We start from the raw sequence: 57671 nt of genomic DNA on the forward strand, positions 1-57671 counted from the left end.
GCGCGAGCACCGCGCCCTGTTGGAGCAATACGCTTTGATCGCCAGCATGAGTGCCAGAGGCAACTGCTACGACAACGCAGCAATGGAGAGTTGGAACCACAGTCTGAAGGTCGAGGCCATCCATGGTGAACACCTCGCCACACGGGAGCAGGCCAAGGCTCATGTGTTTGACTACATTGAGGTTGACTACAATCGGATCCGGCTGCACTCGACCCTGGGCTACCTCAGCCCAGAGCAGTACGAGCTGGCCAATGTCGCTTAGATAGGTGTCCGTAAATCAGGGGCAAGATCATACGTCCCTGTCGTGCTGATCCTTGCGCTCCACTGCGTTGAAGATCGCAACCTCCGTTTCGCGGTCAAGGACGCAACCAACCCGAGCTGGTACCGCCAGTCGGTCGGAAACGAGCAGTCGTGTACGTGCTGGAGACTCCTGATGAGTTCGAGACGGTCGCCCGGCACCGCGCCAGTGCTGTGTAGCGCTGCCCGCGGCAAGGTGTTCTGTCTCTCCGTGAGTTGCGCTACGTCCGTATCGAACATGAGCGCTCCAGCGGCATACGCGAGACCGTCGCGGCTGCGGTAGGCGCATACGCTCGATTCCCTCGGCTTCGCTTGTTCTGCTTCAGCAGGTGCTTGGCGACCTGCTCGAAGGCCTGCTGGGCCTTGGCGGTGCTGAGGGTTGCGAGGGTAATACTCATCGTTACGCCTCCGAATTGATGGGGAGGGTGTGGATGACGCAGATGCTGCGCGTGTAGGCCTGGAGGTCCGCGCAGAGTTCTGCGTAATGGAGGTCCTCGGCTTCGTGGGACTAACCTCCACTTGGTCCGCTCGGACTCGAAGACGGTGATGCAGGGGCGGGTGGAGGTTCTCGGGGAGGACTTGCGGGCCATACGGATTGCTTTTGATGGCGTGCGGGCATGAAAAGCCGCCTCGTAGGCACCCGATGGTGAGGGGGTGCAGCCTCAGGATCAGGAAGCAGACCATGGATTCAGTTAGTTCTCACAGCAATAAATGCGGTGGCGACCGACAGCATGAGGTGTTGGCACACGAATGCGTCACGGATATGGTGAACGTCACCGAATATAATGAGGTTTACGTAGAGCACCCGTATTGATTTCTGAAGTGTCGGCGTTGCGAGTCGGGTGTCTTAAAGCATCGCTGATTCTTTTCCGAAGACGAAGGCGGCATAGTGCTCTATTACCCGGCACGGTTGAAACGAAAGCGTCCCGAGTGGCTTTGGATGCTTTGGGGTGCCGAGGTGGGCTACCTTGGTGATCTATTACGTGAGGTTTACGATGCGCTAGCCGCGGATGCGACGATGCTCGCAGCTATGGGTGTCCGCGCAATGCTTGAGCGCTTGATGGTCACGAAGGTAGGAGATCAGGCGGCGTTCGCGAATACGATCGCAGCCTTTTTAAAGAACGGGAGCGTATCCAAGCGGGAGTACGCGTGCTTAAAAAAAATTTTGGAGGTGTGGCAAGCTGCCACCGATCGCGCCTTTAGGCCTACGAAGGGGGATACGTTTACGCCTCTGGATATTACGGAGCATCTGATTGCTGATCTCTATGTTCACGATGGCGCCGTTGATTGCGTATCAAACCGTGTCCTGCCGAGGGTGAGGGTGCAAAAGATTCCAGAGGAAAACGATAAACCATAGTGTCCTCATTAGTTCCAGTGCGGGTGTCAAAAAGCTATCATGAGTGTGGCATTGTGATAATGTGATAAAACGAATTAAATAAGGATGATCAAGATGCTTCAGGTACTACCGGAGTTCGAACAAAAGGCGGTCAGCAATGAACGTGGAACGCCTTTTATTATTAAGGCATATAAAGACAGTGATGGCGCTCTAGTCGTGCGTGTGCACGATGTTCCTACGCAGGCAGTTCGCGAAACTTACTCTGCCACTGAAGACGTGGTGACTGAGTTTGAGAAGAGTGCGAATGGAGTGTCAATGTACGATCACCTTTGCGAACAAGTCCTGGCGGACATGAAGCAGCCGGGTAATAAGTTATACGAAGCCTGAGTGCTATGGTGCTGAAGCTATCAGCACCAGAAGGCGTAAACGGTCCCGTCGAACTCTACGAGGGCGATATCACCGTTTAGCTCCATGTCCCGGACGTACTGTTCTTCGTCGAAGTACGGGCGAAGGTTCTCCGGGACATCTTTCAGGATGCCGAGGTCGTCAATAAAGTTGCCGCCCCATTCGCGCTTGCTGTCGGCTTTCCCGGCATACTTGTCCTGGAAGTCCTCGTGGATGAAGTTGGTCACGCCCTGGTGTTCGACCCAGGCACGGAAGGCGTCGCCATGTTCCTCGACACCCTTTACGAACTCTAGGATGTCGTCCAGATCCGGGTATTCCCCGAAGGTCGCGGGGATGCCGTCGTAGTCGTGTACGGCCCATTCCTCGGTGCTGGGGACTTCGCAGGAGTCGACGCCCCCCCCGCTTTGAGTAGCGGGTCTCCCGCTGGATTCGTTGAGGCCACACGCGATCTCAGTGGCCCTCTCGGCGCACTGCGCGACAAGGCCACTCAGCCGCTCAATTCAGGCGTTCAATATCGAGAGCAAAGTTCACCTTCTGCCCGCGTTTGTCTCGGTCAATTTCCAAATGCCCCAACTTCTCTGATTTGAACGTGATCACCACCGAAGGCTTCTGTGCAGACGATGACCGGAACACTCCGTCACCTGTTTTTTCCAAGAGGACAGGGCCTCCAGTCGCATCGGCTAGATCGCGAGGGGGAGTCACCTTAAGGTGGTCGTTGTCGACGCTCTGAATAACCGTGATGGTGGACTCGCCGGCCTCGGCGGGAACGCCATGCATTGCCCAACGACCATTGAGCGCGGTCGGTGACACATCGGCGCTCAACGCCGTCGTTGTTGCTCCCAACATAACCAGGCACGATAGAGCTGCGGCCAAGCGCCGACTCGCCAATGTACGCCTGCCCATATTCGGCAGCGACTCGTTAGAGGGATGAGACCATTGCATGGTTGAGCCTCCAAGTATGTTCTATTCGAGCCTATCCGTGCCCCGGATGCCGTGCTATGGCCATAAGTCACTAAGCGAAGTCTTCGAGACCCACAATACCGTTTAGGCTTTATTCGCAGGTGGCAAGGTCAGCAGCACGGTCGGCTTCGACCCGTGCCCATTCCTCACGGACTTCATGCTGTGGGTCATGCACCACGTCGACAACCTGCTCAAGGAAATGGGCGTTCCGGCGAAGTAAGGCGAAAATCGGTCGTATAGGAATCGCCCCTGCGAGTGATCGCAGGGGCGATTTTTTTGACGGAGCCTTTAAGCGGGCAGGCTCATGTGAATCAAGGGAAACGGACGCCCCTCGCCATCCAGGGGAGAGCGCCCCGTCTGGACAAACCCGTAGTGGAGATAGAAGCCTACGGCCTGGGGGTTTTGTTCGTTTACATCGACACCCAGGGTGTCGTGGGAGCTGCGGACGTGATCCAGCAGCATGCGGCCGATGCCTTTCCCGCGAAGATCCGGTTCGATGAAAAGCATCTCGACGTGGTTTTCATTGAGCCCGATAAACCCCTGCGGACGGTCGTCGGTATCTACCGCCACCCATAGCTCGACGGCGGGCAGGTAGATATCGCGGAGCTGTGGAAGCAGCGCGACGATGTCGGATTCCTGTAGGAAATGGTGAGTGGCACGCACGGAGCGCTGCCAAATGTCGAGCAGCACCGTATGGTCGGCAGCCGTCGCCTGACGAATGATCATGGAATCATCCTTACACTTGATATCGGAATAGGAAGGAGCGCCAATCAATGGCGACCGTATAAGTGTCGGCACCGTGTATGACCGCTTCGCGAGTTAACGCCTGGGCGGTGCACAGCAGAGGTGTGCCGAAAAGGAAGGAGGCAGAACAATAATTAGTGGCTTTTTCGGTGTCAAGCGACATTGGTAGTGGCGATGTGCTGCTTTTACCCATAAAAAAACCGCCGATATGCCGGCGGTTTTTTGTGGGTGGATGCTCGGCTGGCTCGTTAGAACATGAGGCCCATCAGTTTCACGAAGCCGACGGCGGCGGCGAACAGTCCTGCCGTGGCGACGAAGGGATACCAACGGGCTTCCGCGTTGATCTTCGCGGTCTCGGCCATCAGCTTTCCGATCTCGGCTCGGATTTTCTCTCGCTCGTCGCGGGTCATGGTCTGGGCGTCGGTCATCGGTTTTTCCAAGCCTATCACTGTCAGAGTAGCGAATTGCCGGCGAGGATCGGCCTGTGAAGGCAATTCGTTTGCGATGCTACGCGTCACTCTCGACGCAGGCATTCGGCGATACGTACGACGTCTCGTAAGCCTCGGCCGCAGGCTTGCGTGAGGCGTGGACAGGGAATGTTCCCCGGATGCTCAGATTCTGTAATCGAAGCTGCCGATGTAGATCAGTTCGAAGCCGTCGCCCTTGACCGAGCGTGGCGCTGCGATCTGGTCGCTACTGATGAATAGCAGCAGGGTAGCGTCGTCCAGTTCGTGCTCCCGGGCGGCGGCACATACCGCACCTGACCACTCCGAGGCATAGGAATGCGGCGCGAAGAACGCCTTCAGTGACAAGTCGGGCGCCCGTTCGCCGGTCTCCATGAAGTCGTGGTCGCAGAATGTCTCGCCCTGCGACGCGTAGAACGCCGACAGGGCTTCCTCGTCGTCTTCCCGGTCGTAGTGTTCGGCAAGGAATGCGGCGTAGTTTGCCGGATCCGTCACCCTGCCGAGGTAGAAGTGGGAGGTTTCCGTGGTGCGCATCTGACCTCCCGGTGTGACGGCATTCCGCGACCATCATTCATTTCATCCACAGCCTGTGTGGATAGTCGTTGCATAACGTTGTGGATAACCCTCTCCAGGCCTTGTGGGGCGCGGGTTAGGGTTGGAGTGGTCAATGCGTTGCCAGCAGGGCGGCGATGACCGACCATCAGAGCAGCTTTACGACGACCGCTGCCGCCACCCCTAGGGCACTGACGATGATTGCCCCGAGGGCTACGGCGGGGTAGTACCGCAATTCGGCCTGAATCTTCGACGTCTCAGCGCTGAGCTTCATGGTTTCGGCCATGAGCTTGCTGATGTTGGCGTTGATTTGCTGGCGGTCGATGTCGCTCATGGTTCTGGCCTGGGCCATGGGTGCGCTCCTAGCGTATCACTGACAGTACGACCCGGTGCCGGGTGGTGACCGGCTATCGGGAGGCACCGTTCCAAGAATACGCACCCGTTAGGATCAAGGCTTTAGGACGGCAGCTTCAATGCCCGTAGGAATTCGGACGGACGCGCTCAACGCGTCGCCAGCAACTCACGCAGGGCGTCCCTGCGCTCATCAAGGATGCGGTCCGAATAGGGTTCTGCATTGCCAGAGCCCCAGACGGGGCCAGGCCATGCGGCGTCGCCCTCGACGCGCGCCACAACATGCACGTGCAGTTGCCGGACGATATTGCCCAGTGCACCGATGTTGAGCTTGTCGCATCGCGCCACGGCGCGCAGTGCGGCGCCGGCAGCATCCACTTCGCGCCAGAGCATCGCGCGATCGGACTCGGAGAGGTCGGCAACCTCCACGAGTCCGGCTTGCCTCGGCACCAGCACCAGCCAGGCGAAGCGTGCGTCGCGCATCAGTAGCACGCGACACAGAGGCAAGTCACCGACGACGACGGTGTCGCCGGCGAGTCGTGGATCGAGGTCGAAGGTTGCGGTCACGCGAGTTCGGTCTCGAAGAAGGTGCGCGTGCGTTCCCAGGCGATCTTCGCGCTGGCTTCGTCGTAGCTGGCGCGCACGTCGCAGTTGAAGCCGTGGTCGGCCGGGTAGACCCAGGTATCCATCTCCGGCTTCAGCTCGCGATGCTTCTCGACCATCTCGGGCGGGATCGAATGGTCGCGCTCGCCGAAGTGGAAGATCACGTTGGCCTTGGCCTTCTCGGACAGGAAGGGCACGTTGCGCGAACCGTAGTAGCTGGACGAAGGCAGGCCGAGGCGCAGGGCGGCGAGCAGGGCGACGGTGCCGCCCCAGCAATAGCCAACCGTGCCGACCTTCACCTTGTAATGGTGGGCCAGGTACTTCGCCGCGGCCTCCACGTCCTGGGTGGGGCGCAGCAGGCCCAGTTCGGAGATGTATTTCACGCCCTTGGACATGCCCTCCTGGTCGTAGCCCAGCTCCACGCCCTTCTGGACGGGGTCGAACAGGGCCGGGGCGATGGCGACGAAGCCCTCGGCAGCGAAACGGTCGGTCACGCTGCGGATGTGGGCGTTGACGCCGAAGATTTCCTGGATGACGACGATGCCGCCGCGCGGTTCCACGCCTTTGGGTGGCTCGGCGAGGTAGGCGTCCATGTGCTCGTGGTGGGGTCGGGAGGTATCGAGGGACAGGGTGCGGCCCATGGGGGAGTCTCCGTCGGGGGTGAGAAAGCCTGAAGGGTAACCGGCTTCACGGTCGATCGTCCTGACTCGGCCGGCTGCCGTCATACCCGCTATAATGCGCGGTTTCCCCGCTCCGGTACCCACGGCAATGTCCCAGGCCGCCCAGACCCAGAAGATTGGCTTCGTTTCACTTGGTTGCCCCAAGGCGCTAGTGGACTCCGAGCGCATCCTGACCCAGCTCAAGGTCGAGGGTTACGAAATCGTACCCAGCTACGACGCGGCCGATGCCGTGGTCGTGAACACCTGCGGCTTCATCGATTCCGCCGTGCAGGAGTCGCTCGACGCCATCGGCGAGGCGCTGCACGAGAACGGCAAGGTGATCGTCACCGGTTGCCTGGGCAAGCGCTAGGAGCTGATTCGCGAGAGCTATCCCGACGTGCTGGCGATCACCGGTCCGCAGGACTATGCCTCGGTGATGAGCGCGGTGCACAAGGCGCTGCCGCCGGCGCGCAACAAGTTCCTCGACCTAGTGCCGGACACGGGCGTCAAGCTCACGCCGAAGCACTACGCGTACCTGAAGATCTCCGAGGGCTGCAACCACCGTTGCAGCTTCTGCATCATCCCGTCCATGCGCGGCGACCTCGTCAGCCGTCCGGTCGACCAGGTGTTGATCGAGGCCGAGAAGCTGGTCAAGGGTGGTGTGAAAGAGCTGCTGGTGATCTCGCAGGACACCAGCGCCTACGGCGTGGATGTCCGTTACGCGGAGCGCGAATGGCGCGGCAAGCAGTACCGCACGCGCATGACTGAGCTTTGCGAAGGCCTGTCCGAGCTGGGCGTGTGGACGCGTTTGCACTACGTCTACCCGTATCCGCATGTGGACGAGGTCATGCCGTTGATGGCGGAGGGCAAGATCCTCCCGTACCTCGATATCCCGTTCCAGCATGCCAGCCCGCGCATCCTCAAGCTGATGAAGCGCCCGGGCAACGTCGACAAGACGCTGGAGCGTATCCAGAACTGGCGTCGTCACGTGCCGGACCTCACCATCCGCAGCACCTTCATCGTCGGCTTCCCCGGCGAAACCGACGCCGAGTTCAACGAGTTGCTCGACTTCCTGCGTGAGGCCGAGCTGGATCGCGTGGGTGCGTTTGCCTATTCGCCGGTGGACGGCGCCAAGGCCAACGAGCTGCCGGGTCAGGTCGACGAAGAGCTGAAGGAGGATCGCCTGGAGCAGTTCATGGCGGTGCAGGCCGAGATCTCGGCCGCCAAGCTCCAGCGTAAGGTCGGCAAGACCATCCGCGTGCTCGTGGACGAGATCGACGCCGACGGTGCCTGGGGTCGTTCCAGCGCCGATGCGCCGGAAATCGACGGTGCCGTGCGCATCGACGATGGCCAGCTGCTCAAGGCGGGCCAGTTCGTCGATGTGGTGGTTGAGGAAGCCGACGCCCACGACCTTTACGGTCGCCTGGCCTGATCCATGCGTTACGTGGCGCCGACGCGGGAGGCGCTGGATCGCAGCGTGCTGGCGTCGCCGCTGCTGGCGCACTGGGATGAGTTCGCCACCTTCGTCGAAGGTGGCGAATGGCCCGATATCGAGACGCTGAATGCTCTATGGCCGCCTGGTGGCGGCATGCGCTTTATTGCTCAGGACGCCGATCTGCTGGCTGATGGCCAGCATTACGAAGAGCGCATCGCTCGCCAGGGCGCCATCGCGACGCGACCCGCTAACTGGCACGATCTGTTCAATGCCTTCGTCTGGCTTCGCTACGGCGCGATCAAGCGCGCCCTGAATGCACGGCAGGTGGCAGAGATCGCCCTTATGGGGCCGCGCGAGCGCTCGCGTCCGCAGTGTGCGCTGACCCATTTCGACGAGGCGGGCATGATCGTCAGCCTGCGCGATCCGGCGATGCTCCAGGCGTGGGATCGCCACGATTGGCACGGTCTGTTTCGCACGCATCGCGATGCCTGGTTGTCGGGTGAGGCGAGCGTCGAGGTGTTCGGGCATGCGTTGCTTGAACACGCGCTTACGCCTGACAAGCTGCTGGTGGGCAAGGCCCTGGTGGTGATGGGTGGCGACGCCGTGCGGGTTTGCGCGGACGCTATCGCCTCCGGCGCGGTACTCAACGATCCGCAGGAGTTACGACCGTTGCCGGTGTCCGGTGTGCCGGGGTGGCATCCGGATACGGATGAGGATGCGTTCTATGCGACGGCGCCGTGTTTTCAGCCGGTGAGGGAAGGGCGGGTGTATCCGTTGCCTTTGGTTTCCGTGGCGTCGCAGTGAAGCTCGTCGCACCGGCGCAGGTCGGTGCCCACGGCGAGGTGTTGAAGGATAGGGTGGCGATAACCGATTGCCGCGCTGTAGGCACCGGCCTGCGCCGGTGCGACGGGGTGGTGATAGCGACCATGTCCTGTCCATAAAAAACGCCGCTCTTTCGAGCGGCGTTTTTCATTGCATCGACAGCAGGGATTAACCCTGGCCGCGCGAGGCCTTCTTGCGGTCGGCTTCCGTCAGGTGCTTCTTGCGCATGCGGATTTCCTTCGGCGTGACTTCGACCAGCTCGTCGTCGTCGATGAAGTCCAGTGCCTGCTCCAGCGTGAACTTGGTGGCCGGGGTCAGCTGGATCGCGTCGTCCTTGCCCGAGGCGCGCATGTTGGTCAGCGGCTTCGGCTTGATGGCGTTGACCGTGAGGTCGTTGTCCTTCGCGTGGATGCCGATGAGCTGGCCTTCGTACACGGAGTCACCTTCGGCGGCGAACAGCTTGCCGCGTTCCTGGAGGGGTCCGAGCGAGTAGGCCGGGGTGTTGCCCGGGGCGTTGGCGATCATGACGCCGTTCTGGCGCTTGGCGATCGGGGCAGGGGTGTACGGACCGTAGTGCTTGAACACGTGGAACAGCAGGCCCGAGCCCTGGGTGAGGGTCTTGAACTGGTTCTGGAAGCCGATCAGGCCGCGAGCCGGGATTTCGTACTCGAGACGCACGCGACCCTGGCCGTCGGAGACCATGTTCTTCAGGTCGCCCTTACGGATACCGAGGCGCTCCATCACGCCGCCCTGGTGGACTTCTTCGATGTCGATCACGAGTTCTTCGATCGGCTCCATCTTCTGGCCGTCGATTTCCTTGAGGATGACTTCCGGACGCGACACGGCCAGCTCGTAGCCTTCGCGGCGCATGTTTTCGATCAGCACCGAAAGGTGCAGTTCGCCGCGGCCCGAGACCAGGAACTTGTCAGCGTCGGAGCCGTCTTCGACGCGAAGGGCGACGTTGTGCACCTTTTCGCGGTCGAGGCGCTCACGCAGCTGGCGGCTGGTCAGGAACTTGCCGCCCGAGAGGTCCTTGTTGCCGACGAACGGCGAGTTGTTGACCTGGAAGGTCATGCTGATCATCGGCTCGTCGACGCTCAGCGCCGGCAGCGCTTCCGGCGTGTCGAGCGCGGTGACCGTGTCGGAAATGGTCAGGTCGGGGATGCCCGAGATGGCGACGATGTCGCCGGCTTCCGCCGTGTCCTGCTCGATGCGCTCGAGGCCGAGGAAGCCCAGCACCTGGACGATCTTGCCCTGGCGCTTCTTGCCTTCGCGATCGATCACGGCGACCGGCATGCCCTTCTTCAGGGTGCCGCGCTGGATGCGGCCGATGCCGATGACGCCGACGAAGTTGTTGTAGTCGAGCTGGCTGATGCGCATCTGGAAGGCGCCTTCCGGATCGACGTCCGGCTTGGGCGCGTGCTGCATGATGGCTTCGTACAGCGGGGTCATGTCGCCTTCGCGGACGTTCTCGTCGAGCGAAGCGTAACCATTCAGCGCCGAGGCGTAGACGATCGGGAAATCCATCTGCTCATCGGTGGCGCCGAGCTTGGCGAAGAGGTCCCACACCTGCTCGACGACCCACTCCGGACGCGCGCCCGGGCGATCGACCTTGTTGACGACCACGACCGGCTTGAAGCCCATCGCGAAGGCCTTCTGGGTGACGAAGCGCGTCTGCGGCATCGGGCCGTCCATCGCGTCGACCAGGATCAGCACGGTGTCGACCATCGACAGCACGCGCTCGACTTCGCCACCGAAGTCGGCGTGTCCCGGGGTGTCGACGATGTTGATGCGGTTCTTGACGCCCTTCTTCTTGTCTTCCCAGGTGATCGCCGTGTTCTTGGCGAGGATCGTGATGCCACGCTCCTTTTCCTGGTCGTTCGAATCCATGACGCGCTCGGCGAGCACGGTACGCTCGTTCAGCGTGCCCGACTGCTTCAGAAGCTGGTCGACGAGGGTGGTCTTGCCATGGTCGACGTGAGCGACGATGGCGATGTTTCGCAGGAATTCGATCGACATGCGGTATGCGCCGGCTTGATGCCGGATCGCCTCTTTGGTTTGGGAAGCCGCCGATTATAAAGGATTTTGACGACTTTCGCATGACGCCGGGCGGGCCTGTTCATCCGGCCCGCCCGGCGCGCCGTTCAGGGTTCGATCGCCGGGCCGCGGCAAAGGGCCGGCAGATACTGCTTTTCGATACCTTCGGCCTCGCAATCCCAGTCCACGCGGTCCTTTTCCACGCGGGGCGTGAGGATGAGCTGGCCGGAGTCGAGCTTGGCATTGGTCTTGTGCGGCGGCGTGGCGTCGAGGGTGATCTCGATCGCGCCGCCCTGGCCAATGGCGACCGATCCGGCGTAGTCGTTGCCTAGGGTGTCGGGCTTGCCCAGGCCGGCGGCGGCGTTGTTTGCTGGGAAGCGGCCCGTTGCCAGGCGCTTGCTCGCCACGGCGGCCTTCACGGGAGCGGCGGCCTCCAGTGCGGACGCCACCTGGGCGCGGATGATGTAGTTCTGGTACTGGGGTATCGCGATGGCGGCGAGGATGGCGGCGGTGCCCACCATGCTGCCGCTGCCGCTCTGGCCCAGCAGTTCGAACGGGGTTTCCTGGTAAGTGAACGACAGGGCCAGGGTGTCCTGGTCGGTCTCGATCGCGGCGCCGAGGACGCCCTTGTCGGGCAGGCCCAGCGTGTGGGCCGACGGCAGCGTGGCGATGTCGGCATCCGAGCCGGAGGCGGCCGCCAGGACCTGCAAGATCTGGATATACGTGTAGTAGGCGTCGCGCTGGGCGCCATGGGACGTGGCGGTGAAGCCGATCAGCGTGCGGTCGCCCGGGTAGTGGCGATGGCTCAGCCAGTCCGCCAACGAGGTGTCCGGCTTGGCGGCGACGCGATCGGAAAGCGCCTGCGGCACCTTGGCCATGACGATCCAGTCGCCGTCCTCGATCCACCAGGACTTGCCGCCCATGCGACCGATCAGGTCGGCGAGGGGCTTCATCGACGGCTCGTCCTTGGGCAGGAACTCCGTGCCTTGCGGCGGGCTGGAGACCCAATGCACCTCAGCGCCATCGACCTGCGTCGTACCGGTCTTCCAGCCGCGCGAGGCTAGGGAGGTCAGGTGGTCGCGCCAGACCTTCATGTCGCGCGTCCGCAGGGCGTAGTAGGTACCGGCGTCGTCGGCGAACACCACCAGCTCGGGGCCGAACCAGCGCGGGTAGTCCGCAAAGGAGGCATCGAAGCGCTGCTTCAGCTTGTTGTCGAGTTCACGGTACTTGGCGGCGGCGTCCGGTCCGAAGTCGAGGTTGAGGTTGTCTTCGAAGTGCTTGAACGCATCCGGGCCGGGCAGGGCGAAGGTAAGGGCCCAGCGCGGTTCGCCGGCCGTCTTGATCGTGGGCGCGAACGAGGTGGGAGCGAGGTATTGCAGGATGCGCGCCTGGGGTGCATGGGTGATGAAGCGGAATTGGCCCTGGCCGTCCACCGTGCCGGCGCCGAAGGCAATGGCGTCTGCCTTGGTCGCGAAGTCGGCAGGCAGGCGGCCGAGCGGATTGTCGCCGGCCTGGGCGGCGGCGACACCGCCGATGCCGCGCACCGTCAGCCAGCCGAACAGGCCCTGGCCCGAGGTGTGGATACGTGATTCCAGGGTCTTCAGCGAGGCAGGCGCCGAGTCGGCGGTGGCCTTGTCGATGTCGGCGATCAGGGCGTCCAGCTTCGCGGCGTCGCTGGGGTCCTTCACGGCCTGCGTGGCCCACAGGCGATGGATCGCCACGTCGTAGCGCACCACGCCGCCGCTAGTGAGCGTGCCATTGCCCTTGGCGTCCAGCGGGCCGGTGAGGATCGGCGACGTGGTCGAGAGCGAGGCCAGTCGGGCGTTGAAGGCATCGACCGACGGGTATCCGAGCACAGCGGTCACGACGATGCGCGACGTTGGTGACGGTATGCCGAGCGGGTCGATCAGGGCCACTTCGACCGGCGAGCGCAGGTCATCAAGTAGCAGCGACAGCACCGAGGCGATTTTCAGGTCGGCAAGGGCCTTGTCCTTCGCGATGCTCTCGCGAAGCGTCGCGACGACATCGAGATGGGCCTTGGCCGACAGGGCAGCATCGAGCGGGCGCCCGTTCGGCGTGCCGCCGATCATGGTCCAGGGCGAAGGAATGCGGACGTAGGAGACCGTTTGTGCGGGCAGGTGCTGGCGCAGCCAGGCGGGAGAAGAGATCGCGGCCTGGGCGGCGGCGATGGCCTTCGGGTCCGCGGTGGGTGTCTCGTCGCCACCCTTGTGACAGGCGGCCAGGCCGAGAGCCGCGACGATCGCGGCGGACAGCAGGACGGTACGGCGTGCAGTCATTGCTCTGTATCCCCTTGAAGTCATCCGGCTCCTGCCGGGAGCGGGAGGATAGCAGCGCGTGGCGGGGGCGTAAGTTACCCTTGTCTCATCGACGGCTACAGGGAACCTGCCGAATGATCGAGAGGGTGAAGCGTTCCGTGGGCTGGCCGCTGGCGATCGCCGTGGTCGTCCTGGCCTTGGCCAGCGTCGTGTCTGCATGGGCCGTCCGTCAGCCGATGCTCGTGCCGTCGCGCCACGCCATGGAAGGTGCCTATCTCCGTCCCCGGGATCATTTCACGACGGTGTTCTGGCGATTGGGTGGCCGTGTCGACCGCGATCCGGCGGCCTTGCATGCGCTGCGGCACGCCGCCTTGGCCTGTAGTGGGCGAGTGTCCTCGAACTGGTCAAGATACCGGAACCTGTCCACCAGTGAAAAGGTGTTCCATCGATGGCAGCTGCAATATTGCCGAGGCCGCTCGCAGGCCGGCTGGGCGACGGCCTACGCCACCGGGGAATGGATAGACCTGAAGCAGCGTCATCCCAACTGGAACATCCAGAAGGGCGAGAAGACGTTTCCGCCCGATTTTTTCGGAAGCGTCGTCCGCGATGCACCGCCTCCCGATATCCGCCTGGTGCAAATAGTGCTGGCCGAGCACGAAGGGCATGACGTGCCATGGCCTTTCGGCATCGATGTGGTCGCGCATTCGCTGCGCGCCGCCGGGCTGCCGCATTACCAGCGCATGGCGCTGCGCCTTCTGGAATGCGACATCGTGGGTGGTTGTGGGCCGCGTGGCGTGATGACGTTCGAGCTGTGTCGTGAAGCGAACGACTGCGCGGCCGACCTGTCGACGGCCGATCTGGTGAGGAAGCGTCATTCGCCGGAGGAGGTCGCGATCATCGAGACGCTTCATCGTCGCCTGCTCGAGCAGCGTCGAGCCTATGCGTCGTCGCACTACGCGCGCCCCGATCCGTATTGACCTAGGATGGCCGCCATCTTCAAGGGACGGCCACCAATGCCCGATATCGACACCTACGGCGACGTGCGCGCTACCACGCACCGCAATGGCGACGATCTGCTCAGCGCCGGCCTGGGCTTGCGTGGACTGGCAGGGGTGCTCGCATCGTTCGCGGACGCCGTGTCGCCGACGCCGGCGGAATTGCGTCGACGCGCGATCCAGTCGAGTTGGAAAGGCATCGCCGATCTCGGGCGCAAAGGCGGCTTCGGCAGCGTGTATGGCGCGGTGCCGGACGTGCCCGGCCGCGAGTACACGACATTCGCCCAACTGACGGGTGCCATGGCGCCGCACCGGGTGCTGGTCCAGGTACCCGACGGATTCGATCGCAAGCGTCGCTGCCTCGTGGTCACCGCGTCGTCCGGCTCGCGGGGCATCTATGGCGCCATCGCGCTGGCCGGTGGCTGGGGCCTGCCTCGCGGTTGCGCGGTGGCCTATACCGACAAGGGTGGTGGCGCCGGCTACTTCGATACGACGGACGACACGGGTGTGGCGTTGGATGGCACGCGTCGACGCATCGGCGAGACACGTCTGGAATTCGAGCCGGCGAGCCCCGCCCGGGACGCCGGCATCGCGGTGAAGCATGCCCATTCGGGAGACCACCCCGAAGCCGACTGGGGGCGGCATGTGCTCCAGGCTGCCCACTTCGGGCTGGCGATGTTGGACCGGGCCTTCCCGGACGAGGCGCCGTTCACGCCCGGCAACACCACGATCATCGCGACGGGCATCTCCAATGGCGGTGGCGCCGTGCTGCGGGCCGCGGGGGAGGACGTCGACGGCCTGCTCGACGCGGTGGTCGCCCTGGAGCCGAATATCCATGTCGAGGGGCAGGGCAGGCCGTTCTTCGACTACGGCACGGAGGCGGGGCTGTGGTTGCCCGCCGCCATGGCGTCCTCGCGCTTCGATGCTCTTCCCTTCGCCAGGGTGGGGATCACCCAGCCTCCGGCCTGGGGGCTCCGGGCCACGTCGCTGCGCGCGCACGGCCGCCTCGCTGCCATGTTGCCCGCGCGATGGGCGGACGAGGCGTTGGAACGTCTGGTCGAGCGAGGCTGGCGGGAGGAGGCCTTCGCGGCCGCCGCCTGTTCTACCGCGCTTGACCTCTGGCGCGTCATCGCCGCGCCTTATGCCTCGGCCTATCTCCGGCGGCCGGTGGGCGAGATGCCCCTAGGCTTTTTATACAAGGCGCCTCGGGGGCTGCCGGGTGAGTCCGCGATCCGCGCTGCCTGGTGGTCCGATGGCGCGGGCTTGCCGCCGGGTCCGGGCATTGTGCTGGAGGGCGGCACGGATCTCTCGATGGACCCGCTCCTGCCCGGGCAGATGGCGCTCGAAGGCCTGTGGGCCGGGCAGGGCGACGATGCCGCCATGCTGCGCCAGGCGGTGGAGATGACGGCGGCGGCCCTGCCGCGTGGAGGCTTGCCCGTGATCGTCGTGCATGGCGCGGCCGATGGCCTGATTCCCGCCACCTTCGCCTCCGATCCTTATGTGCGCTGGCTGCGGGCCGAGGGCCGGGCGCCGGTGTACTGGCGGGTGCCGCACGCCCAGCATTTCGACGCCTTCCTTTCGTTCCCTGAATTCGGCGATCTCTTCGTGCCCTTGCTGCCCTATGGTTACGCGGCGCTCGACCGGGCCTTGGCGCATGTCGCCCAGGGCAGGGCGCTGCCGGAGGACGCGGCGGTGCGCGATGCCCGGCCTCGCGGCCGCGGGATGCTGACCGCCGATGCCCTGGGCTTATCGCTTTCCTGACCCCTTCCTCACACTCGGTCGCTTGAAGTCTTGGGTTCGGGGCGCCATCTTCGGTAGCCTTTACGGCCCCTCCGGTCCGTTCGCGAGAGCGATCGGGTCGATTTTCAACGAGTTACAGGAATCGAGATGACCATCAACGTCACCATGAAGACCAACAAGGGCGATATCCACCTGCGCCTGCACGACGAGAAGACCCCGGTGACGGTGGCCAGCTTCGTCAACCTGGCCAAGCGTGGCTATTACGACGGCCTCTCGTTCCACCGCGTCATCGCCGACTTCATGGTTCAGGGCGGCTGCCCCGAGGGTTCGGGTCGTGGCGGCCCGGGCTACCGTTTCGGCGACGAGTTCGACGCCAGCCTCAAGCACGACAAGCCGGGCGTCCTGTCCATGGCCAACGCCGGCCCGGGCACCAACGGCTCGCAGTTCTTCATCACCCACGGTCCGACCCCGTGGCTGGACGGCAAGCACAGCGTCTTCGGCGAGATCGTGGGCGCGGAAGACCAGAAGGTGGTCGACGCCATCCGCCAGGACGACAAGATCGAAGAGCTCATCGTCGAGGGTGATGTGGACGCGCTGCTGGCGAAGCAGGCGGACAACGTGGCCAAGTGGAACGAAGTGCTCGACGCCCGCTGAGCAAGACGTACCCTGCTTCAGAAACGCCGCCTCAGGGCGGCGTTTCTGTTTCTGTAGGAGCGCGCTTGCGCGCGATCGCGCGCAAGCGCGCTCCTACAGAGACGTCATGCTAAAATGGGCGCCTTTGCTCCGTCCCCACAAAGCCGAGGAACCGATGCCGAAGCTCGCCACGCGTATGGGCCGCGCCAAGCCCAGTGCGATCATGGTCATTGCCGAAAAGGCCAAGCGCCTGAAAGCGGAGGGCCGCGATATCGTCAGCTTCTCCATCGGCGTCCCCAACTTCCTTCCCGGCGAGCACGTCTACGCCGCCGCCCGCGAGGCGCTGTCGAAGGACTCTGGCCAGTACGGCAGCAACCGCGGCGCTGACGCGCTGCTGGATGCATTCTTGAAGCACATCGAGGCGCTGGGCCTCACCGGTTACGGTCGCGAGAACATCAGCACCGGCGTGGGCGCCAAGCAGATCCTCTACAACCTGGCCGAGGCCATGCTCGACGAAGGCGACGAAATCGTCTTCCCGGCGCCGTATTGGACTAGCTACCTCGACATCGCCGAAATCGTCGGCGCGAAGATCAACATCCTGCCTTGCCCGCCCGAGCAGCATTACAAGCTCACCCCGGCGCAGCTCGAAGAGGCCCTCAAGCGCAAGCCGCGCGTCTTCCTCTTCAACAATCCGTCCAATCCCACTGGCATGGTTTATACGCGCGAAGAAATCGCCGCGCTGGCCGATGTGCTGGTGAAGTATCCGGACACCTGGATCATCACCGACGACATCTACAACACCATGGTGTTCGACGGGGTGGGTTACCACAATTTCGTGCAGCTTCGTCCCGAGCTGCGCGACCGCACGGTGTTCACCGACTCGCTGTCGAAGACCTACGGCATGCCGAGCTGGCGCGTGGGCTTCATCGCGGCGCCGGCCGAAGTGGCCAAGGCGGTGACCACGCTCAACTCCAACCACATCACCAGCCTGCCTGAGGTGGCCACGGCCGCGGCCATTGCCGCGCTGTCGGGTCCGCAGGATATTCCGGCGAAGATGTGCAAGGAGTTCGCGGCCAAGCGCGATCGCGTCTACGACGCGCTGGTGTCGATCCCCGGCGTGGTCTGCCCGCGTCCGCAGGGTGCGTTCTACGCTTTCCCTGATATCTCGGTGGCCTTCGGCAAGAAGCACAACGGCGTGGAAATCACGGACGACGTCACCTTCTGCGCGGCGCTGCTCGAGGCCAAGGGCGTAGCCTGCGTGCCGGGTTCTGCCTTCGGCGAGCCGCGTTCGCTGCGCATTTCCTATTCCTGCCCGGACGAGGCGCTCGACAAGGGCATGGCCCGCATCGTCGAGTTCTTCGCCGAGCTTTCCTGATCGTCAGTCCAAAAGCGATATTCCTTAAGGAGTCGAAAGATGAAAGCACCCGTTCGCGTTGCCGTGACCGGCGCAGCCGGCCAGATCGGTTATGCCCTCCTGTTCCGTATCGCCGCCGGCGACATGCTGGGTCCCGACCAGCCGGTCATCCTGCACCTGCTCGAAATCACCCCGGCGTTGCCGGCCCTCCAGGGCGTGGTGATGGAGCTCAACGATTGCGCGTTCCCGACGCTCGCGGGCGTGGTCGCCACCGATGACGTCAACGTCGCCTTCAAGGACGTCGACTACGCCCTGCTCGTCGGCGCGCGTCCGCGCGGCCCGGGCATGGAGCGCAAGGATCTGCTCGAAGCCAACGGCGCCATCTTCGGTCCGCAGGGCAAGGCCCTCAACGACCACGCCAAGCGCGACGTGCGCGTGCTGGTCGTCGGCAACCCGGCCAACACCAACGCCCTCATCGCCCAGCAGAACGCTCCGGACCTCGATCCGAAGTGCTTCACCGCGATGGTCCGCCTCGACCACAACCGCGCGCTGTCGCAGCTGGCCGAGAAGACCGGTACGCATTCGACCGACATCAAGAAGCTCACCATCTGGGGCAACCACAGCTCCACCCAGTACCCGGACCTGCACACCACCACGGTGAAGGGCAAGGCGGCGCTGGAGCAGGTCGACCAGGCTTGGTACGAGAGCGACTTCATCCCGACCGTGCAGCAGCGCGGCGCCGCCATCATCAAGGCTCGTGGTGCTTCGTCGGCCGCATCGGCTGCCTCGGCCGCCATCGACCACATGCGTGACTGGACCCTCGGCACCGCCGAAGGCGATTGGGTTTCCATGGCGATCCCGTCCGACGGTTCGTACGGCGTCGAGCCGGGTGTGATCTTCGGCTACCCGGTCACCGTGAAGGATGGCAAGTACGCCATTGTCCAGGGTCTGGCGATCAACGCGTTCTCGCAGGCGCGCATCGACGCGACCGAAAAGGAACTGCGCGAAGAGCGCGCTGGCGTCGAGCACCTGTTCGCCAAGAAGTAATCCTTCTTCGGTGCAATGAAAAAGGCCGCGTCTCACGACGCGGCCTTTTTTTGTTTCTGTAGGAGCGCGCTTGCGCGCGACCGGGGGTGACCATGCATCCGGTCGCGCGCAAGGCGCGCTCCTACAGTTACATCAGGAGTGCTCGCCTTCCTTCGGCGGCGTGCCACGACCTTCGATGTGTCCACCGAAGCCCATGCGCATCGCGGAGAGCAGGCGCTCGGCGTAGGTGTGGTCCTGGCGCGAGCGGAAACGGGCGAAGAGGGCGGAGGTGAGCACCTCGGCCGGCACGGCTTCCTCGATGGCGGCGTTGACGGTCCAGCGGCCTTCGCCGGAGTCGTTGACGTAGCCGGAGTAGTTGTCCAGCTCCGGGCCCTTGGCCAGGGCGCTGGCCGTGAGGTCGAGCAGCCAGGACGACACGACGCTGCCGCGACGCCAGACTTCGGCGATGTCGGCCATGTCGAGGTCGTAGCGCTCGCGCTCCGGCAGCTGGGTGCCGTTGCGGTTCTTCAGGATGTCGAAGCCTTCCGCAAACGACTGCATCATGCCGTACTCGATGCCGTTGTGGATCATCTTGACGAAGTGACCCGCACCGGCCGGGCCGGCGTGCATGTAGCCGTTCTCGACACGCGCGTCGCGGCCTTCGCGGCCTTCGGTGCGCGGAATGTCACCGGCGCCCGGGGCGAGGGTTTTGAAGATGGGGTCGAGGTAGTCGACCGTGGGCTTGTCGCCCCCGATCATCATGCAGTAGCCGCGATCCAGGCCCCACACGCCGCCGGAGGTGCCGACGTCGACGTAATGCTGGCCCTTGGTGGCCAGTTCCTCGGCGCGACGGGCGTCGTCCTTGTAGAAGGTGTTGCCGCCGTCGATGACGATGTCGTCCTTGCCCAGCAAGCCGGACAGGGTCTGGATCGTGTTCTCGGTGATCTCGCCGGCTGGCAGCATCACCCAGACGACCTTGGGCGAGGGCAGGGCCTTGACCAGGGCCTCGAGCGATTCGACCGCTTCGCCGCCGTCTTTCGCCAGAGCGGCACGGGCGTCCGCGTTGTTGTCGTAGACGACGGTCTGGTGACCGTCCCTCATGAGGCGGCGGGCGATGTTGCCGCCCATGCGGCCCAGACCGATCAAACCGATTTTCATGCGTGGGGTCCTCGATGGATTCAACGGGAGGGGATATGCGGTCCGCGGAGCGGTATGCAAGCCATAAAGGAGATTATCGCTCCAATCGTGGCAAATCGGGAAAAATCGCGACTTTGTAACCGATGGCGAGCGAAAATTTCGTCATGCTCCCTGACTTTCGGCACGGTGGGCTGTTTCATCGCGAGGGGTACGCTGGGGTGTCGTCTACAGGGTGTTACCAATGAACTACGCTGCCCGCCTCTCCCTCGCCGCCATGGCTATCGCGGGGGCGCTCGGCGCCTCGGCCGCGACCTACGATCCACGCGAGACCTTCGCTCCCTTCGCCTGGCCGCAGCCGGTCACGGCCTATCGCTCGGGTAGCGGCATGCCCGGTCCGTTGTATTGGCAGAACCATGCCGACTACGACCTGGCCGCCACGCTCGATCCGGCCAAGGGCACGCTGGTGGGTAACGCCACCATTCATTACACGAACAACAGCCCCGACGCGCTCGACGTGCTCTGGCTGCAACTGGACGAGAACCGCTTCACCGCCGACGCGCGCGGCAACTTCACCTCGGGCAAGATGCCGTCGCGCCATACCGATGGCTATCGCATCGCCACGGTGACAGTGGAGCAGGGCGGTAAGACGCAGAAGGCGAGCTATGTGGTGTCTGACACGCGCATGCAGGTGCGCCTGCCGCAGCCGCTGCCGGCGCGCGGCGGCACGCTGTCGCTGACCATCGCATATTCCTACGACCTTCCTGGCGACTTCGGTGGTCGCACGGGCTTCGCGCCGTCGAAGAACGGCAACATCTACGAGATGGCGCAGTGGTATCCGCGTATGTGCGTCTACGACGACCTGCGTGGCTGGGATACCGCGCCCTACCTCAACAGCGAGTTCTATCTCGAATACGGCGACTTCCATTACGCGATCACCGTGCCCTCCGACATGATCGTGGCCGGTTCGGGTGAGCTGGTGAATCCCGAGGACGTGCTCACGAATTCGCAGCGCGAGCGCCTGGCGAAGGCCCGCGAGAGCGACGCCACGGTGATGATCCGCACGCCGGCGGAGGTGACCGACCCCGCCAGCCGTCCGAAGCGGGGCGGTACGCTCACCTGGAAGTTCCGCATGCAGAACACGCGCGACGTGGCCTTCGGAGCATCCACCGCCTATGTGTGGGACGCGGCGCGGATCAACCTGCCCGAGGGGCGCAAGGCGCTGGCGATGTCGGTGTATCCGGTGGAAAGCTCCGGCAAAGAATCATGGAGCCGCTCCACGGAGTACATGAAGGCGGCGGTCGAGCACTTCTCGGAGAAGTGGTATCCCTACCCGTATCCGGTGGCGGTGAACGAGGGTGGCTCCGCCGCCAGTGGCATGGAGTATCCGGGCCTGGTCTTCGACCCCATGGAAGCCTCGCCGAAGGAACTGCACATGGTCACGGCCCACGAGATCGGCCATACCTGGTTCCCGATGATCGTCGGCACCGACGAGCGTCGCAACGCGTGGATGGACGAGGGTTTCAACACCTTCATCGATGTCTACGAGGCTGATGCCTTCCACAAGGGCGAGTTCGCTCCCAAGCGCGACGGTGAGTACGCGCCCAAGGGCGGGAACCCGGTGGACGAGATCCTGCCGCTGCTGGCCGACCGGAACGCGCCCCCGCTGTTGATCGGCGCCGACATGGTCAAGGAGAAGTACCGCCACCCCGCCACGTACTTCAAGTCGGCGCTGGGCCTGGTGCTGTTGCGCGAGCAGATCATCGGCCCGGAGCGTTTCGATCCGGCATTTCGCAAGTACATCGCCACCTGGGCCTACAAGCATCCCACGCCGTCGGATTTCTTCCGACTGATGGAGAGCGAGGCGGGCGAGGACCTGTCCTGGTTCTGGCGTGGCTGGTACGCCAACAACTGGGAATTGGATATGGCCGTGATGGGGGTGGACGGCAACACCGTCACCGTCGAGAATCGCGACCAGCTGGTGATGCCGGCGACGCTGCGGGTGACCTTCGACGACAAGTCCACCCGTGACATCCGCATCCCCGTGGAGACCTGGCAGCAGCACACCTCGTTCGGCGTGGTGGTGCCGGGCAAGGGGCGTATCGTGGCCGCCACGATCGACCCCGATCACCGCATTCCCGATCGCGACCGCTCCAACGACACCTGGCCCCGCTGACCCGACACATGTCTCCCCGTACCGCCGCCTCCCACCTGTTCGCCATGATCCTCGCCGCGGTGGCGTGGCCGACCCTGCTCTTGCAGTACTGGCTGACCATCTAGTCGGGCCCGTTGGGCGAGGTGACGGTACGGTACTTCAGCTTTTTCACCATCCTGTCGAACGTGCTCGTGGGGCTGGTGGCCGCCGCGGCGGCCATCGGTGGCAGCTGGGCCCCGTTGCGTGTGCTGCGCACGCCGGGCGCGCGCGGGCTGGCGGCCGTGTCGATCATGGTCACCTGCCTGGTCTACGCCACCATGCTTCAGGGTTTGTGGCATCCGCTCGGCGCACAGTTGTTGGCCGATCGCTCGCTGCATTACGTCGTGCCATTGCTCTACATGGCGTGGTGGATGGCGGTACTGCCGCACGGCACGCTGGCCTGGCCGCATGCCCTGCGCTGGCTGCTGTTCCCCCTCGTGTTCGCCGTATGGACGCTTAGCCGCGGCGCGCTGGTCCACGAATACCCCTATCCCTTTCTCGATGTCGACCGGCTCGGGTATTCGCAGGTGCTGCTCGATTGCCTGGCGGTCGGCGCGCTGTTCCTGGCGCTGGGCTTTGGGCTGGTGGCGATCGACCGCGCGCTGGCGCGTCGCCCCGCACTGACCTGAGCCTGCACGTGCCCGCGACGGCAGGCGGGCTTACAATGACCGCATGATCTATCGCTGGTTCGAATCCCTGATCGACATTTTCCGGGAGGCGCCCGACGCCACCCCGCCGACGAGTGTCGTCCGTTTTTACGCTTACTACCTGCGTCAGGTCTGGAAGATCTTCGCCTGGGCGCTGGCTGTCGGCCTTGCGGTGGCGTTGATCGAGGTCGCGCTGTTCGACTTTCTGGGTCGCGTGGTGGACATGGCGCAGAACACCGCACCGTCCGCCTTTTTCCCGACCCACTGGAAAGCGCTGCTCTGGATGGGTTTCGTGGTGGTCGTGCTGCGTCCGCTGTCCATCGGCCTGCACAACCTGCTGGTGAACCAGGCCCTAGCGCCCGGCATGACCAACATGATCCGCTGGCAGCAGCACCGCTACGTGCTCAAGCAGAGCCTGTCGTTCTTCCAGAACGATTTCGCCGGCCGTATCGCCAATCGCATCATGCAGACGGCGCCGTCGCTGCGCGAATCCGCCGTGCAGGTGGTGGACGCGCTCTGGTACGTCACCGTCTACGCGGGCACCTCGATCTACCTGTTGGCCAAGGCCGATCTATGGCTCGCCGCGCCGCTGGTGGTGTGGATCGTGGGATACGTGGGCATGCTCGTCTACTTCGTGCCGCGTGTTAAGGATCGTTCGTGGCACGCCTCGGAGGCGCGCTCGAAGGTGATGGGGCGCATCGTCGACGGCTACAGCAACATCATGACGCTGAAGCTGTTCGCGCATACCAATCGCGAGGAATCGTATGCCCGCGAGGCGATGACCGAGCTGACCGGCAAGGTGCGCACGCAGAACCGCATGATCACCTCGATGGACCTGTCGATCACCACGCTCAATGGCTTCCTCATCGCTGGTACGAGCCTGCTGGCGCTGTGGCTCTGGTCGCGTGGCACGGTGTCCACGGGACAGGTCGCGCTGGCGGTGGGCCTGGTGATCCGCATCAACAACATGTCCGGCTGGATCATGTGGGTGGTCAACGGCATCTTCGATAACGTCGGCACGGTGCAGGACGGCATCACGACCATTTCCCGCGAGCGTACCGTGGTCGACCGTCCGGATGCGCAGCCGCTACGCGTGCCGCACGGCGAGGTGCGCTTCGACGACATCCATTTCCATTATGGCAAGGCGGGTGGCGTCATCGGTGGGCTCGACCTCATCGTGCGGCCGGGTGAGAAGATCGGCCTGGTGGGTCCGTCGGGTGCGGGCAAGTCGACGCTGGTCAACGTCATGCTGCGTCTGTACGACCTGGAAGGCGGGCATATCTATATCGATGGGCAGGACATCGCCCGCGTCAGCCAGGAATCGCTGCGCTCGCATATCGGTGTCGTCACCCAGGACACCTCGCTGCTGCACCGGTCCATTCGCGACAATCTGCTCTATGGACGTCCTGACGCGAGCGAGGAGGACATGCTTTCCGCTGTCCGCAGGGCGCGCGCGGATGAGTTCGTGCCCGGGCTGGTCGACGGGGAAGGGCGTACGGGCTTCGACGCGCACGCTGGCGAGCGTGGCGTGAAGTTGTCTGGCGGCCAGCGCCAGCGCATCGCCATTGCCCGCGTGTTGCTCAAGGACGCGCCGATTCTCGTCCTCGACGAGGCGACCTCGGCGCTGGATTCCGAGGCCGAGGCCGCGATCCAGGAAAGCCTGGAGACCCTGATGCAGGGCAAGACGGTGATCGCCATCGCGCACCGCCTGTCCACCATCGCGCGGATGGATCGTCTGGTGGTGATGGACAAGGGCGCCATCGTCGAAAGCGGCACGCATGCGGAACTGATCGCGAAGGGCGGTCTTTATGCGCGCCTCTGGGCGCATCAGACAGGCGGCTTCGTGGGCGTCGATTGACCCCGCACTGTAGGAGCGCGCTTGCGCGCGAACCCTCGGGATATCGTTTTCGAATGAAGCGTTGCGATAGGGTTGGCCGGCTTCAACGCTCGCCCGACAAAACGCAAGGCATCATTCGCCGTGGCAGGGTTGAGGGTTCGCGCGCAAGCGCGCTCCTACAGTGCTCGGTCACGTGACCCTTGGCTCCAGCGCCTCTCGCTCCACCCAGGCGATGAACGCCATCGCGGCGGCCGTCGGCGGGCGGTGGGCCGAGTGGACCACGTAATAGGCGTAGCGCGTCGGTAGCTCCGGGCCGGGCAGGCGGACCAGTCGGCCATCGGTGAGGTGCGCGGTGGCGAGTCGGGTGCGTGCGAGTACGGCGCCGAGGCCTGTGGCCGCGGCGTTCAGGCCGTCCGCCGAGTCGCTGATGGTGTGCATGGTGCCCCCGCGCGGATAGCGCACGTTCGCCGCGCGGAACCATTCGCGCCAGCCTTCGGGGGCGATATCCGTCAGCAGGGGCAGGGTGCCGACGTCCTCGGGCGTGCGGACCCGTGCCGCCAGCTCGGGCGACGCCAGCGGCTGGAGGGAATCGTCCATGAGGAAGCGAGAGGTCAGGCCGGGCCACTGGCCGAGCCCGTAGCGGATGCCCAGGTCCGGACCGCCTTCGTCGAAACGCACCAGCGAGCGATCGTTGTCGATGGACAGGCGCACGGTGGGGTGGGCCTCGACGAAGCGGCGCAGTCGGGGCATCAACCAGCTCGCGCCGAGCGACGGCAGGATGCTGATCCGCACGCCGTTATCGCGTCGGTGCTGGCGCAGACCATCCAGCACGGCCTCCACCTCGGCCAGGGCCGAGCCGGCGGCATCGGCCAGCAGGCGGCCTTCCGGGGTAAGCACCACGCCACGGGCATGGCGCTGGAACAGGCTCACCCCCAGCGAGGCCTCGAGCTTGCGCACGTGATGGCTGACCGCGCTGGCGGTCAGGTGCAGTTCCTCGGCCGCATGGGCGAAGTTCTGGTGCCGGGCGGCGGAGGCGAAGGCGGCGAGGGCGGGCAGGAGGGCGGATCGCATGAGACATGAATCATTTGAAGGGCTGGCTTGCAAAGAATGCGCTTGCGAGACGCAATGTTCCAGCGACAATGAGCCTCAGCCACAAATGAGGTTCATATGTCGTCCGCTACCGGTTCTCCCGCCGACTCCCTTCCCCAGGCGGAGGAGCGCGATTGGCGCACGCCCGCCGAACTGATCGCGCTGGGCGCCACGTGGGGCGGTTCGTTCCTCTTCATGCGCGTGGCGGCCAATGATTTCGGCCCGTTCCCCATGGTCGCTACCCGCCTGCTATTCGGCTCGGCGATCCTGCTGCCCTTGCTGTGGCGGGCCCGTCGCAGCATCCACCTGTCTCATGTGTGGAAGATGCTGCTCGTGGGTGCCCTCAGCGCCGCGATCCCCTTCAGTCTGTTCGCCTGGGGTGCCGAGCGCGCGCCGGCGGGTATCGGCGCCATCGCCAACAGCACCACGGTGCTGTTCGCCGCCCTGATCGCCTTCATGTTCTTCGGCGAGAAGATCGGCACCCGCAAGGCCATCGCCCTGGTAGCCGGCTTCGTCGGCGTGGTGATCCTGGTCAGCGGGCACGTCGCGGGCGACAACATCGCGCCCGCCGCCCTGGCGGCGGTCGCGGCCTCGCTGTGCTACGGCATCGCCGCCAACCTCATCAAGCGCTATCTCTCCGACCTGCCGCCGACGGCGGTGGCCGCGGGCAGCCTGCTCGCCGCGCTGATCCTGGTTGCGCCGCTGGCGCTGCTGACCTGGCCGCACACGCCGATTCCGGCGAAGTCGTGGATCTGCGTGGTGGCGCTCGGCGTGCTTTCCACGGGCCTGGGCTATGCCTTCTACTTCCGCCTGATCCAGCGCATCGGCGCACCGCGCGCCGCGACGGCGACCTACCTCGTGCCGCTGTTCGGCGTGGGCTGGGGCTGGCTGTTCCTCGGCGAGGCGCTGTCCCCGAGCATGGCCATCGCGGGTGCCATCATCCTGGGCAGTGTGATCTTCAGCCAGAAAAGCAAGGGCTGACAGATCCCTTTCGCCGAAGGGGCGAGGCGTGGAATAGTTCGGGCTTCCGTTTCCAAGGGGTTCGACATGACGCGCCTTCGCCACCTTCTCGCCTTCGGCGTCACCAGCTTCGTCGTCGCGCTTGCCGCGCAGGCGCAGGACCCCGCAGCGGCCCCTGCCACTGCGACGAGCGCTGCGCGCCCGGAGGCGCTGGCCGATTTCGACGCCTACGTCGATGCCACGCGCAAGCAGTTCGACGTGCCGGGTATCGCGGTGGCGATCGTGAAGGACGGCAAGATCGTGCTCGAGATGGGTTCCGGCGTACGCAAGCTCGGCGAGCCGGCGAAGGTGGACGCGCATACGCAGTTCGCCATCGCGTCGAACACCAAGGCCTTCACCGCCGCCTCGCTGGCGATCCTCGCTGACGAGAAAAAGCTCGACATGAACGACCGGGTGGTCGATCGCCTGCCGTGGTTCCAGATGTCGGACCCTTACGTCACGCGCGAAATGCGCATCCGCGATCTGCTGGCCCATCGCAGTGGCCTGAGCCTCGGTGCCGGTGACCTGCTGTATTGGCCCGCCACCAGCTACACCACGGAAGAGGTGGTGCAGCGATTGCGCAACGTTCCGCTGACCAACAGCTTTCGTGCCGAGTACGCCTACGACAACATCCTGTTTGGCGTGGCGGGTCTTGTGATCGAGAAGGTGTCGGGACTGTCGTGGCACGATTTCGTGAACCAGCGCATCTTCACCCCGCTGGGCATGACCGAGTCGCGCAGTGACGCGCCCACGCAGATCGGTCCGGGGGACGATGTCGCCACCGGTCACGCCAAGTTCGACTTCAAGGACCTGAAGCCGGTCGCGCCGATGTCCTGGACCAACAACCAGACGGCGGGTGGCATCTACACCAGCGTCCACGACCTCTCCAAGTGGATGAACATGCAGCTGGCCGGCGGCGCCTACACGGACGCCAGTGGCAAGCCGCAGCGCCTGTTCTCCGAGGCCCGCCAGAAGGAAATGTGGTCGCTGATCACGCCGATCCGCATTTCGGAGCCGAGCGTGCCGGAACTGAAGGCGGTCAAGCCCAACTTCTCCGGTTATGGCGAAGGCTGGTTCGTCTCCGATTACCGCGGTCACAAGCTGGTGTGGCACACCGGCGGCTGGCCCGGCATGGTGTCGCGCCTGACCCTGGTCCCCGACCTGCACCTGGGCGTGGTCGTGCTGACCAACCAGGAAAGCGGTGCCGCGTTCCAGGCGGTGACGATGCGCGCGCTCGACGCCTATATGGACGCACCGAAGACCAACTGGATCGCCGCGTACGCCGCGGGCGTGAAGAAGGCCGAGGCCGGCGCCGACGACAGCATGAAGAAGCACGAAGCGGCCCGCGCGAAGAACGCGAAGCCGTCGCTGCCGCTCGACGGCTACGTGGGCACGTATCGCGATCCCTGGTACGGCGACGTCAAGGTGGACAAGGAGGGTGGCAAGCTCGTGATGCGCTTCACGAAGACTGCCCAGCTCACCGGCACCCTGGAGCCGTGGCAGCACGATACGTTCATTGCCCACTGGAACGATCGCTCGCTCAACGGCGACGCCTTCGTCAATTTCTCACTGGACCCGGACGGCAAGATCCGCGAAGTGCGCATGGAGCCGGTCTCGCCGCTCACCGACTTCAGCTTCGACTTCCAGGACCTGCGCCTCGCCCCCGTGACCCCGGCCAAATAAGCGCCTACCCCCCTGTTGCAACGCAATGCGAATCATGGTCTAGTCGGGTCATGATTCGCATCGCCGCCAATAACGCCAATACCAATAATGCCCGGAACATCGGGAGGGTCGGCGTGTAGGCGGTTGCAACAGAAACCACCGAAAACACCAAAGGCCCGCCCTCACCAGGCGGGCCTTTTTCTTTGCGCGTTTTGATCCACCTAACCGAAGGAGAGAAAGGCCATGTGTTCGATATTCGGGATGTTCGGCCTCGCGCCGGGCGACGACCTGGTCGCCCTGCGCGTGCAGGCCATGGAGCTATCGCAGCGGCAGCGGCATCGCGGTCCGGACTGGAGCGGCGTGTACGTCGACGACGGGGCGATCCTCGTCCACGAGCGCCTTGCCATCGTCGACCCGGCCAGCGGCGCACAGCCCCTGCGCTCGCTGGATGGTGAGTTGGCTCTCGCGGTGAACGGCGAGATCTACAACCACCGCGAACTGCGTGCGGCCAGCGACTATGCCTTCACCACCGGCTCGGATTGCGAGGTGATCAACGCGCTCTATCGCGAGCATGGCGCGGATTTCCTGGGTCGCCTGAACGGCATTTTCGCGTTCGCCCTGTGGGATGCGAAGCGTCGCCGCTTCCTCATCGCTCGCGATCCGGTCGGTGTCTGCCCGTTGTACTGGGGGCATGACAGGGAAGGGCGCCTTTGCGTCGCGTCGGAGATGAAGTCGTTGATCGGCGTATGTGCCGACGTGGCGCCGTTCCCGCCGGGCCATTGCTACGACAGCGAACGCGGCGAGGCCGTGCGTTACTGGACCCCCGGGTGGCGCGACTACGACGCCACGGCCGGCCATGAGCTGGCACCGAAGGATCTTCGCGCCGCCTTCGAAGCCGCGGTGCATCGCCAGATGATGACCGACGTGCCCTATGGTGTCCTGCTCTCCGGTGGCCTGGATTCCTCGCTGGTGGCGGCCGTCGCGGCGAGTTTTGCCCGTCACCGCATCGAGGACGGCGATCGCGGCGAGGCATGGTGGCCGCGGCTGCATTCCTTCGCGATCGGCCTGGAAGGCTCCCCGGACCTGAAGGCCGCCGAGGTCGCCGCCGAAGCGCTCGGCACCGTGCATCACGGCTTCCGCTACACCTTCGAGGAAGGCCTGGACGCGCTGCCCGAGGTCATCCGGCATATCGAAACCTACGACGTCACCACCATCCGCGCTTCCACGCCGATGTTCCTGCTGGCCCGCCGGATCAAGGCGATGGGCGTGAAGATGGTGCTGTCGGGGGAAGGTTCGGACGAAGTCTTCGGCGGCTACCTCTACTTCCACAAGGCGCCCTCGGCCCGTGAGTTCCACGAGGAAACCGTGCGCAAGCTCGACGCACTGCATTTCTACGACTGTCTGCGTGCGAACAAGTCCATGTCCGCCTGGGGAGTGGAGGCACGGGTGCCCTTCCTCGACACCGAGTTCCTGGATGTCGCCATGTCGTTCGACGCGGAGGCCAAGATGGTGGCCCGCAAGGGCATCGAGAAGGGCATCCTTCGCGAAGCCTTCGAGGGCGCGCTGCCAGACTCGATCCTCTGGCGCCAGAAGGAGCAATTCAGCGACGGCGTGGGCTACGGCTGGATCGACGGACTCAAGGCGCATGCCGAGTCGATGGTCTCCGATCGCGAATTCGCCGCCGCGGCGGCCCGCTTCCCGGTGAACACTCCGGCCACCAAGGAGGCCTTCTTCTATCGGACGATCTTCGAGAGGCACTTCCCGGGCGAGGCCAGCGCCAACACGGTGCCCGGCGGCAAGTCCATCGCCTGTTCCAGCCCAGCGGCCCTGGCCTGGGACCCGGCCTTCGCCTCGGCCGCCGATCCGTCGGGCCGGGCGGTACGGGGCATTCACAAGGAGGCCCTCGAGGCCTGACGTCCCTTTTGTAGGAGCGCGCTTGCGCGCGATGGAGGTTGCCGCTAGCCCCATCGCGCGCAAGCGCGCTCCTACAAGGAACGGTGGCGGCACGAGAAATCCCCGGAGGCGGCGGCCCTTTGCTAGAATCGGACGCTTTCGTCGGCGCGTCCCGCGCCGCACCATCAGGCAAGCCAACCATGATCGAGACCAATCCGATCCTCGCGCAGATCGCGGACCTCAAGGGCCGCGTCGAGTCGCTTAGGGGGTATCTTTGACTACGCCGTCAAGAAAGAACGGCTAGAGGAAGTCAATCGCGAGCTCGAGAGCCCCACCGTCTGGGATGACCCGAAGCGCGCGCAGGACCTGGGCCGCGAACGCGCCCAGCTCGACACCATCGTCACCGGCATCGAAGAGATGACCGCAGCCCTCGACGATGCGAAAGAACTGCTCGAGATGGCCGCCGCCGATGGCGACGAGGCCACCGTGGAGTCGATCGTCGGCGACGTGAACAAGGTCGACGCCCGGGTTAGCAAGCTTGAATTCCAGCGCATGTTCTCCGGCCAGCTCAACAGCGCCGCGGCGTTCGTCGACATCCAGGCCGGCGCCGGCGGCACCGAGGCGCAGGACTGGGCCGAAATGCTACTGCGCATGTACCTGCGCTGGGCCGAATCGCGCGGCTGGAAGGCCGAGTTGATGGAAGTCTCCGGCGGCGAAGTCGCGGGCATCAAGTCCGCCACCTTCCGCGTGGAAGGCGACTACGCCTATGGCTGGCTCAAGACCGAGATCGGCGTGCACCGCCTGGTCCGCAAGAGCCCGTTCGACTCCGACAACCGTCGCCACACCAGTTTCACCTCGGTGTTCGTGTCGCCCGAAGTCGACGACGACATCGAGATCGACATCAACCCGGCCGACCTCAGGACCGACGTGTACCGTTCGTCGGGCGCGGGCGGCCAGCACGTGAACAAGACCGAGTCGGCGGTGCGTATCACGCACGTTCCCACCAATACGGTGGTGGCCTGCCAGACCGAGCGCAGCCAGCATGCCAACCGCGATCGCGCGATGAAGATGCTGAAAGCCAAGCTGTACGAACTGGAAGTGCAAAAGCGCAACGCCGAGAAGGATGCGCTGGAAGCCACCAAGTCGGACATCGGCTGGGGCAGCCAGATCCGTAACTACGTGCTCGACCAGTCGCGCATCAAGGATCTGCGCACCGGCATCGAGCGTTCCGACACCCAGAAGGTGCTCGACGGCGACCTCGACGAATTCGTCGAAGCCAGCCTCAAGGCCGGCCTTGAAGCCGGCTCCAAGCGCGTCGACGCGTGAACCACCCCGGGGCGCCCGAGCGCCCCGGTTTCCTTACCGAAGCAGCCATCCGAGCCATGACCGAAAACACCCACGCCGACACTCCCGCGACCGCCGCCGACGAAAACCGTCTCATCGCCGAGCGCCGCGAGAAACTGAAAGCGCTGCGGGCGCAGGGCATCGCTTACCCGAACGACTTCAAGGTGGATAGCTTCGCGGGCGACCTGCAGGCCGCTTACGAGGACAAGGACACCTGGAGCGCCGAAGCCATCGAGGCCGCGCCGCGCCAGGTGGCCGTGGCCGGCCGCATCATCCTGATGCGCGGGCAGGGTAAGGTCAGCTTCGTGCAGATGCAGGACGGCACCGGCCGCATCCAGCTCTTCATCCACCAGGGCACCCTGGGCGAGGATGCTTACAACGCCTTCAAGCGCTGGGACCTGGGCGACATCGTCGGCGCCACCGGCACGATCATGCGCACCAAGACCGGCGAGCTGTCGATCAAGGTCGAGTCGATTCGCCTGCTGACCAAGTCGCTGCGCGGCCTTCCGGACAAGCACCATGGCATGGCCGACGTGGAGCAGCGCTACCGCCAGCGCTACGTCGACCTCATCGTCACCGAGGAAGCCCGCCGCACCTTCGTGCAGCGCTCGAAGATCGTCAGTCATGTGCGTCGCTGGCTCGAGGCCGAACCGCGCCGCTTCATGGAGGTGGAAACCCCCATGATGCACGTGATCCCGGGTGGCGCCACGGCGCGCCCGTTCGTCACGCACCATAACGCGCTCGACATCCCGCTGTTCCTGCGCGTGGCGCCGGAGTTGTACCTCAAGCGTCTTACGGTGGGCGGCTTCGACCGCGTCTACGAGATCAACCGCAATTTCCGCAACGAGGGCGTGTCCACGCGACACAACCCCGAGTTCACGATGCTCGAGCTGTACCAGGCCTACGCCACGTACCACGAGATCATGGACCTCACCGAGGGCCTGATCCGCTCGGCGGCGGCCGAGGTCATCGGCAACACGGTGATCGAGTGGGACGGCGCCACCATCGACGTCGGTCCGGCCTTCCGCCGCTGGCGCATGGAAGACGCCGTGCTGGAGCTGAATCCCGAGATCAAGCCGGGCGAACTGCGCGACCGCGAAGCCATGGCGGCCCATGCGAAGCGTCTCGGCATTCAGGTCAAGCCGTCGTACGGCTGGGGCAAGCTGCTGCTGGAGATCTTCGAGGCGACGGTCGAGCATACCTTGGTGCAGCCGACCTTCATCACCGACCACCCGGTCGAGGTCTCGCCGCTGGCTCGCGAGAGCGACACCGACAAGGGCATCACTGACCGCTTCGAGCTGTTCATCAACGGCAAGGAAATCGCCAACGGCTTCTCCGAGCTCAACGACTCGGAAGACCAGGCCGCGCGCTTCCAGGCCCAGGTGGACGCCAAGGACGCCGGTGACGACGAGGCCATGCACTACGACGCCGACTACATCCGCGCGCTCGAGGTCGGCCTGCCGCCTACGGGCGGCCTGGGTGTCGGTATCGACCGCCTGGTGATGCTGCTGACCGGCTCGTCGTCCATCCGCGACGTGCTGCTGTTCCCGACCATGCGCCCCGAGGCCTGATCCAGGGATTTCCCGTCTACGAGGCGCCACGATGGGCGCCGTGGTGCTTTGTTCTGCCTGAAAGGACTCTCATGCGTCTTTGCCCTGCGGCCTCGGTCGCACTCCTGTCCGTGCTCTTGGCCGCGTGCGGGCCGGCCGTCAAGCCGTCCTCGGTGCCCCTGGACGCATCCTTGCTCCCCGTGACCATCTACGTGGCCACATGTCCTCCCCCTGAGGGCGGTGTGCTGGGTTTCATGGGGGCGATGGATCGTGCGCCAGGTGAAGCCACCTGCGCAGCCATGCTGGACAGTGCCAGGAGAGCCGCACGAATGGTCCCGGACATCGATGTGGTGTCTTACGCCTTCTCGGATCCCGGCGTAGGACTGGTGCGCAGGTTCCCCGAGATCGAGCCCGACAGGGATGCGGAAGCCAGTCACCACAGCCTCTACCGGGTCGTGCTGACGCCGCCTCGATCGAGTCGTACGACGACTACAGGGGGCTCGTATGTCAGCACCTCGATGGAATTCGAAGTGACTGAGGTGGCTACGGAAAAGGTACTTGGGCGTTCGACCCTGGTTCCCGTCAGCGCCGGTCGGCTCGGTGCCGACCAATTGGTGAGCCGCCTGATTGCCGGGCTCAAGGGGAATCGCTGCGAGGTTCTGAACAAGTGGTCGCTTTCCGGGATTGCGCACAAAGCGGCAAGCGGCAAATCCTGCGACACGTACACACTTTGGCCTGTCGACTGACGATGAACCTTTCGCGTCGCTACAATCGTCCTTTCCGCTAAGGGATCGCCTCCCCATGTTCTACGTTATCGTCGCCCTCGATCATCCGAACTCGCTGGAGAAGCGCCTCGCGGCGCGCCCGGCGCATGTGGCGCGCCTGAAGGCCTTGCTGGAGGAGGGGCGCCTCAAGCTGGCCGGTCCGTTCCCGGCCATCGACTCGGAAGATCCGGGCGAGGCCGGTTTCGACGGCAGCATGATCATCGCCGAGTTCGCCGACCTGGCGGCCGCCAAGGCCTGGGCCGACGCCGATCCGTACATCGAGGCCGGCGTCTATAAGGAAGTGGTGGTCCGCCCGTTCCGGGTGACCTTGCCGTGACGGTGGAGAAGGTCGAGCGCATCCGTCGCCTTCTGATGGAGGCGCTGGCCCCGGTCGAGCTGGATGTGATCGACGAAGGCCACAAGCACGCCGGTCACGCGGGCGAGGGCAAGGGCCACTTCTTCGCCCGGATTGTCAGCCCGGCGTTCGCCGGCAAGAACCCGATCCAGCGCCACCGGATGGTCTACCAGGCCCTCGGTGACATGATGCCGGACGGCATCCACGCCCTCTCGATCGAAGCCAAAACCCCGGGCGAGTAACCTGTAGGAGCGCGCTTGCGCGCGACCGCGCGTAAGCGCGCTCCTACAATCAATAGGTTATAATTCCTTTTTCGCGTTGTTTCGCGTATTGCATCCGGGTGACCCCTTTGGCAAAGTGACCGATCTGCCAGGGGGTGGCTCCCGACCGGAGCCCACGGCCGCGTCCCAACGGAACCAAACATGCGTCTGACCACCATCAAGCTGGCGGGATTCAAGTCCTTCGTCGACCCCACCACGCTCCACCTGCCCACCAACATGACCGGTGTCGTGGGCCCGAACGGCTGCGGCAAGTCGAACATTATCGACGCCATCCGCTGGGTCATGGGCGAGTCGGCGGCCAGCCGCCTGCGTGGCGATTCGCTCACCGACGTGATCTTCTCCGGCTCCAGCGCGCGCAAGCCCGTGGGCCAGGCGGCGGTCGAGCTCATCTTCGACAACGGCGACGGCACCATCCAGGGCGAGTACGCGAGCTTCGCGGAAATCTCGGTCAAGCGCGTGGTCAGCCGCGACGGCCAGTCCTCGTATTTCCTCAATGGCGCGCGTTGCCGTCGTCGCGACATCACCGACCTGTTCCTGGGCACGGGCCTGGGCCCGCGTTCCTACTCGATCATCGAGCAGGGCATGATCAGCCAGATCATCGAGGCGGCCCCGGAAGAACTCCGTACCCATCTGGAAGAGGCGGCCGGCATCTCCAAGTACAAGGAGCGCCGCAAGGAGACCGAGAGCCGCATCAAGTCCACCCGTGAAAACCTCGACCGCGTGCGCGATGTACGCGACGAGGTGGACAAGCAGCTCGATCACCTCAATCGCCAGGCCCGCGCCGCCGAGCGCTGGAAAGGCTTCAAGGAAGAACAGACCCGCCGCGAGGCGGAGCTGCGCGCCCTCGAATACCGCACCCTCGACCGCCAGCGCCAGGGCGAAGGCTCCGGCCTGCGCGAGGCGGAGCTGGAGATCGAGAAGCACACCGCGTCCCAGCGCCAGGTCGAAGCCCAGCTAGAGAGCGTCCGCGAGCGCCACCAGGGCGCCAGCGAGCACCTGAACCAGGTCCAGGCCGAGGTCTACAAGGTCGGCGCCGAGATCGCCCGCGTCGAGCAGCAGGTGCGTCATAACCGCGACCTCGCCGAGCGCCTCACCCGCGCCCGCACCGATGCCGAGCGCGAACACGAGGAATTGCAGGGCCATATCGGCACCGATCGTGAGCAGGTGGAGACCTTGCGCATGGCGCTGGCCGAGGGCGAGCCCAAGCTGGAATCCCTGCAGCAGATCCAGGACGACACCGGCGAGGCGCAGCGCGCCACCGAATCACGCCTCGCCGATTGGCAGCAGCGCTGGGATACCCACACTCGCGGCGCCTCCGAATCCACCCGCGCAGCGGAAGTGGAGCGCACCAAGCTCGCCTACCTCGATCGCCAGTCGGTCGATCTGGCGCGTCGCCGCGAGGCGCTGGAGACCGAGCAGCGCGCCACCGACGTGGCTGCGCTCGATGCCGCTGCCGAACAGCTCGATACCGAGCACGACACCCAGCGCGAACGCGTCGAACAGCTTGGCACCGTGCTCGACCAGCACAAGGTCGCCCATGAGCGCGTGCAGGACGAGGAACGCCAGGTCCAGTCCGCGCTCAACGATGCGCGCCAGCAGTTGCAGACCGCACGCGGCCGCCAGGCGTCGCTCGAGGCCCTGCAGACCGCCGCGCTGGGGCAGGAAGAATCCGCCTCCACCGGCTGGCTGAAGCGTCTGGGGCTCGATAGCGCTCGCCGCCTGGGTGAATCGTTGCAGGTCGACGCCGGTTACGAGTCGGCCGTGGAAACCGTGCTCGCCGGCCTGCTGGACGGCGTGATCGTGGATGCTCCCGAGGCGCTCACCCCTGAATTCGCTGCCCTTGGCGAGGCCGACGTGGCCCTGTTCGCCTCCGCGCAGGGTGGCCCCGGTGCCGCCGACACGCTGGCTGGCCATGTTCGTGGTCCGCTGGCCGCGCTTGGCCTGCTGGCCAACGTCTTCGTCGTCGACACGGTGGAGGACGCCGCCGCGCGCGTCGGTTCGTTGTCCGCCCCCCAGTCCGTGATCACCCGCGACGGTGCCTGGATGGGTCCGGGCTGGGCCCGTGTGCTGCGGGCGCATGGCAACCAGGTCGGTGTGCTCGCTCGCGAGCGTGACATCCGCCAGCTCGCCGAACAGATTGAAACCCTCGAAACGACCATCGAGGAACGCACCGGCCAGCTCGAAGACCTGCGTACCAGCAAGTTCGAGACCGAGCGCCAGCGCGATGACGCGCAGCGCGATCTTTATGCCGCGCACCGTCGCCTGTCCGAACTCGCCGGCCAGTTGCAGAGCCAGCGCGGCAAGATGGAAACGGCCCGTGCCCGCGCCGAGAAGATCGGCGGCGAGATATCCACCCTTGTCGAACAGCTGGATGAACTCGAAGGCCAGACCCGCGAGGCCCGCGCACGGCTCGACGAGGCCGTGGGCCACATGGGCGATCGCGAAGACGAGCGTCGCACGCTGGAGAATGAGCGCCGCGAATTGCTCGAAGCCCGCGAGGAAGCCCGCATCAACGCCCGCGAGGCTGCCGACCAGTCGCACCAGCTGGCCCTGAGCATGGAATCCAAGCGTGCCGCGCTGACCTCGCTCGAACAGGCCCTGGCTCGCCTGGATACCCAGCTTCGCCAGGTCGTGGCCCGTCGCGACGAGATCGACGAACAGCTCGCCGCCGGCTCCGATCCCATCGTGGAGCTGGAATCCGAACGCCAGACCTACCTCGATCAGCGCCTGCTGGTCGACCGCCAGCTCGTGGACGCCCGTCGTGCCCTGGAAGACTGCGACGCGGAGTTCCGTCGCCTCGACCAAGAGCGACAGCGCATCGAGCAGGTGATGAACAAGGTGCGCGAGAACGTCTCGGAAAAGCGCCTTGCCGCCCAGGCCCTGCAGCTTCGCGCCGAACAGCTCGCCCAAGCGATCACCGCCTCCGGTCTCGAACTGGAAGGTCTCCTGGCCGAGCTGCCTGAGGATGCCGCACCGGACCGCTGGCAGCAGCAACTGGTGGACCTGGCCCAGAAGATCGCCCGCCTGGAGCCGGTGAACCTGGCCGCGATCCAGGAGCACGCCGAACAGTCGCAGCGCAAGGAATACCTCGACTCGCAGCTCGCCGACCTGGGGTCGGCGCTGGAGACGCTGGAAGGCGCGATCAAGAAAATCGACCGCGAGACCCGCCAGCGCTTCAAGGAAACCTTCGACCGCGTCAATGCGGGCGTGCAGGAACTCTTCCCCCGACTGTTTGGTGGCGGCCACGCCTACCTGGAACTGACCGGCGAAGACCTGCTGGACACCGGCGTCGCGATCATGGCCCGGCCGCCCGGCAAGCGCGTGTCCAACATCAACCTGCTGTCCGGCGGCGAAAAGGCGCTGACGGCGGTATCGCTGGTGTTCGCCATCTTCGGCCTCAACCCGGCGCCGTTCTGCCTCCTCGACGAGGTGGACGCGCCGCTGGACGAGGCCAATGTCGGCCGCTTCTCCGCGATGGTGCGTGAGATGAGCGAAAAGGTGCAGTTCATCTTCGTGAGCCATAACAAGGCCACGATGGAAGCCGCCCACCAGCTCTGCGGCGTTACCATGCGCGAGCCGGGCGTTTCGCGCCTCGTCCAGGTGGATCTGGCCGAAGCCTCGAAGCTGGCCGGCGTCGCCTGAGCACTACCCAAGGAATCGAACGAATCATGACCCCCGCCATCGGTCTCGCCTGGAATCCCGCTGTCGGCATCCCGATGCTGTTCGTCGGCGTCGTCGTGCTCGTGTTGCTCTGGCTTTTCGGCCAGCCGCGCAAGGAGCAGGGCCGACGCAAGCCGGTGCAGGAACAGCCCGAGCGGGCGCGCGAGCGTCGTGAGCCCGTCTTCGGTGACGAGGAGGGCGAACCGCAGGAGCACGAGACCTTCGATCGCCATGACTCCTTCAGCGCGCGCGACGACGACGCCAACGATCCGCTGTTCAATCCGTCGCCGAAACAGGGCGAACTGGATGTGGACCTGCGTGCCGAGCTGGAGCGCCTGGGCGCGTCGCTGGTCGGCGAGCGACATGCTTCCGCGGCACCCGTGATCCACGACGAGCCCGCGCCGCGCCCTGCGCAGCGTACCGAGCCGCGCATCGATCTCGATCTGCCGTTCGACCTCGACGAGCCGGTCACCGCCGCCCCGCCAGCCGCGCCGGTCCCGGCACCCGCGCCTCCGCCGCCCGCCCCGGCTCCGGTAGCCGCGCCGGTCCCGGCGAAGACCCCGCCGCGCTCCGACCTGGGGCGTCGCCCGACCCATGCGCCGGTCGAGCGCATCGTCAGCCTCTATGTCGTGTCCCGCGAAGGCATGAAGTTCAGTGGTGCCGATCTGGTCGTGGCCGCCGAGAAGGTGGGGCTCGAATTCGGTGACATGGGCATCTACCACCGCCTGGTGGACGGCCATCCGGAACAGGGCCCGATCTTCAGCGTCGCCAACCTGGTGAAGCCGGGCAACTTCGACATGGCCCGCGTCGCCACCTTGCAGACCCCGGGCCTGTCGTTCTTCATGGCCTTGCCGGGCCCGATCAACGCACTCGATGCCTGGGAGGCCATGCTGCCCACCGCGCAGCGTCTCGCCGAGCTGCTCGATGGCCTCGTGCTCGACGAAGAGCGCAACGCCCTCGGTCGTCAGCGCATCGCCCACATCCGTGACGAACTGCGTGGCTGGGACCGCGGTCACGAAAGCGAAGAGATCAAGTTCGGCCAGTAAGCCGACATCCCATCCAGCGAGTGAACCGGACGGCCCTGCGGGGCCGTCTGTCGTCGTGCGTTCACGTTACCGCAACACCCGGATGCGTCACTGTGATGGCTCCTCCGCGTGTCCGGGTCATTGGCACGATGCACACATCCGGCCCGGCATGCTTGTGTCCACACCCCATGGAACACGAGTCACATGTCGGCAAGCATGCGTGCGCCACTACGGATCTACTATCTGCATCCGCGCCTCGCCGGGCCGTTGACGGCGTGGAACGCGTGGATCGACCACGCAGCAGGGCTGGGCTTTGCGCAGCTGCTGGTGGCACCACCGTTCGAGGCCTCATCGTGCGGTAACGTTTTCGTGACACGCGATGTCGAGCGATTGGATCCAGCGATCGCCGATGGCGATGCGGAGACACGACTAGGCCAGATCGCAAAAGCCTGCCGCGCGAAGAAACTGGAATTCTGGCTCGACCTGCCGCTCGACGAACTCGCTTCCGACGCACCGCTGCGTCACGAGCACCCCGAATGGTTCAGGGCGGTGGCCGCTCAGCACGGTACGCCCGATCCGCGATGGACCCCGAGCGAAAGCGAAAGCGTTCGTTGGCGGTTGAACGATCTCGATGTGGCTGGCGCTGCCACGCAGTGGTGGATCGACCGGCTACGGCGGTGGGTCGCTGCTGGCGTAACGGGCTTCCGCCTGCTTCACCCGCAACGGCTTTCCGCGCACCTATGGAAAACGTTGATCGATGCCGTGCGTCATGAGGCACCGGGCATCGCTTTCCTCGCATGGACACCCGGCTGCACGCCCGACCAGGTCGCGGCGATGCGCGGTGTCGGTTTCGATGCGACGGTTTCCTCGGCGAACTGGTGGGACTATCGCGCGCCATGGTTTGCCGAGGAAACCACGCGACTGGCAGCGATCGCCCCATCGCTGGCCTGCGCGGAAGAGCCATTCGGTACGCGGCTAGGTGATGAGTTGGGCGAAGAAAACCAGCTCGATCACGCCTATCGTCGCGCAGCAGCTTTCGCCGCGACGTCTCCGGCGGGATGGCTCGTGCCCATGGGCTTCGAGTTCGCCGTGCACGACGCGCTCGATGCGCGACGGGGCGAACCCATGGATCCGACGACGCTGAAGGCGAAAGGACTGCTCGATCTTCGCGACACGATCCAGGCCGCGAACGCATCGGTGGCGCCACAGATAGCCCCGGCACCGCATATCGCGACGCATGGCGACGTCGCCTTGCTGCTCACGGTCGATGGTGCGGACGCGCGCACCGCGAAGCAGGCGACATTGACCCTCGTCAACGCGTCGCTCGATCGCGACGTACCGGTCGCGTCCGCCGACATCCTGACTGGCGCGGCCAGCCACTTTGGTCCCTGGACGACACCCGATGGCCATCGCCTTTTCGAACACGACGACGGGCTTCTCCTCGCGCCCGGTGCCGTGCTGACGCTTTCCGCGACACCCTCGATACCAGCCTTGCGAAAGATGGGAGCCAGTGTGAAGAAGGAGTTGCTGCAAAACGCCACCCGCGCACCGCGCGTGGCGATCGAAGCGGTGCAACCCACCGTCGATGGCGGGCGCTTTCCCGCCAAGCGGATCGTCGGCGAGCCGATTGTCGTCACCGCGGATATTTTCCTTGACGGACACGACGTGCTGGCCGCCCGCCTGTGCTATCGCGCGCAGGATGAAAAGGGCTGGCACGACGTGCCGATGTCGCTGGTCAACAACGACATCTACACGGCGAGTTTTACGCCTACCCGCATCGGTCGACACGAATTCCGCATCGAAGCCTGGCGCGATCCGTTCGCCAGTTATCACCATGAACTGGAGGTCAAGCACGCGGCGGGCGTGCCTGTTGCGCTGGAGCTGGAGGAGGGGCGCCTGCTGGTGGAGAAGCGAGCCAATGGCGCATCCGGAGCCCGGGCGAAGGCTTTGCGCAACCTGGCGACGGCCGTGGGCAAGGCGAATGACGAGGCACGTGTCTCGCTCTTGCTGGCCGATGCCGCCGCAGACCTGATGAGCGCCACCGACCCACGTGACCGCTCGACCGTGACGGACACCTTCGTGATCGAGGTCGATCGCCGCGAAGCCATGTTCGCCAGCTGGTACGAGTTGTTCCCGCGTTCGATGACCGAATCGAAGGCGCATCACGGCACGTTCCGCAACACCATAGGACGCCTGCCCGCAATCCGCGACATGGGCTTTGATGTGCTGTACTTCCCACCGATCCATCCCATCGGCAAAGCGTTCCGCAAGGGTCCCAACAACACCCTGACGCCGGGCCCGGACGATCCGGGCAGCCCGTATGCGATTGGCTCTCCCGACGGCGGTCATACAGCGATCCATCCCCAGCTCGGCACGCTGGAAGACTTCCGCGCGCTGCGCGACGCCGCCCACGAGCATGGCCTGGAACTGGCGCTGGATTTCGCGATCCAGTGCTCGCCCGACCATCCCTGGCTGAAAGAGCACCCGGAATGGTTCGACTGGCGACCCGACGGCAGCATCAAGTACGCCGAAAACCCGCCAAAGAAGTACCAGGACATCGTCAACGTCGATTTCTACGCGGATGGCGCGGTCCCCTCGCTCTGGCAGGCCTTGTGCGATGCGGTACTGTTCTGGGCGGAGGAGGGCGTGCGCACGTTCCGCGTGGACAACCCCCATACCAAGCCGTTTCCGTTCTGGGAATGGATGATCGCGCGGGTGAGGGCGAAGTATCCCGACGCGCTGTTCCTCTCCGAGGCGTTTACCCGTCCCAAGCCGATGTATCGCCTGGCCAAGGTGGGCTTCAGCCAGTCGTACACGTACTTCACCTGGCGCAACTCGAAACAGGAATTCATCGACTACCTGACCGAGCTGACGACCACGCCGCCGAAGGACTTCTTCCGCCCGAACTTCTTCGTCAACACCCCGGACATCAACCCGTACTTCCTGCAAACCTCGGGGCGTCCCGGTTTCCTGATCCGTGCCGCGCTGGCCACGACCCTCTCGGGCCTGTGGGGCATGTACTCGGGCTTCGAGATCTGCGAATCGGCGCCGATGCCGGGCAAGGAGGAGTATCTCGATTCCGAGAAGTACGAGATCCGCATTCGCGACTTCGACGCCCCGGGCAACATCGTCGCGGAGATCACTCAGCTCAACCGCATCCGTCGCGCGCACCCCGCGTTACAGACGCACCACGGCGTGCGCTTCCTGCCGGCGAACAACGACCAGGTCCTGTTCTTCGAGAAGCGACGGGGTGATGACCTCGTCCTCGTCGCTATCAGCATGGACCCGCACAACGCGCAGGCCGCCGACCTGACCCTTCCCCTGGGCGAGTGGGGGCTGCCGGACGACGCCAGCCTCGACGTCCACGATCTTTTGCATCCCCAACCCATCGCCTGGCGTGGTCCGGCTCAGCATGTGTGGCTCGGCCTCGGCCAGCCCTATGCGATCTGGCATGTGCGGCTACCCGGAGTCTGATCCATGGCAACACGCGGAAAGAGCAAGAAGCACGTCAAGGCGCCAGATTTCTCGAGCGATCCGCTCTGGTACAAGGACGCCATCATCTATCAGGTGCACCTGAAGTCGTACTTCGACGCCAATGACGATGGCGTGGGTGACTTCCAGGGCCTGATCGACAAGCTCGACTACATCGCCGACCTTGGCGTGAACACGCTGTGGCTGTTGCCGTTCTATCCCAGCCCGCGCCGTGACGACGGCTACGACATCGCCGAATACAAGGCCGTGCACGAGGACTACGGCCGGCTCGCCGACGCGAAGCGCTTTATCGCCGAGGCTCATAAGCGCGGCTTGCGCGTCATCACCGAGCTGGTCATTAACCACACCTCGGACCAGCACCCCTGGTTCCAGAAGGCACGTCATGCCAAGAAGGGCTCGGCAGCGCGGAACTTCTATGTGTGGTCCGACACCGACCAGGCCTATGACGGCACGCGCATCATCTTCCTGGACACCGAGAAATCGAACTGGACCTGGGACCCGGTCGCCGGCCAGTACTTCTGGCATCGCTTCTTCTCGCACCAGCCCGATCTCAACTTCGACAATCCCGCCGTGCTCAAGGCAGTGCTCGATGTCATGCGCTTCTGGCTGGATATGGGCGTGGACGGCTTGCGCCTCGACGCCGTCCCGTACCTGATCGAACGCGAAGGCACCAACAACGAGAACCTTCCCGAAACGCACGGGATCCTCAAGCTGATGCGTGCGGAGATCGACCAGCATTACCCCGATCGCATGCTGCTTGCCGAGGCCAACCAGTGGCCGGAAGACACGCAGGATTATTTCGGCAACGGCGACGAATGCCACATGGCGTTCCATTTTCCGCTGATGCCGCGCATGTACATGGCGATCGCGCGCGAAGACCGCTTCCCCATCACCGACATCATGCGGCAGACCCCGGCGATCCCGGAGAACTGCCAGTGGGCGATCTTCCTGCGCAACCACGACGAACTGACCTTGGAAATGGTCACCGACAACGAGCGCGATTACCTATGGCAGACCTATGCCGCCGATCGCCGCGCTCGCATCAACCTCGGTATTCGTCGTCGCCTGGCGCCGCTGCTGGAGCGCGACCGTCGCCGTATCGAGCTGATGAACGCGCTGCTGCTGACCATGCCGGGTACGCCGGTGCTCTATTACGGCGACGAGATCGGCATGGGGGACAACATCCATCTTGGCGACCGCGACGGCGTGCGTACGCCGATGCAGTGGTCGGTCGACCGTAACGGCGGGTTTTCCCGTGCCGATCCCGCCAGCCTCGTGCTGCCGCCCATCATGGACCCGCTGTACGGCTTCCAGGCGATCAACGTCGAAGCCCAGCAGCGTGACCCCCATTCGCTGCTCAACTGGACCCGCCGCATGCTCGCGGTGCGCAAGCGCTACAAGGCGTTCGGTCGCGGCGCGCTGAAGTTCCTGTATCCGGGCAATCGCAAGGTGCTGGCCTACCTGCGCGAGTTCGGCGACGAGCATGTGCTTTGCGTGGCGAACATGTCGCGCACCCTGCAGGCGGTGGAACTGGACCTGTCGGCATTCGATGGCCAGGTACCGGTGGAGATCGTCGGCGGTACCTCGTTCCCGCCGGTGGGGCAGCTGCCTTACCTGTTGACCGTACCGGCTTATGGCTTCTATGCCTTCCAGCTGCTGCCCAATGCACAGATGCCCGACTGGCACGAGGTGCCGGCCGAAACGCTGCCTGACTACGAGACTCTCGTCCTGCGCGGCCCGCTCGTGGAAGGCCCGGTGATGGAGCACCATCGCGGCGTGATCGAACGCCAGGTGCTTCCGGCATACGTGGATGTACGGCGCTGGTTCGCCTCGAAGGATCGCGGCGTGGAATCGGTGAAGGTGCTCAAGGCCGTGCCCTGGCCCGATCGTGGCGACGACCTCGTTTTCACCGAGATCGAGGTCACCCTGTCCGATGGTGGCAAGGAGCGTTACAGCCTGCCGGTGGGCATCGTGTGGGAGGACGAGAACCCCAATGCGAAGGCGCAGGCTCTGGCGCTTGCCCGCGTGCGTCGCGGTCGCCGCATCGGCCTGCTTACCGACGGCTTCTCGTTGGAGGCGTTTCCTTCCGGCCTGCTGATCGGCCTGCGCAACGGCACCTCGTTGCCGGTGAGCGGCGGTAGCGTCCGTTTCGAGAAGACGGAGGGGTTCGACGACATCGACTTCGATCCGGCCATCGAGAACCGCTGGCTGGCCTCGGAACAATCGAACAGTTCGATGATCCTGCACGACGCGGGCGTGGTGAAGCTGTTCCGTCGTACGTCGGCGGGCATCAACCCCGAAGTGGAGATGGGGCGCTTCCTGACCGAGCGTGGCTACGCGAACACGTCGCCATTGCTGGGTGAAGTGGCGCTGGTGAGCGACAACGGCGAGCGCACGACGCTGGCCGTACTCCAGGGCTTCCTGCGCAACCAGGGCGACGCCTGGCGCTGGACGCTCGACTACCTGCGTCGCAGCTACGACGAGTTCAATCACTCCACCGACGATGACCGCCGGGCGGAAATCGAATCGGGCTACGATGCCTTCGCCACGGCGGTGGGTAAGCGACTGGGCGAGTTGCATGCCTTGCTCGCCCAGCCCACCGACTTGCCGGCGTTCACTCCGGAGAAGGCGTCCGCCGCGACTGTCGACGGATGGCGTGACGGCGTGCGTGGCCAAGTGGGACGTGCGCTGCTGTCCGTGGACCATGCGGCGGGCATGCCGGAAGACCTTGCGTCCGATGTCGAAGCCCTGCGTGGCCTGGCCGGCGCGCTGGAGAACCGGATCGGCAAGCTGGCCGAGGCGGGGCGGGGCGCGCTCACCACGCGTACTCATGGCGATTTCCACCTGGGCCAGATCCTGGTGGTGCAGGACGACGCATACATCATCGACTTCGAAGGCGAGCCGGCTCGCTCGCTGGACGAGCGTCGCGGCAAGAGTTCGCCCCTGCGCGATGTGGCGGGATTCCTACGCTCCCTCGATTACGCGTCGGCGATGGCACGACGTGGCGAGGATGGGCTGGCGCCGATGGACGACGCCGGTTTCGGCGATTACCTGGCTCGTTTCCGCGAGCGCTCGTCGAGGGTGTTCCTGGAGGCGTATCGCCGCGTGCTCGACGAGGCGCCCGTGCGCTGGATCGGTGCTGACGAACTGGCGCCCGTGCTCGAGCTCTTCGTGATCGAGAAGGCCGCCTACGAAATCAACTACGAGGCCGCGAATCGCCCAGGCTGGCTGGACGTGCCCCTGCGCGGGCTACTGAATGCCACGCGTGGCGAGACGGCACATGAACTGAAGGAGGATACGTGATCGATCCACGTACCTATGGGCTCGACGACGGCGCCGCCGTCGACGCGCTGGTCGATGGCCGGCATGGCGATGCGTTCGCCTTGCTCGGCCCCCATCGCGTCGGCGATCGTCGCGTCGTGCGCACCCTCCAGCCCGGGTCCAATGGCGTCGAAGTCATCGACGCCGCCGGGCAGGTGACGGCCACCCTGGACAAGGTGCACCCGGGGGGCGTGTTCGCCGGCTTCGTCGATGGCGACGATCCCTATCGCCTGCGCGTGCGCTGGCCTGCTGGCACGCACGATACCCACGACCCATATGCCTTCGGCGTGTTGCTTGGCGACGACGACCTCCGGCGCTTCGCCGATGGCACGCATATCGGGTTGTTCCGCTTTCTCGGCGCTCATCCCACGACTTGCGATGGCGTGCATGGCGTACGCTTCGCCGTCTGGGCACCGAATGCACGACGTGTCAGCGTGGTAGGCGATTTCGACAGCTGGGACGGTCGCCGACAGCCGATGCGCAAGCGCGTGCCGTCGGGTGTCTGGGAGCTTTTCGTGCCCGGCTTGTTGCCGGGGGCGCGCTACAAATACGAAGTGCTGGGTGCCGACGGCTCTCTCACCCAGCGCGCCGATCCCATCGCACTGGCTGCGGAGCTACCGCCTGCCACCGCATCCATCGTCGCCGATCCGGCCGCGTTCCACTGGACCGACGACGAGTGGATTCGTCGTCGCGGTGCCTTGCATCATGCCGGGTCGCCCCTTTCGATCTACGAACTGCATGCCGGGTCCTGGCTGCGTAGCCCGGACGGCGGCGACCTGCATTGGGACGAGATCGGCGAGCGCCTGATCCCGTATGTCGCCGGCATGGGCTTCACGCACATCGAATTGCTGCCGGTGTCCGAGCATCCGTTCGGTGGATCGTGGGGTTACCAGCCGCTGGGCCAGTTCGCGCCGACCTCGCGGTTCGGCACGCCGGAGGCTTTCGCTCGCTTTGTCGATCGTTGCCACGAAGCTGGTGTCGGCGTGATCGTCGACTGGGTGCCCGCGCATTTTCCGACGGATATCCATGGCCTCGCACACTTCGACGGCACACCGCTCTACGAGCATGCCGATCCGCGCGAAGGCTTCCACCAGGATTGGAACACGCTGATCTACAACCTGGGACGCAACGAGGTATCGGCGTATCTGGTTTCCAGCGCGCTGGCGTGGCTGGAACGGTTCCATGTCGATGGCCTCCGGGTGGATGCGGTGGCCTCGATGCTCTACCGCGACTATTCGCGCAAGGCGGGCGAATGGGTGCCGAACCGGTACGGCGGCCGCGAGAACCTCGAATCGATCGCCTTCCTGCGTCGCGTGAACCAGCTGGTGGCCGAGCGTCATCCCGACTGCATGACCATCGCGGAGGAATCCACCGCGTGGCCCGGTGTCACGCAGCCGGTGGAGCAGGGCGGCCTCGGCTTCACTTTCAAGTGGAACATGGGCTGGATGCATGACTCGCTGGAGTACATATCCCGCGACCCCATACATCGTCGCTGGCACCATGGTGAGATGACCTTCAGCATGGTCTATGCCTATTCCGAGCGCTACGTGTTGCCGCTGTCCCATGACGAGGTTGTGCATGGCAAGCGTTCGCTGCTGGGACGCATGCCGGGCGACGAATGGCAGCGCTTCGCCAACCTGCGCGCCTACTACGGTTTCATGTGGGCGCATCCCGGCAAGAAGCTGCTGTTCACCGGCGGCGAGATCGCCCAGCCGCACGAGTGGAACCATGACGCCCAGATCGCCTGGAACCTGCTCGATCACCCCTTGCACCTGGGCGTACAAAAACTGGTGCGCGACCTGAATCGGGTGTATGCCGATACGCCGGCGATGCACGCGCTCGATGCCGATCCGCGCGGATTCCGCTGGGTGATCGGCGACGACGCCGACCAGAGCGTGTTCGCCTGGTTGCGCCTCGCTGACGACGGGGCGCCCGCGCTCATTGTCTGCAACATGACGCCCACGCCGCGCCACGGCTTTCGCATCGGCGTACCGCAGGGCGGTCGCTGGCGCGAGGCGATCAATTCCGATGCGGAGGCCTATGGCGGCTCCGGTGTCGGCAACGAAGGCGAGCGACACGCCCAGGACGTCGCCTCCCATGGCTTCGAGCGTTCGCTCGTGCTCAACCTGCCACCCCTGTCCACGGTCATCTTCGTGGCCGACTGAAGAGGAACGCGATGCCCGCTCTTCCCGAACGCATGCAATCCGGTTCGCCTTATCCGCTAGGCGCCACCTGTGATGGCATGGGCACCAATTTCGCCGTCTTCTCCGCGCATGCGGAGCGTATCGAGCTTTGCCTGTTCGATCCTTCCGGCAAGCGGGAAATCGCCCGGTACGACCTTCCCGAATGCACCGACGAGATCTGGCACGGCTATCTCCCGCGGGTACGTGGCGGCACGCTGTACGGTTTCCGCGCGCATGGTCCCTATCAGCCGGAGGAGGGGCATCGCTTCAATCCCAACAAGCTCCTTCTAGATCCTTACGCGAAACTGCTCCATGGGCAGGTGCGCTGGTCGGACGTGCTGCACGGTTATCGCGTCGCCTCGTCCCGCGCGGATCTCTCGTTCGATCGACGCGACAGTGCGGCGGCTATGCCCAAGGGCGTGGTCGTCGACGAGCCGATGCACTGGAAGGGGGGGCGACGGCCGCATACACCGTGGAACCGCACGGTGGTGTATGAAACCCACCTCAAGGGATTCACCCGTAATCTAAAGCGCATCCGCGCCCACGAGCGCGGCACCTTCATCGCGCTGGCTGATCCCTATGTGATCGATTACCTCGTGAAGCTGGGCGTGACGGCGGTGGAACTGCTTCCGGTACATGCCTACCTCCAGGATCGCCGCCTCACTGAGATGAAGCTGCGTAACTACTGGGGATACAACACCCTGGCGTTCTTCGCTCCTGAACCAGCCTATCTCTCCGAAGGCACGCTCAACGAGATTCGTGCCACGGTGCAGGCGCTGCATGCTGCCGGTATCGAGGTGATCCTCGATGTCGTCTACAACCATACCTGCGAAGGAAGCGAACTCGGCACGACGCTGTCGTTCCGTGGGCTGGACAACAAGAGTTACTACCGGCTGATGCCGGACAACCCGCGCTACTGCATCAACGATACCGGCACTGGCAATACGGTCAATACGGCGCATCCCCGCGTCCTCCAGTTGGTGATGGACTCGCTGCGTTACTGGGTACAGACCTTCCATGTCGACGGGTTCCGTTTCGATCTCGGCGTGAGCCTGGGGCGCGAGGAGCATGGTTTCGATCCTTGTGCCGGCCTGTTCGATGCGATGCGTCAGGATCCAGTGCTCAACGGCGTGAAGTTGATTTCCGAGCCCTGGGATATCGGTCCGGGCGGTTACCAGTTGGGCAATCATCCTCCAGGTTTCGGCGAGTGGAACGGCAAGTTCCGTGACGATGTACGCCGGTTCTGGAAGGGCGATTCGGGCATGCGCGGCACGCTGGCCGGGCGACTTCAGGGGTCGGGCGAACTTTTCGACCATCAGCGTCGCAAGCCTTGGGCATCGGTGAACTTCATCACGGCTCATGACGGCTTTACGCTGGAAGACCTGGTCAGCTACAACGACAAGCACAACGAAGCCAATGGCGAAGACAACCGCGATGGCGGCAACGACAACGAGAGCTACAACCACGGCGTGGAGGGCCCTACGGACGATCCCTCGATCCGCGCCACGCGCGACCGAGTGAAGCGCGCGATGCTGTCGACGATGTTCTTCTCGCACGGCACGCCGATGCTGCTGGGCGGCGACGAATTCGGACGTACGCAGCAGGGCAACAACAACGCCTATTGCCAGGACAACGAATTGTCGTGGTACGACTGGAAGGAGGCCACCTCTGACCAGGGCAAGGAACTCTTCGACTTCGTCGCCCGCCTCGTGCGCCTGCGCGACCTGCATCCGACGCTGAGAGCCGCACACTTCCTGCGCGGGGATACCGAAGTGGTACCCGGCATCAAGGAGGTCAACTGGTTCGACGAAAGCGGTTCGGAAATGAGCCAGGAGACCTGGGGCTATACTGAGGGGCGCCTGTTGGCCCTGCGGCGGGCTCAGTCTCAGGACAAGAAGGCCGACATCACGCTGATCCTCATCAACGGCACGCCGGACATGCACGTCTTCCAGCTTCCGCAGCCGGTGGTCGCGTGGCGAGTGAGGTCGGACAGCGCCAAGCCGGGGGCGTCGGAACGACCCTGGACGGAATCCTCGATCGAGGTGGAAGGGCATAGCGTCGTGCTACTGGCCGCAGCGGTTCGTCTGGAGTCCCCATGAGTGCCCGTTTCGTCCACGCCATGCCCTACGGCGCGAAGCCACTGGGCGACGGGAACGTGCGTTTCCGGTTGTGGGCGCCCGATGTGGATACGGTCGCCATCGAGTGCGAAGGTGGTCATGTTTCGACCATGCGCTCGCTGGACGATGGCTGGTTCGAGTGCGTGTGCCCTGCGCCGGTGGATTCGGGGTATCGGTTCCGCGTGGGTGGCGATCTTCTGGTGCCGGACCCGGCATCGCGTCGCCAACGCGACGGCGACGTGCACGGCTACAGTGTCGTCGTCGATCCCTCGTCCTACGCGTGGCGCCATGTCGACTGGCAGGGCAGGCCCTGGCACGAGACGGTGATCTACGAGCTGCACGTGGGGGCGCTGGGAGGCTATCGCGGTGTCGAAATGGTATTGCCGCACCTTGCGTCCCTTGGGGTTACGGCGGTGGAGCTGATGCCCATCGCGGAGTTTCCCGGCCAGCGCAACTGGGGCTACGATGGCGTGCTGCCGTATGCGCCGTCGGCCGCCTACGGCACGCCAGACGACCTCAAGGCGTTGATCGATACGGCGCACGGCCTGGGCCTGATGGTCTTCCTCGATGTGGTCTACAACCACTTCGGGCCGGAAGGCAATTACCTGGATGCCTACGCCTCGCGCTTCTTCGACGAATCGATCCATACGCCCTGGGGCGCATCGATCGGCGTATCGACGCCCCAGGTGGGGGACTATTTCGTACACAACGCGCTGTACTGGCTCGAGGAATATCGCTTCGACGGGCTGCGTTTCGACGCCGTGCATGCCATCGGCAATCCAGGATGGCTCGGTTCGCTCGCGGCGCGGGTCCACGCGGCGATGGGGCCGGATCGCCATGTGCATCTGGTGCTGGAGAACGAGGCCAACCAGGCCAACCTGCTGGGCCGGGGGCGCTTCGACGCACAATGGAACGATGACTTCCACAATGCGTTGCATGTGCTGCTGACCGGCGAGGACGAAGGGTATTACGCCCACTACGAGTCGGCGATGGACAAGCTCCTAAGGAGCCTGCGCGAAGGTTTCGCCTACCAGGGCGAAACGATGGGCGGAAAGCGTCGCGGCGAACCCAGCGCCCATCTTCCCGCCTCGTGCTTCGTCAACTTTCTGCAAAACCATGACCAGGTCGGGAATCGCGCGTTTGGCGACCGACTGAGCGCGATGGTGCATCCGGAAACGATGGAGGCCGCGCTGGCCCTGTTGCTCCTGGCGCCCTTCGTGCCCTTGCTCTTCATGGGCGAGGAGTGGGGCAGTCGCACGCCGTTCCTGTTCTTCACCGATTTCATCGACGAGCGCTTGCGCAAGGCGGTGCGTGAGGGGCGCCGCAAGGAATTTGCCGCCTTCGCAAGTTTTGCCGGTGAGGACATTCCCGATCCGAACGACGCGGACACCTTCACTGCGTCCATTCCCGAGCGCGACATCGCGCTGGGGGAGGAGCGACGTGCGCTGCTGCGCACGCTTATCGCCGTACGCCAGGAACACGTCGCGCCGTATATCGCACAGGCCTATGGCAAGGACGCCATGGCACTCGGCGAACAGGCCTTTGTCGCGTCGTGGGCGCTGGCCGAACGCAGTTTAACGATCTTCGTCAATCTCGGCGACACGGACGTCACGATCGAACGCACACCATCGTCGTCTGCGGCGTGGCTGCATGGAGATGCCGCCACCGTCGCCGCCCTGTCGCGTGGCCTGCTCCCTGCCCGCCGCGCTGTCGCCTGCCTGGAGTCGTAAGCCGTGAATGCCGCACTCGACGATCGTCTCGCCCTGCTTGCCGAACAGGCGGGCGTCGACGTGCACTGGCGCGATGCGCTGGACCGTCCCCAGTCCACGCCGCCGCATACCTTGCGTGCCGTGCTGGCGGCCCTGGGCTTGCCGGCGGATACGCCGGACGATGTCGAGGATAGCCTGCGGCGGATCGAGGAGGAGCGCAGCGGTCGTTCGCTTCCCCGACTGCTTACCGCCGACGCCGGTGGGGCTATCCAACTGCCGCCGCTGCCGCGTGGACGGGTTTGGAAACTCATCGACGCTGAGGGTACGCGCATCGCCGAAGGCGAATTGCCGTCGGGCGAGGGTCGCCTGCCGGGCCCCGCGACACCCGGCTATTACACCTTGTTGCTGGACGAGCAGGAGGTCGTTGTCGCCGTCGCGCCTCCGCGCGCGCTGGGGATCGGAGATCTTCCGAAGGCTCGGCGACCCTGGGGCGTGGCGGTGCAGATGTCCTCGTTGCGGCGTCCGGGCGACGGGGGCATCGGCGACTTCACCGCGTTGGAGCTCTGTGCTCGAGCGGCGGCGGAGAAGGGCGCCGATGCGTTGGCCATCAGTCCCGTGCATGCGCTGTTCGCCGCGGCCCCCGAGCGCTATAGCCCTTACGCGCCATCCAGCCGTCTGTTCCTCAATGGCCTCTACGTCGATCCGGCACGCACCAGTGGCGAGCAGACCGTGCGCGCGGTGATCGACACGCACAACCTACGCCAGGAGCTGGCCGAACTGGAGTGGCTCGATCTCATCGACTGGCCGCGCGCCGCGCGTGCGCGGATGACGATCCTGCGCTCGGTCTACGAATGGGCGTCGGTGGACTTCAACCATGCCGAACGCTTCGCCACCTTCCGCAAGGAGCAGGGTGAACCCCTTGAGCGCCATGCGCGGTTCGAAGCGTTGCATGCGGATTTCACCGCACACGGTCGACCGGGTGGCTGGCAGGGCTGGCCCTCGGGCTTCCACGATCCGTCGAGCCCCGAGGTGGCCGCCTTCGCCCGCGAACACTCGCGTGAAGTGGCGTTCCATGCCTGGCTTCAATGGCTGGCGGCGCAAGGGCTCATCGATGCGCAGAAAGCCGCGCGCGACGCTGGCATGGCGATCGGCCTGGTGGCTGACCTGGCCGTGGGTGCCGATGCGGGCGGCAGCCATGCCTGGGCGCATCAGGCCGAGATGCTTCGTGGGCTATCGGTCGGCGCGCCGCCGGACGCACTCAATCGCCTCGGCCAGGACTGGGGGCTGACGACGTTTTCGCCCCGCGGCCTGCGCGAAACGGGTTTCAAGGGGTTCATCGGCATGCTGCGCGCGGCTCTGGCCCATGCGGGCGGCGTGCGTATCGACCATGTGCTGGGCCTGAAGCGTCTGTGGATGGTGCCGCATGGCGCAGGCGCCACCGAGGGCGCCTATGTGCGCTATCCGCTGGACGACTTGTTGCGCCTCGTGGCCCTGGAGTCGCACCTGCATCGGGCGATTGTCATCGGCGAAGACCTGGGTACGGTGCCCGCCGATTTCCGCAAGCGTATCGGCGACAAGGGCGTGCTAGGCATCCGCGTGCTCTGGTTCGAGCGCGCGGAGGATGGCGGATTCGTATCGCCGCAAGACTGGTCCGACCATGCGATGGCCACGACCAGTACGCACGACGTGCCCACGGTGGCCGGCTGGTGGAGCGGGCGCGACGTGATCTGGCGCAAGCGTGCTGGCCTTGATGATCCCGCCGTGGACGAGGGCGTGCAGCGCGAGGCGGATCGCCATCGGCTGTGGAGCGCGCTTTGCTCGTCGGGCTCGGCCTGGAACGAGGATTCGCCGCCCTCACCGGACGATATCTCGCCTGTGGTGGTGGCTGCCGCGAAGCATGTGGCGCAGACGCCCGCGCCACTCGCGATCTTCCCGGTCGAGGACATCCTCGGCCTGCACGAGCAACCGAACCTCCCCGGGCCTACCGACGCGATCCATCCCAACTGGCGTCGCCGCATGCCCGATTCGTCGGCGCGGCTGTTCGACGGCCCCATCGCGCATGCGGTGTGCGCCACGATCGACCAGACGCGGAACCGGACGTGAGCCCGCCGCGCGCCTTGGCGCGCCTGCAATTCCATGCGGGCTTTACCTTCGACGATGCCGTGCGCGTGGTGGATTACTACGCGCGGCTCGGGGTGAGTCATCTCTATGCTTCGCCGATCCTGCGAGCCCGCGCGGGATCCACGCATGGCTACGACGTCGTCGATTGCCACCAGGTCAATCCGGAGATCGGTGGCGAGGAAGGGTTGCGTCGGCTGGTCGCTGCGTTGCGTGCGCAGGGCATGGGCCTGGTGGTGGACATCGTGCCAAACCATATGGGCGTCGGACCCGAAAACGCCTGGTGGATGGACGTGCTTCGCCATGGCCGTGACAGCCGTTACGCGGGTCATTTCGACATCGACTGGCAGTCGCCCGATCCACTGCTGCGCGGGCGCCTGCTGCTTCCGATACTCGGAGCGGGCTACGATGCCACCCTGCGCGAAGGGCATCTGCGCCTGGCGCGTCACCGCGGCGAATGGACGCTACGTCTCTATGACGATCACCTGCCACTGTCGCCTGCCTCGACTCGAGACCTGGGCGACGATGCCATCGCGACGCACGATCCGTCGATCGACGAGGGTAGGGCGCAACTGTATGCATTGATCGAGAGGCAGCACTATCGCCTGGCCTTCTGGAAGCTGGCCAGCGACATGGTCAACTACCGTCGTTTCTTCGACATCAACGAACTGGCCGGCCTGCGCATCGAACGCACGGCGGTGTTCGAGGACACCCATCGCACGATCTTCCGCCTCTACGCGGAAGGACTCATCGACGGCGTGCGCTGCGACCATGTCGATGGCCTGGCCGATCCGCGCCGCTACTGTCGGCAACTGCGTCACCGCTTCGACCGACTGCGCTCGCAGCGACCGAAGGACGCATGGCCCGGTGGCGCCTACGTCGTGGTGGAGAAGATCCTCGCCGACGACGAGCGACTGCGGATCGACTGGCGCGTGGACGGCACGACTGGCTACGAGTTCATGGACCAGGTCTCGGCCGTGCTGCATGACGAGGCGGGCGAAGCACCACTCACCGGCTTGTGGCGAAAATTGACCGGTGAGGCCGCCGACTTCGCGACGCAGGCTGTGCGGGCGCGCCGGCAGATCCTGGTCGACAGTTTCGAGTCGGAGCTGGATCGCACGGCGAGGGCGTTGTTCGCTTCGGCGCGTGCCGCCGTGGCGACGCGCGACGTTTCGCTGGCCGCGATCCGTCGCGTCCTCGTGGAACTGCTCGTGCACTTTCCTGTGTATCGCACCTATGCCGGTGGCACCGGCCGCGACGCCTTCGACGAGGCGATCTTCGCTCGGGCGGTGGAAGGCGCGTTACGCACGCTGCGCGGCGAGGATGCCGATCTGCTGCATCTGGTGGCGGCATGGCTGGGTGGCGAGGCGCCGCGTTCGCTGCCGCCCGGGCCCGTGCGGCGTGCCCGCGAACGGGCCATCTCGGTATTCCAGCAGGCGACTTCGCCCGTGGCGGCCAAGGCGGTCGAGGACACTGCTGGCTATCGCTACGGTCGATTGCTGTCACGTAACGAGGTGGGCGTGGATGCTGCGCGACTCGCCTTGTCGCCCGAGGATTTCCATCGCCATGCGGTCGAACGGGCGGCGACGTTTCCGCATGCGCTGCTGTCCACCGCCACACATGATCATAAGCGCGGCGAAGACCTGCGCGCACGCCTGGCGGTGTTGTCCGAGGTGGCCGGCCGCTGGGTGCCGACCGTGGAGCGCTGGCGGATGCGTCATGACACCTTCCGCCAGCGCGCGGATGGACGCATGGCGCCATCGGCCGCCGACGAACTGATGCTGTACCAGATGCTCGTGGGGGCATGGCCGCTGGATCTCCGTGTGGACGACGAGGACGGGCTGGAAGCATTTGCCACCCGGATTGCCGCGTGGCAGCGCAAGGCCCTGCGCGAAGCCAAGCGCTGGACGCGCTGGACCTCGCCCAATGAACCCTACGAGGACGCCTGCGAGGACTTCCTCCGGGCCATGTTGTCGGGGGAGGCGGCGGCCGAACTTCGCGCGTTCGCCGACTACATCGCGGCACCGGGGGCGGCGAATGGCCTGGCCCAGGCGGTGTTGCGGATGACCATGCCGGGCATACCCGATCTCTACCAGGGCACCGAGTACTGGGATTTCAGCCTGGTGGATCCCGACAACCGGCGCCCCGTGGACTTCGCGGCGCACTCCGCCTCGCTGGCCCGGGACCCGGTGCCGCGGGAGGCGTTGGCGGACTGGCGGGGTGGCGTCATCAAGCAGTCGGTGATCCGCCGGTTGCTCTGCCTGAGGAAGACGCATCCGGCTTTGTTCGCCCAGGGTGGCTATCGCCCGGTCGAGGCGAAAGGGCCGGCGGCAGCGCATGTGCTCGCCTTCGTCCGCGAGCATCGGGGGCGGATGCTGTTCGTCGCCGTGGGGCGCCATCTTGCCGGGTGGCTCGCGGGCACGGATGGGCCCGGCGTGCCCAAGACCCACTGGGAAGGGACGACATTCGAATTGCCCGGACGGAACTGGGCGGGCGTCCTGACGGATGGGGTGCTCGACGGCGGCACGGTGCTGGCGGCGGATATCTTCGCCGGGCTACCCGTGGCGGCATGGTGGGGAGAGGTTCTGTCCGAGCCCCGCAGGGGGCGGCCGGGCGGCCACGCGTAACGGGAGCCGACTTACCACGCGCTCAGGCAGGTGTCCACGGCGATATCATGCCGGTTTCCCGAGCGAGGTATTCCCATGGCCCATCCGACGGTTGTCCCCGTCCTTACCATCGACGGGCCTTCCGGGTCCGGCAAGGGGACCATCAGCCGCCTCGTGGCCGAGCAGCTCGGCTGGCACCTGCTGGATTCCGGCGCCCTCTACCGGGCCGTGGGCTACGCGGCGGGCGAGCAGGGCATCGACTTGTCGGACGTGGATGCTGTCACCCGCTGCGCCCAGGCCGTGAAGATCCGCTTCCAGGCCAGTCCCGACGGCGGTGAGACGCATGTGCTGGTCAACGGCCACGACGCCACGGACGAGCTGCGCACGGAAACGGCTGGCGCGGCCGCTTCGGCTATCGCCGTGATCCCCTCCGTCAGGCAGGCCCTGGTGGACCTCCAACTGGCCTTCCGCAAGGCTCCGGGCCTGGTCGCGGACGGCCGCGACATGGGTACGGTGATCTTCCCGGACGCCGCCCACAAGGTATTCCTTACGGCCAGCGCGGTCGAGCGGGCGAAAAGGCGCTATAAGCAGTTGAAGGATAAGGGGCTGAGCGTTACACTTGCAGGCCTCCAACGGGAAATCGAGGCGCGCGACGAGCGTGATGCGTCGCGGGCGGTCGCCCCGTTGAAGCCCGCCGAGGGCGCCGTGGTAGTCGATACCACCGGCATGCCCATCGAGGTGGTGGTGGCAAAGGTTTTCGCCGTGGTGCGTCCCTGACGCATCCGGCACAACGCTCGTGCGGTACGCACGGGTTCTTGGCAACGGTGCCGGGGGGCACACTTGATATCTCCCCTGAGCACCCACAACCGGTGGGTCCCCTGACCGCTCGCGTTCAAGAAGCACGCCTGCGCCGGGTACGACCTTTCATAACCCTGGAATCAACATGACTGAAAGTTTTGCCGAACTGTTTGAACAGAGCCAGCAGGCCATTTCGAAGCTGAA

General features: G+C 65.1%; 44 protein-coding genes and 1 pseudogene (1 of these 45 running past the window's edge). 32 read left to right on the plus strand and 13 right to left on the minus strand.

The window, feature by feature from the left end; translation table 11 throughout:
• Window positions 1–262: IS3 family transposase (locus tag GAK28_RS12190; protein ID WP_291774508.1), on the plus strand; the 262-nt coding region annotated here is incomplete at its 5' end.
• A 256-nt stretch (window positions 263–518) separates the two neighbouring features.
• Here the strand turns inward: GAK28_RS12190 and GAK28_RS12195 are convergent.
• Complete coding sequence (locus tag GAK28_RS12195; protein ID WP_291779217.1) at window positions 519–695, minus strand: hypothetical protein; 177 nt, start codon at window positions 693–695, stop codon at window positions 519–521.
• A gap of 491 nt (window positions 696–1186) precedes the next feature.
• On the opposite strand from GAK28_RS12195, the gene GAK28_RS12200 reads away from it, so the two are divergent.
• Entirely contained in the window at window positions 1187–1654 is a 468-nt protein-coding gene (locus tag GAK28_RS12200) for a DUF4145 domain-containing protein (RefSeq protein ID WP_291779220.1), read from the plus strand.
• Window positions 1655–1738: 84 nt separating this feature from the next.
• Window positions 1739–2020: a hypothetical protein gene (locus GAK28_RS12205; RefSeq protein ID WP_291779222.1), complete on the plus strand. Its 282-nt coding sequence runs from the start codon at window positions 1739–1741 to the stop codon at window positions 2018–2020.
• A gap of 20 nt (window positions 2021–2040) precedes the next feature.
• On the opposite strand, the gene GAK28_RS12210 is transcribed toward GAK28_RS12205, so the two are convergent.
• The 8 genes from GAK28_RS12210 to GAK28_RS12245 all read right to left on the minus strand — a co-directional run bounded on the left by GAK28_RS12210 (window position 2041) and on the right by GAK28_RS12245 (window position 6353).
• Window positions 2041–2538: an antirestriction protein ArdA gene (locus tag GAK28_RS12210; protein ID WP_343161872.1), complete on the minus strand. Its 498-nt coding sequence runs from the start codon at window positions 2536–2538 to the stop codon at window positions 2041–2043.
• Complete coding sequence (locus tag GAK28_RS12215) at window positions 2534–2980, minus strand: hypothetical protein (RefSeq protein WP_291779226.1); 447 nt, start codon at window positions 2978–2980, stop codon at window positions 2534–2536. Before GAK28_RS12215 ends, GAK28_RS12210 begins: the two co-directional genes overlap by 5 nt.
• Window positions 2981–3286: 306 nt before the next feature.
• Window positions 3287–3724, minus strand: a complete 438-nt coding sequence (locus tag GAK28_RS12220) for an acetyltransferase (protein WP_291779229.1) — start codon at window positions 3722–3724, stop codon at window positions 3287–3289.
• 266 nt (window positions 3725–3990) lie between these two features.
• Window positions 3991–4170: a hypothetical protein gene (locus tag GAK28_RS12225; protein WP_291779233.1), complete on the minus strand. Its 180-nt coding sequence runs from the start codon at window positions 4168–4170 to the stop codon at window positions 3991–3993.
• A gap of 183 nt (window positions 4171–4353) precedes the next feature.
• Window positions 4354–4740 carry an immunity 22 family protein gene (locus tag GAK28_RS12230; protein WP_291779236.1) on the minus strand — a complete coding sequence of 129 codons (387 nt, stop codon included), beginning with the start codon at window positions 4738–4740 and terminating at the stop codon, window positions 4354–4356.
• 166 nt (window positions 4741–4906) lie between these two features.
• Window positions 4907–5092, minus strand: coding sequence for a hypothetical protein (locus GAK28_RS12235; RefSeq protein WP_291779239.1), 186 nt, complete (start codon window positions 5090–5092; stop codon window positions 4907–4909).
• Window positions 5093–5259: 167 nt separating this feature from the next.
• Window positions 5260–5676 carry an HIT family protein gene (locus GAK28_RS12240; protein ID WP_291779242.1) on the minus strand — a complete coding sequence of 139 codons (417 nt, stop codon included), beginning with the start codon at window positions 5674–5676 and terminating at the stop codon, window positions 5260–5262.
• Complete coding sequence (locus GAK28_RS12245) at window positions 5673–6353, minus strand: dienelactone hydrolase family protein (RefSeq protein WP_291779245.1); 681 nt, start codon at window positions 6351–6353, stop codon at window positions 5673–5675. The genes GAK28_RS12240 and GAK28_RS12245 overlap by 4 nt, the downstream gene beginning before the upstream one ends.
• Before the next feature lie 127 nt (window positions 6354–6480).
• Here GAK28_RS12245 and rimO point away from each other — a divergent pair.
• A pseudogene (gene rimO / locus GAK28_RS12250) lies at window positions 6481–7803 on the plus strand (30S ribosomal protein S12 methylthiotransferase RimO).
• Window positions 7804–7806: 3 nt separating this feature from the next.
• The gene (locus GAK28_RS12255; protein WP_291779248.1) at window positions 7807–8610 is read left to right on the plus strand and encodes a DUF3025 domain-containing protein; all 804 of its coding nucleotides are present in this window, start codon (window positions 7807–7809) and stop codon (window positions 8608–8610) included.
• Between the two features lie 186 nt (window positions 8611–8796).
• On the opposite strand, the gene typA is transcribed toward GAK28_RS12255, so the two are convergent.
• Together typA and GAK28_RS12265 are read right to left on the minus strand one after the other, a co-directional pair.
• Window positions 8797–10647: a translational GTPase TypA gene (gene typA / locus GAK28_RS12260; protein ID WP_291779251.1), complete on the minus strand. Its 1851-nt coding sequence runs from the start codon at window positions 10645–10647 to the stop codon at window positions 8797–8799.
• A gap of 125 nt (window positions 10648–10772) precedes the next feature.
• Complete coding sequence (locus tag GAK28_RS12265) at window positions 10773–12962, minus strand: pilin (protein ID WP_291779254.1); 2190 nt, start codon at window positions 12960–12962, stop codon at window positions 10773–10775.
• 113 nt (window positions 12963–13075) lie between these two features.
• On the opposite strand from GAK28_RS12265, the gene GAK28_RS12270 reads away from it, so the two are divergent.
• The 5 genes from GAK28_RS12270 (at window position 13076) to GAK28_RS12290 (ending at window position 18710) form a co-directional block, all read left to right on the plus strand.
• Window positions 13076–13918, plus strand: coding sequence for a hypothetical protein (locus tag GAK28_RS12270; RefSeq protein WP_291779257.1), 843 nt, complete (start codon window positions 13076–13078; stop codon window positions 13916–13918).
• 36 nt (window positions 13919–13954) lie between these two features.
• Window positions 13955–15697: a 3-hydroxybutyrate oligomer hydrolase family protein gene (locus GAK28_RS12275; protein ID WP_291779260.1), complete on the plus strand. Its 1743-nt coding sequence runs from the start codon at window positions 13955–13957 to the stop codon at window positions 15695–15697.
• Between the two features lie 126 nt (window positions 15698–15823).
• Complete coding sequence (locus GAK28_RS12280) at window positions 15824–16330, plus strand: peptidylprolyl isomerase (protein ID WP_291779263.1); 507 nt, start codon at window positions 15824–15826, stop codon at window positions 16328–16330.
• Between the two features lie 154 nt (window positions 16331–16484).
• Window positions 16485–17684, plus strand: coding sequence for a pyridoxal phosphate-dependent aminotransferase (locus tag GAK28_RS12285; protein WP_291779266.1), 1200 nt, complete (start codon window positions 16485–16487; stop codon window positions 17682–17684).
• A gap of 39 nt (window positions 17685–17723) precedes the next feature.
• Window positions 17724–18710, plus strand: a complete 987-nt coding sequence (locus GAK28_RS12290) for a malate dehydrogenase (RefSeq protein WP_291779269.1) — start codon at window positions 17724–17726, stop codon at window positions 18708–18710.
• 132 nt (window positions 18711–18842) lie between these two features.
• On the opposite strand, the gene gnd is transcribed toward GAK28_RS12290, so the two are convergent.
• Window positions 18843–19847 carry a phosphogluconate dehydrogenase (NAD(+)-dependent, decarboxylating) gene (gene gnd, locus GAK28_RS12295; RefSeq protein ID WP_291779271.1) on the minus strand — a complete coding sequence of 335 codons (1005 nt, stop codon included), beginning with the start codon at window positions 19845–19847 and terminating at the stop codon, window positions 18843–18845.
• A 220-nt stretch (window positions 19848–20067) separates the two neighbouring features.
• Here gnd and GAK28_RS12300 point away from each other — a divergent pair, with 220 nt between their 5' ends.
• From GAK28_RS12300 to GAK28_RS12310, 3 genes are all read left to right on the plus strand, one after another.
• Window positions 20068–21999: a M1 family metallopeptidase gene (locus GAK28_RS12300; protein WP_291779273.1), complete on the plus strand. Its 1932-nt coding sequence runs from the start codon at window positions 20068–20070 to the stop codon at window positions 21997–21999.
• 122 nt (window positions 22000–22121) lie between these two features.
• A complete protein-coding gene (locus GAK28_RS12305; RefSeq protein ID WP_291779276.1) occupies window positions 22122–22646 on the plus strand; it encodes a Pr6Pr family membrane protein in 525 nt (174 codons plus the stop codon).
• 43 nt (window positions 22647–22689) lie between these two features.
• A complete protein-coding gene (locus tag GAK28_RS12310) occupies window positions 22690–24522 on the plus strand; it encodes an ABC transporter ATP-binding protein (RefSeq protein WP_291779279.1) in 1833 nt (610 codons plus the stop codon).
• 168 nt (window positions 24523–24690) lie between these two features.
• On the opposite strand, the gene GAK28_RS12315 is transcribed toward GAK28_RS12310, so the two are convergent.
• On the minus strand, window positions 24691–25572 hold the full coding sequence (locus GAK28_RS12315; RefSeq protein ID WP_291779282.1) for a LysR substrate-binding domain-containing protein: 882 nt from the start codon (window positions 25570–25572) through the stop codon (window positions 24691–24693).
• 96 nt (window positions 25573–25668) lie between these two features.
• Between GAK28_RS12315 and GAK28_RS12320 the strand changes: the two genes are divergently transcribed.
• The 19 genes from GAK28_RS12320 to rpsA form a co-directional block, all read left to right on the plus strand.
• Window positions 25669–26571 (plus strand): DMT family transporter, encoded by a 903-nt coding sequence (locus GAK28_RS12320; RefSeq protein ID WP_291779285.1) that lies wholly within the window; start codon window positions 25669–25671, stop codon window positions 26569–26571.
• Between the two features lie 66 nt (window positions 26572–26637).
• Window positions 26638–28272: a serine hydrolase gene (locus tag GAK28_RS12325; protein ID WP_291779288.1), complete on the plus strand. Its 1635-nt coding sequence runs from the start codon at window positions 26638–26640 to the stop codon at window positions 28270–28272.
• Window positions 28273–28494: 222 nt separating this feature from the next.
• Complete coding sequence (asnB, locus tag GAK28_RS12330) at window positions 28495–30165, plus strand: asparagine synthase B (RefSeq protein ID WP_291779291.1); 1671 nt, start codon at window positions 28495–28497, stop codon at window positions 30163–30165.
• 179 nt (window positions 30166–30344) lie between these two features.
• Window positions 30345–31470, plus strand: a protein-coding gene (gene prfB / locus GAK28_RS12335) for a peptide chain release factor 2 (protein WP_291779294.1) whose coding sequence is annotated in 2 segments (ribosomal slippage) — window positions 30345–30419 and window positions 30421–31470 — 1125 coding nt in all. Because the reading frame shifts where the segments join, the coding sequence is not laid out codon by codon here.
• Between the two features lie 56 nt (window positions 31471–31526).
• Complete coding sequence (gene lysS / locus GAK28_RS12340) at window positions 31527–33059, plus strand: lysine--tRNA ligase (protein WP_291779297.1); 1533 nt, start codon at window positions 31527–31529, stop codon at window positions 33057–33059.
• A 179-nt stretch (window positions 33060–33238) separates the two neighbouring features.
• Complete coding sequence (locus GAK28_RS12345) at window positions 33239–33784, plus strand: hypothetical protein (RefSeq protein ID WP_291779300.1); 546 nt, start codon at window positions 33239–33241, stop codon at window positions 33782–33784.
• Between the two features lie 55 nt (window positions 33785–33839).
• Window positions 33840–34139, plus strand: coding sequence for a YciI family protein (locus GAK28_RS12350; protein ID WP_291779303.1), 300 nt, complete (start codon window positions 33840–33842; stop codon window positions 34137–34139).
• Between the two features lie 2 nt (window positions 34140–34141).
• Window positions 34142–34399 carry a BolA family protein gene (locus GAK28_RS12355; RefSeq protein WP_291779513.1) on the plus strand — a complete coding sequence of 86 codons (258 nt, stop codon included), beginning with the start codon at window positions 34142–34144 and terminating at the stop codon, window positions 34397–34399.
• Window positions 34400–34579: 180 nt separating this feature from the next.
• Window positions 34580–38080 (plus strand): chromosome segregation protein SMC, encoded by a 3501-nt coding sequence (gene smc, locus GAK28_RS12360; RefSeq protein WP_291779306.1) that lies wholly within the window; start codon window positions 34580–34582, stop codon window positions 38078–38080.
• 26 nt (window positions 38081–38106) lie between these two features.
• Entirely contained in the window at window positions 38107–39144 is a 1038-nt protein-coding gene (gene zipA / locus GAK28_RS12365) for a cell division protein ZipA (RefSeq protein ID WP_291779308.1), read from the plus strand.
• Window positions 39145–39327: 183 nt separating this feature from the next.
• Entirely contained in the window at window positions 39328–42597 is a 3270-nt protein-coding gene (locus tag GAK28_RS12370) for a maltotransferase domain-containing protein (protein WP_291779310.1), read from the plus strand.
• Between the two features lie 3 nt (window positions 42598–42600).
• Window positions 42601–45918, plus strand: coding sequence for a maltose alpha-D-glucosyltransferase (gene treS / locus GAK28_RS12375; protein WP_291779313.1), 3318 nt, complete (start codon window positions 42601–42603; stop codon window positions 45916–45918).
• Entirely contained in the window at window positions 45918–48101 is a 2184-nt protein-coding gene (glgB, locus tag GAK28_RS12380; RefSeq protein WP_291779516.1) for a 1,4-alpha-glucan branching protein GlgB, read from the plus strand. Before treS ends, glgB begins: the two co-directional genes overlap by 1 nt.
• An 11-nt stretch (window positions 48102–48112) precedes the next feature.
• On the plus strand, window positions 48113–50218 hold the full coding sequence (gene glgX / locus GAK28_RS12385; protein ID WP_291779315.1) for a glycogen debranching protein GlgX: 2106 nt from the start codon (window positions 48113–48115) through the stop codon (window positions 50216–50218).
• The gene (treZ, locus tag GAK28_RS12390; RefSeq protein ID WP_291779318.1) at window positions 50215–51966 is read left to right on the plus strand and encodes a malto-oligosyltrehalose trehalohydrolase; all 1752 of its coding nucleotides are present in this window, start codon (window positions 50215–50217) and stop codon (window positions 51964–51966) included. Before glgX ends, treZ begins: the two co-directional genes overlap by 4 nt.
• A gap of 3 nt (window positions 51967–51969) precedes the next feature.
• Complete coding sequence (gene malQ / locus GAK28_RS12395; RefSeq protein WP_291779321.1) at window positions 51970–54048, plus strand: 4-alpha-glucanotransferase; 2079 nt, start codon at window positions 51970–51972, stop codon at window positions 54046–54048.
• On the plus strand, window positions 54045–56690 hold the full coding sequence (gene treY / locus GAK28_RS12400) for a malto-oligosyltrehalose synthase (protein WP_291779324.1): 2646 nt from the start codon (window positions 54045–54047) through the stop codon (window positions 56688–56690). Before malQ ends, treY begins: the two co-directional genes overlap by 4 nt.
• A gap of 75 nt (window positions 56691–56765) precedes the next feature.
• Window positions 56766–57446 carry a (d)CMP kinase gene (cmk, locus tag GAK28_RS12405; protein WP_291779327.1) on the plus strand — a complete coding sequence of 227 codons (681 nt, stop codon included), beginning with the start codon at window positions 56766–56768 and terminating at the stop codon, window positions 57444–57446.
• A 166-nt stretch (window positions 57447–57612) separates the two neighbouring features.
• Window positions 57613–57671, plus strand: the start of a protein-coding gene (gene rpsA, locus GAK28_RS12410) for a 30S ribosomal protein S1 (RefSeq protein WP_291779330.1). The gene runs 1615 nt beyond the window's last position; only the first 59 of its 1674 coding nucleotides appear in the window; the start codon lies at window positions 57613–57615; the stop codon falls past the right edge of the window.

The organism is Luteibacter sp., assembly GCF_009912395.1.
Taxonomy (GTDB): Bacteria; Pseudomonadota; Gammaproteobacteria; order Xanthomonadales; family Rhodanobacteraceae; genus Luteibacter.

Coding starts and splice junctions, on each gene's coding strand:
- GAK28_RS12195 (WP_291779217.1), bottom strand. CDS start 695: ATGAGTATTACCCTCGCAACCCTCAGCACCGCCAAGGCCCAGCAGGCC.
- glgX (WP_291779315.1), top strand. CDS start 48,113: ATGCCCGCTCTTCCCGAACGCATGCAATCCGGTTCGCCTTATCCGCTA.
- GAK28_RS12230 (WP_291779236.1), bottom strand. CDS start 4,740: ATGCGCACCACGGAAACCTCCCACTTCTACCTCGGCAGGGTGACGGAT.
- GAK28_RS12215 (WP_291779226.1), bottom strand. CDS start 2,980: ATGCAATGGTCTCATCCCTCTAACGAGTCGCTGCCGAATATGGGCAGG.
- GAK28_RS12275 (WP_291779260.1), top strand. CDS start 13,955: ATGCCCGATATCGACACCTACGGCGACGTGCGCGCTACCACGCACCGC.
- cmk (WP_291779327.1), top strand. CDS start 56,766: ATGGCCCATCCGACGGTTGTCCCCGTCCTTACCATCGACGGGCCTTCC.
- GAK28_RS12255 (WP_291779248.1), top strand. CDS start 7,807: ATGCGTTACGTGGCGCCGACGCGGGAGGCGCTGGATCGCAGCGTGCTG.
- GAK28_RS12370 (WP_291779310.1), top strand. CDS start 39,328: ATGTCGGCAAGCATGCGTGCGCCACTACGGATCTACTATCTGCATCCG.
- GAK28_RS12290 (WP_291779269.1), top strand. CDS start 17,724: ATGAAAGCACCCGTTCGCGTTGCCGTGACCGGCGCAGCCGGCCAGATC.
- GAK28_RS12350 (WP_291779303.1), top strand. CDS start 33,840: ATGTTCTACGTTATCGTCGCCCTCGATCATCCGAACTCGCTGGAGAAG.
- GAK28_RS12235 (WP_291779239.1), bottom strand. CDS start 5,092: ATGAGCGACATCGACCGCCAGCAAATCAACGCCAACATCAGCAAGCTC.
- lysS (WP_291779297.1), top strand. CDS start 31,527: ATGACCGAAAACACCCACGCCGACACTCCCGCGACCGCCGCCGACGAA.
- GAK28_RS12285 (WP_291779266.1), top strand. CDS start 16,485: ATGCCGAAGCTCGCCACGCGTATGGGCCGCGCCAAGCCCAGTGCGATC.
- asnB (WP_291779291.1), top strand. CDS start 28,495: ATGTGTTCGATATTCGGGATGTTCGGCCTCGCGCCGGGCGACGACCTG.
- GAK28_RS12270 (WP_291779257.1), top strand. CDS start 13,076: ATGATCGAGAGGGTGAAGCGTTCCGTGGGCTGGCCGCTGGCGATCGCC.
- GAK28_RS12300 (WP_291779273.1), top strand. CDS start 20,068: ATGAACTACGCTGCCCGCCTCTCCCTCGCCGCCATGGCTATCGCGGGG.
- zipA (WP_291779308.1), top strand. CDS start 38,107: ATGACCCCCGCCATCGGTCTCGCCTGGAATCCCGCTGTCGGCATCCCG.
- treS (WP_291779313.1), top strand. CDS start 42,601: ATGGCAACACGCGGAAAGAGCAAGAAGCACGTCAAGGCGCCAGATTTC.
- GAK28_RS12265 (WP_291779254.1), bottom strand. CDS start 12,962: ATGACTGCACGCCGTACCGTCCTGCTGTCCGCCGCGATCGTCGCGGCT.
- GAK28_RS12325 (WP_291779288.1), top strand. CDS start 26,638: ATGACGCGCCTTCGCCACCTTCTCGCCTTCGGCGTCACCAGCTTCGTC.
- GAK28_RS12280 (WP_291779263.1), top strand. CDS start 15,824: ATGACCATCAACGTCACCATGAAGACCAACAAGGGCGATATCCACCTG.
- gnd (WP_291779271.1), bottom strand. CDS start 19,847: ATGAAAATCGGTTTGATCGGTCTGGGCCGCATGGGCGGCAACATCGCC.
- treZ (WP_291779318.1), top strand. CDS start 50,215: ATGAGTGCCCGTTTCGTCCACGCCATGCCCTACGGCGCGAAGCCACTG.
- GAK28_RS12205 (WP_291779222.1), top strand. CDS start 1,739: ATGATCAAGATGCTTCAGGTACTACCGGAGTTCGAACAAAAGGCGGTC.
- GAK28_RS12320 (WP_291779285.1), top strand. CDS start 25,669: ATGTCGTCCGCTACCGGTTCTCCCGCCGACTCCCTTCCCCAGGCGGAG.
- GAK28_RS12310 (WP_291779279.1), top strand. CDS start 22,690: ATGATCTATCGCTGGTTCGAATCCCTGATCGACATTTTCCGGGAGGCG.
- typA (WP_291779251.1), bottom strand. CDS start 10,647: ATGTCGATCGAATTCCTGCGAAACATCGCCATCGTCGCTCACGTCGAC.
- GAK28_RS12220 (WP_291779229.1), bottom strand. CDS start 3,724: ATGATCATTCGTCAGGCGACGGCTGCCGACCATACGGTGCTGCTCGAC.
- smc (WP_291779306.1), top strand. CDS start 34,580: ATGCGTCTGACCACCATCAAGCTGGCGGGATTCAAGTCCTTCGTCGAC.
- GAK28_RS12225 (WP_291779233.1), bottom strand. CDS start 4,170: ATGACCGACGCCCAGACCATGACCCGCGACGAGCGAGAGAAAATCCGA.
- GAK28_RS12315 (WP_291779282.1), bottom strand. CDS start 25,572: ATGCGATCCGCCCTCCTGCCCGCCCTCGCCGCCTTCGCCTCCGCCGCC.
- GAK28_RS12245 (WP_291779245.1), bottom strand. CDS start 6,353: ATGGGCCGCACCCTGTCCCTCGATACCTCCCGACCCCACCACGAGCAC.